This is a genomic window from Advenella kashmirensis W13003, assembly GCF_000506985.1.
GTDB lineage: Bacteria > Pseudomonadota > Gammaproteobacteria > Burkholderiales > Burkholderiaceae_B > Advenella > Advenella kashmirensis_A.
Map to the genome: position 1 here is coordinate 47,122 of NZ_KI650981.1, position 57,671 is coordinate 104,792.

The window sequence follows — 57,671 nt, forward strand, 5'->3', positions numbered from 1 at the left end:
GCACGATATCGTGCCTGGCCCGGGCCGTTAAACAAAGTGTGAATCCTTCGCCGTGAACAAAAATCGTTGTCAATCATCCAGCACTCCAATGTCCGCACAGACTGTACCTTTCTCCTTTCGAACCCTGCGCCTGGCCGCAGCCGCAGCCTCTTTACTGCTACTGGCGGCCTGCGCTGTCGGGCCGGATTATGTCGTACCGCCACAGGACACCGGTGTCGCGTTCAAGTCGGCCCAGGGCTGGGTGCAGGCCCGGCCCGGTGCGCCGCTGGCCAGCGACAGCTGGTGGCAGCGCTATCAGGATCCTTTGCTAAATAGTCTGGTCGATCGCCTGAACGAGTCCAATCAGACGCTGGCGCAGTCGATTGCGCGTTACGACCAGGCGGTGGCCACCAGCGCCCAGTCGCGTTCGGGGTTCTTTCCCACTGCCGGGCTGAGCCTGTCGGGTGACCGCAATAAAACCGCCAGCGGTATTGCCAATAGCGTAAACGGGTCGGTGTCGCTGCAGTGGGAAGCCGACTTGTGGGGCAAGTTGCGGCGCCAGTATGAAAGCAGCAAGAGCGATGAGCAGGCCAGCCGGGCCGATGTCGCTGCTGCGAGACTGAGCATGCAATCGACCCTGGCCCAGAACTATTTTGCCCTGCGCATGCTGGATGAACGCAAGCGCCTGCTGCAGGCCAATGTGCGGGCATATGAACGCTCGGTGCAGGTCAACCAGAATCGTTACGAGCAGGGTGTTGCCGCGCGCGCCGATGTGGTCAGTGCGCAGGCGCAGCTTGAAAGCGCCCGTGCCTCGGCCATTGCCATCGAGGCCGATCGCAGTCTGCTGGAGCACGCCATTGCCGTGCTGATCGGCCAGCCGCCGTCGGCCTTTGCCATTGAGCCCAAGGCCTATGAAGTCCAGGTGCCTGCCATTCCTGTCGATGTGCCTTCCACACTGTTGATGCAGCGTCCGGACATCGTGGCGGCAGAACGGCGCGTGGCCGCTGCCAATGCCCAGATCGGCGTGGCCCAGGCGGCCTGGTTTCCCGACCTGACCCTGGGCGGTTCAATCGGCAATACCACATCGACGCTGGCGCAATGGCTGGCCTCGCCGTTGCAGTTCTGGTCGCTCGGGCCGTCGCTGGCCATGACCTTGCTCGATGGCGGCGCGCGTGCCGGCGCGGTGGACTTTTCAAAAGCCTCCTATCGTGCTGAAGTGGCGACCTATCGGCAGACCGTACTGACCAGCCTGCAGGAAGTGGAAGACGCGATCAGTACCCTGCGGGTGCTGGAGCGGCAGCAGGCGGCGCAAATGCGTGCGCTGACTGCAGCACGGCAATCGCTGGCGATCACGCAGAACCAATATCTGGCCGGGCTGGTGGATTACCTGAGCGTAGTGCAGGTGCAGTCAAACGCTTATTCGGCAGAACAGACTGCCCTGCAACTGGAAAGCCAGCGTCTTCAGGCCAGCGTCCAATTGATTGCCGCGCTGGGCGGCGGATGGGACCGGGCGCAATTGGCAAGCAAGAGTGCACCGTGAACGGCTTCTGCGCATGGCGGTCAGTAAGTGCAGAATACTAACAGGCGATGGCATCAGATCCTGACTTGCACATGATCGGGGCGGGGGCAGAGCAGGAGTCGCTGCCGGCGGCGTGACGCCTTAGCCCTGCTGGCATCAGGGTTCCTGCGGCGCCTGAGCGATAATATGGTAAAAATCGTTATATCCATATTGCCATCAACGCTGATTTTTACACAGGTTTTACTGCTATGCCAATTTACAAATGCGAGACTTCCGCAATCAACCCCCAGACGTTCCCGCTGGATGAAATCGTGATGGGCCTGCGTGATGCACGCATCAAGTGGCGCACCGACCAGAAGCGCCTGGACGAGAAGGGCGGCCGCCATCTGCCGTCGCCGCATATCATCAATGAGGCGCTGGAGCTGTTGATCGGCGCGCTGTTTCCCATGCGCCTGGGTCCCAACGACCTGCTTCAGGAGAACGAAGATTTTTACGTCGGCCATACCGTCGGCGTTGCGCTGAACACCTTGCTGACCCAGGTGAAACTGGAGGTGCGGCACCAACACCGTCATGATGCCTGTGAACCGGCAGACCTCGAACAGCGGGCCGTGACCATTGTCCGCGAATTTGCCCGCAAATTGCCTAACGTGCGGGCGCTTCTGGATACCGACGTCTATGCCGCCTATTCAGGCGACCCGGCAGCCAAGAGCGTGGATGAAGTCCTGCTGTGCTACCCGGGTGTCCTGGCGATGGTGTATCACCGACTGGCTCACTGCCTGTATTCGCTTGGCGTGCCGCTGGTGGCGCGCATCGCGGCCGAACTGGCGCACGGCCAGACAGGGATCGATATTCATCCCGGGGCGCAGATCGGCGCCGGTTTCTTCATTGACCATGGCACTGGCGTGGTCATCGGTGAAACGGCCATTATCGGCGAACGGGTGCGTCTGTACCAGAACGTGACGCTGGGCGCCAAGAGTTTTCCGACAGACAGCAACGGCGATATCAGCAAGGGTATTGCACGTCACCCCATCGTGGAAGACGATGTGGTGATCTATGCCGGTGCAACGGTACTTGGACGGGTCACGATCGGCAAGGGTGCCGTGGTCGGCGGCAACGTATGGCTTACGCACGATGTTGAGCCCGGCTGTTTCGTGCGCCAGGCGTCTTCCAGCAACAAGGAAGCGCTGTTTAATGGCAATTGTGATTAAGTCTGCGGGCGCGGTCGTTGTGCGAGTCGGCAGATCCGGGTAGAACCCGGTTCTGACCGGCTACACTTTGCTGCCTGGCTGTACACGGGTTGTGGTGCGTCGGTTCCGGCTTGCCCTGGTCAAGCCAGGCCGCGGATCGCCGCAATCCCGTGGGCCCCGTGTTCCTGCGCTGTCGCCAGCGTCGCCGCCGATTGCCCGCCGATGGCATAAACAGGCAAACCCGCTTCATGCGCAATGGCAGCAAACGCTTCCCAGCCTAGCGCAGCCTGATCGGGGTGCGATGGCGTGTCCAGCACATGGCCCAGTACCACGAAATCAGCCCCCAAGACCTGCGCGTACAGCACGTCCGCCGTGTTGTGGGCTGATACCGCCACCAGATAATTGTCTTGCGGCAAGGGGCGTGCTTCGGCCAGCAGCGCGTCCTGCGCCCGCAATTGCACGCCATCGGCCTGTTTCCACCAGGCTTTGGGATGCACGCTGTTGATCAGCACACGTGCGCCGGCGGCATGGCAGATCTCAATGGCCTGCCCGAAGACGGCTTTCAGGCTTGCGGCAGCGGTGCCATCGGGCCAGGCCGGTTCACGCAGCTGTACGAGCCGGATGCCGTTGTCCAGTTGCTGCTGCAGGGTTGCCAGCCAGGATTCGATGTTTTCCGGGCTGCCGATTGCCGAGAGCGCATAGTGTTCCGGCAGGGTCAGCCAGCGTAGCGGCGGCAGCGAGGCCGGCAGCAGTTCGCCCAGTTCCGCTGCCCCGGCGGGCGTGGTCCAGGCCAGCCTTTGTTCTTCCAGCGATGTGGGCGTGCCGGTCCAGCCGGTCACGCGCCAGAAAGCCAGGTTGACAACGGTTTTCGGATATTCATAGGTGAAGGTGACCCAGGGCGTGCAGGTATGCACATCAATTCCCAATTCTTCCTTCAGCTCGCGCACCAGGGCCTGCTTCTCGGTTTCGCCCGACTCGATCTTGCCGCCGGGGAACTCCCACCAGTCTTCCCAGGGCTTGCCCTTGGGGCGCTGCCCCAGCAGCACTTCACCGGTTTGCTGGTTGAGGATGGCGCCGACCACGACTTTGATATACGGTTTGGCTTCGCTCATTTGTCTGCTCCGTGTTCAGTTTGTGCCGCCGCTGCTGCTGGCATATGGCGGGCGGCCCAGTCCCGGGCAAAATGGCGCGCCACGCGGCCCGACCGGGAGCCGCGCTCCAGTGTCCATTGCAGCGCCTCGGTACGGCTCGGTTCGATAAATTCCGGCGGGCATCCCAGTTCGCGCAACCAGTGGGCCACGATGTCCAGGTAATCGTCCTGGCGGAAAGGGTAGAACGATAGCCAGATCCCAAAGCGTTCGGACAGCGAGATCTTTTCTTCGACGGTCTCGCCCGGGTGAATTTCTCCGTCCGACTGGTGCTTGGTGGACAGGTTTTCGTTCATGTATTCGGGCATCAGATGCCGGCGGTTGGAGGTCGCGTAGATCAGCACATTATCGCCCGCCGAGGCAATGGAGCCGTCCAGAACCGATTTGAGCGCCTTATAGCCCGCTTCGCCTTCTTCGAACGACAGGTCATCGCAGAAAATAATAAACCGTTCCGGCCGGCCGGCGACGATATCGACCAGATCGGTCAGATCGGCCAGGTCGGATTTGTCCATTTCGACCAGGCGCAGCCCCCGTGGCGCATACTCGGCCAGCATCGCCTTGACCAGCGAGCTTTTACCGGTACCGCGGGCGCCGGTCATGAGCACGTTATTGGCCGGTTTGCCTTCCAGAAAATGAAGTGTGTTGCGATCGATCGCGTCCCGCTGGCGCTCAATGTGCAACAGGTCGTCCTTGTGGATTGTAGAGATATGCCTGACCGCCTCCAACCACCCCGTAGAGCCCTTGCGACGCCAGCGGAACGCGTGGGCCTCCCAATCGATGGGCGGGGGCGCCGGCGGCAGCCAGGCTGCAAGCTGGCGCAGAACCAGGTCGGCGCGTTCAATCAGGGAGGTCAGGTCGGGGGTCGGGTCGGAGCGGCTCACTTGCAAGTCCTATGTCGTCAATGGCAGTCAAAACGCATACATTATCATCAAAAAAAGGCCTTTGTCTGTTTCTTGCGGCGGGCTGGAATATAATCGGGAACTGCCCTGCGTTAACTTTCTTTTATGCTTCAGGATCTGCCTTGAACCTCCCAGAGATTATCCGTCCCATCAACGAAGATATGCGCGCCGTGGATGGCGTAATCCGCAAGAAACTCGACTCTGACGTGGTTCTCATCCGCACGATCGGGGAATATATCATCGGCGCGGGCGGCAAACGCATGCGCCCCGCGCTGGTGCTTATGGCTGCACGCGCCTTTGGTTATCAGGGCGAGGCCCATCACACCCTGGCTGCAGTCGTCGAGTTCATTCACACCTCAACCCTGCTGCACGACGATGTTGTCGATGAATCCGACATGCGACGCGGGCGCGATACGGCCAACGCGGTTTTTGGCAACGCGGCCAGCGTACTGGTAGGCGACTATCTTTACTCGCGTTCCTTCGAAATGATGGTCGAGCTCGATTCCATGCGCATTATGCAGGTGCTCTCGGCCGCGACCACCGTCATCGCCGAGGGCGAGGTGCTGCAACTGCTCAATGTCCATGATCCTGATGTGTCTGTCGAGCGCTATCTGCAGGTCATCCGCTATAAAACCGCCAAGCTGTTCGAGGCTGCCATGCAAACCGGGGCATTGCTGGCCGGTGTGACGGCGGAACAGGAAAATGCAGCAGCCGATTACGGGCGCTATGTCGGCACCGCGTTTCAGTTGATTGATGATGTGCTGGACTACACCGGCGATGTTGACTCCCTGGGTAAAAATGTGGGCGACGATCTGCGCGAGGGCAAGCCGACCCTGCCGCTGATTCGCGTCATGCAGGTGGGTACACCCGAGCAGCGTACCCTGATTCATAAGGCAATCGAAACCGGCGAAGCCGATTTTGCGCAAGTGGCTCGTGCCATTAATGATACCGATGCTCTGGAGTACACCCGCAATGTGGCGCGCGAAGAAGCGGAACGCGCCCGGCGTGCACTGGACGTCTTCCCCGATTCCGATTTCAAACAGTCGCTGCTGGCATTCTGCACGTTTGCAACGGAACGCGACCGCTGATTCGCCGGCGATGCCCGCCGGCATCGCGTCATTTGCCATTTTTCAGACACGATTTGTTGCGATCAGGGTTTACCTGAATCGCAAATCTGCCTGTGTGCGCCTCTTCATTTTTGGGTTATAGTTGCTCGGTAAACCTGTATTCATGGTCTGCCGAGTGGCGGCCGGCCGGAATTTCAAAAAAATTTTCAAGAGGTTAAGATGATCAAGAGCAAACTGAAAGCAGCCTTACTGGGATTTGCCGTCACGTTGGCCGTGCCGGCAGCCACCGTTGCCCACGCACAGGACAAAGAGCTTGTGGTTGCCACCGACACCGCATTTGTGCCCTTCGAATTCAAGCAGGACGGCAAATATGTCGGTTTTGACGTTGAATTGTGGGATGCGCTGGCCAAGGACATGGGCGTCAAATACCGTCTGCAACCCATGGACTTCAACGGCATTATTCCCGGCCTGCAAACCAAGAACATCGACGTAGCGCTGGCAGGCATCACCATCAAGGACGAGCGCAAAAAGGTCATCGATTTCTCTGATCCGTACTATGAAAGCGGGATTGCCATTCTGACTTCTGTCAAAAACAAGGACAGCATCAAAACCGCCAAAGACCTGGCCGGCAAAGATGTCGCTGCCAAGACAGGCACCGCCACAGTGGATTTCCTGAAAAAGGAAGTGCCTGACGCCAAAGTCAAACTCTTCCCCAATATCGACAACGCGTTTCTTGACCTGGCCACCGGCCGTGTCGATGCCGTGGTTCATGATACGCCCAACGTACAGTATTACGCCAATACCGGCGGGAAGGGTAAAGTGGTCGTGACAGGATCCGTGCAGAGTGGAGATTTCTACGGTATTGCTTTCCCCAAAGGCAGTGATCTGATCGAAAAAGTCAACGCGTCTCTCAAGAAGCTCAAAGAGAACGGCGAATACGACAAACTCTACACCAAATGGTTTGGTCAGGCTGTCAAGTAAAAGCCGGCGCTCCCGATGTATGACAATACATTGCGGAACGTGACATCGCCGTCTATTGCAATCCGGTGATTGTTTCCATGCGGACACAGTCACCGGATTTTGTTTTTAGCGGTCACCTTTCTCGAACAGGGTTTATGTATGGATTTTGACTTTTCCGTTATTCAAGACGCCTTGCCCAGCCTGATGGCCGGAACCTGGGTCACCATCAAGATCACCTTCTGGGGATTGCTCGGTGGTGTGCTCCTGGGGGCGCTCACCGGCGTGATTCGCGCCTATATTCCGTCGCTGTTTTCAGGCGAAGCGATCCGCCGCAATCCCGTGGCCGGCATTCTGGGGCCGCTGCTCAGCCTCATCGCCCAGATCTACGTGCTGGTCGTGCGCGGCACGCCGATCGTGGTGCAGGTCATGTTTATTTATTTCGCCTTGCCGCTGCTGATTGATGTGCGCGTGGACGGCATGTCGGCCGCCATTGCCACGCTGATCATCAACTCCGGCGCCTATATTGCCGAAATCGTCCGCGGCGCACTGCAATCGGTGCCGCGAGGGTTGTTCGAGGCGGGGCAGTCCATGGGGCTGTCCTTTCACCGGATCCTGCTCAAGATCATCTGGCCCGTGGCGTTTCGCCGCATGATCCCGGCATTGGGCAACCAGTGCATTATCAGCCTGAAGGATTCGTCGCTGTTCATCGTGATCGGTGTGGCCGAACTGACGCGTCAGGGCCAGGAAATCATGGCTGCCAATTTCCGCGCGGTGGAAATCTGGGGCGCGGTCGCCGTCATTTACCTGATCCTTAACGGGCTGATTGCCCTGACCCTGAAAATCATGGAACACAGGATGCGTAACGTATGAGTATGGTCACATTTCAAAACGTCGTAAAAAAATTCGGCGACAACACAATTCTGAACGATATCAGCCTGTCCATTGACAAGGGCGAGGTCGTGGTGGTCGTGGGTCCGTCGGGCTCGGGCAAATCCACGTTTCTGCGCTGCATCAATGCGCTGGAAACCATTCAGGAAGGCGATATCCGGGTGGGCGAACTCAGCGTGCGCGGCACGCCTGCCGAAGTGCGGGAACTACGCCGGGAAGCCGGTATGGTGTTCCAGCAGTTCAATCTGTTTCCGCAACTGACTGCTCTTGAAAATGTCATGTTCGGTCCGCTGGAGTCGCGCGGGGTGTCCAAACAGCAGGCCCGTACCGAAGCCATTGCACTGCTGGACAAGGTGGGCCTGGCCGAGCGCATGAATCACTATCCCAGTGAATTGTCGGGCGGGCAGCAGCAGCGCGTGGCCATTGCCCGGTCCCTGGCGGTCAAGCCCTTGCTGATGTTGTTTGATGAGCCGACGTCGGCACTGGACCCGGAACTGCGCCACGAAGTGCTCAAGGTGATGAAGGACCTGGCCGAAGAGGGCATGACCATGGTGGTTGTTACGCACGAGATGGATTTTGCCAGCAAAGTGGGCAGCCGTCTGCTGTTCATCGATAACGGCAAAATCGCGCACGACGGTAAGCCGACGGAACTGCTAACTTCACCCCCAAGCCAGCGTTTGAAAGATTTTCTGCAACATGTGGTGTAAATTAACGGGTTCCCTCGTTCTTTTCCAGGAAGCAGTCAGAAATGCCCCAATATCGTTCCAAAACTTCGACCCACGGTCGTAATATGGCTGGTGCGCGTGCCTTGTGGCGCGCCACTGGTATGAAAGACGGCGACTTCGGCAAGCCGATCATCGCGGTGGTTAACTCCTTTACCCAGTTTGTACCGGGGCATGTCCACCTCAAGGATATGGGGCAACTGGTAGCCCGGCAGATCGAAGCGGCCGGTGGTGTGGCCAAGGAGTTCAACACGATTGCGGTGGACGATGGCATTGCCATGGGGCACGGCGGCATGCTGTACTCGCTGCCTTCACGTGAACTGATTGCGGATTCGGTCGAATACATGGTCAACGCGCATTGCGCCGACGCCATGGTCTGTATTTCCAATTGCGACAAAATTACCCCGGGCATGCTGATGGCCGCCATGCGCCTGAACATCCCCGTTGTTTTTGTCTCGGGCGGACCGATGGAAGCCGGCAAGGTACAGGCGCCGGAAACCGGCAAGGTCATCAAACTGGATCTGGTGGACGCCATGATCAAGGCGGGCGATCCGACTGTTTCAGATGCGGAAACCGAAGAAATCGAGCGCAGCGCCTGTCCGACTTGCGGATCCTGTTCCGGCATGTTTACGGCCAATTCCATGAACTGCCTGACTGAAGTGCTGGGGCTGTCCCTGCCCGGCAACGGTACGATTGTGGCCACACATGCACGTCGCCGTTCACTGTTCGAGCGCGCCGGCCATCTGGTCGTGGAACTGTGCAAGCGCTATTACGAGCAGGATGATGCCTCTGTTCTGCCGCGTTCCATTGCCACCAAGAAAGCCTTTGAAAACGCCATGACGCTGGACGTCGCCATGGGCGGGTCCACCAATACCGTGCTGCACCTGCTGGCAGCCGCCCAGGAAGCCGGTGTGGATTTCACCATGGCTGATATCGACCGGATTTCCCGTCATGTACCCTGCGTCTGTAAAGTGGCGCCGGCGACAAATAAATTCCATATCGAAGACGTGCACCGCGCCGGCGGCGTGATCGCCATTCTGGGCGAGCTGGGTCGCGCGGGTCTGCTGGATCTGGATGTGGGCAACGTACACAGCGGTACACTGGGTAAAGCCATCGATGACTGGGATGTCAACAGCGGTCACGCAACCGAGGAAGTCAATACCTTCTACAAGGCATCGCCTGGCGGTATCCCCACCCAGGTCGCCTTCAGCCAGGATCGCCAGTTTGCCGACCTGGATCTGGACCGCAGCGAAGGGTGTATCCGCGACAAGGCACATGCCTATTCGCAGGATGGCGGTCTGGCCGTGTTGTACGGCAATCTGGCTGAAAACGGCTGTATCGTCAAAACAGCCGGTGTGGATGAAAGCATTCTGAAGTTCACCGGTCGCGCCATTGTGTTCGAAAGCCAGGAAGATGCAACCGACGGCATCCTGGGTGGCAAAGTCCAGGAAGGTCATGTTGTCATCATCCGCTACGAAGGCCCCAAGGGTGGTCCGGGCATGCAGGAAATGCTGTACCCCACGTCTTATCTGAAATCCAAGGGACTGGGTGCCAAGGCAGCCTTGCTGACCGATGGTCGATTCTCGGGCGGCTCGTCGGGCCTGGTGATCGGACATGCGTCTCCCGAAGCCGCCGAAGGTGGCACGATCGGTCTGGTGCATGATGATGATGTGATTGAAATTGATATTCCGAATCGCACCATCAATCTGGTTGTGGATGAAACGGAACTCACGCGTCGTCGTGCCGAAATGGAAAATCGCGGACAAAGCGCCTGGCATCCGGCGCATCGTGAGCGCCTTGTGTCTCAGGCGCTCAAGGCATATGCTGCGATGGCCACATCGGCTGATCGCGGGGCCGTGCGCGATATCAGTCAACTGATCAAATAAAGCGAAGCATGCCAGCGGCCGGTTGATCCGGCCGTTTTTTTGCCGGCGCAGTTCATGTCTGCGCTGTTGTTATAGAGCACTCGGTGAAGTGCGTATGCAGTCGATGCAGGTTGCAGGTTATCTGTGGGTAATTGACAGGTAATTTGTCGATAGCGTGTAGGTAGTCTGTAGGTAGTCGTAAGCATCATCCGACTGGTTTTCTACGAGGAGCATGATATATGACAACTGAACGTAAAGTTGCAGCCTCGCCCCGCGTGGGCTCCCGCGATCTTCCCAAAGTAAGGAAACGCGATTTCCCTGTAAGCGATGCCCGGCGCTATCTGGAGCCGGGGCCGATTGTCCTGGTGTCGTCACACTGGCAGGGCCGCGACAATATCATGACCATGGGCTGGCACTGCATTCTGGAGTTTTCGCCGTCGCTGTTCGGTTGCCTGATTTCCTCTGGTAATCACAGTTTCGATATGATCCGTCACAGTGGAGAGTGTGTCATCAACCTGCCCACGACGAAGCTGACAGACATCGTTGCCCGCATCGGCAATTGCTCCGGCAGCGAGGTTGACAAATTTGCCGAATTTGGGCTTACCGCAAGTCCCGCAGAGCGGGTGAGTGCGCCGCTAATCGACCAGTGCCATGCGGCATTTGAATGCAGGTTATATGACGATGTACTGGTCGACAAATACAATTATTTTATTTTTGAAATCGTCAAGGCGCATGTCGCGCCCCGGCCGGCACATCCGGAAACGTTGCACTATACGGGTGATGGTGTGTTCATGGTCGCCGGCAAAATCATCAGCCGCCGCAAGCTGTTTACCAAAGTACTGTAGCGGTCGTTCAATGCCGGGATCCCTGGCAGTGGTGCGCGCTGCCGGCGTTGCGCACCACTGCAAGAGCATATAGCGATGAGGATATCGCGGTGAGGATATCGCGGTGAGGGCAGCCCGATCTGCGCCAGAGCTTACCCCGAATTGCGCAGGCCCGTGGCGATACCGTTAATGGTCAGGTGAATCGTGCGCTGGCTGCGCATTTGCTCCAGTTTCGATGGTTCGGCCCCTGCATCTTCCAGCGCGCGCTGGCGCCGGATAACTTCGACCTGAAGATAATTGAGCGGATCGGTGTAAGCAAAGCGTTCCTGCAGGGCTTCTTTCAGGGTCGGGTTGTCTGCAAGAAGCGCCTGTTGCTTGATGGCGTACATGGCGTCGCGCGTCAGTTTGAATTCCTCTTCGATCATGCCGAAAACAGTATGACGAATGTGTTCGTCTGCCACCAGCTCACTGTATTGGCGTCCGATATCCATATCGGTTTTGGCCAGCACCATTTCCATATTGGACAATACGCTCTGGAAAAAAGGCCAGTGTTCGGCCATGTCCCGTAATAATTGCGTACGTGATTCCTGGGTGCTGCCGTCGTCCCTGCCCGTACCCAGGCGGATGAATGAATCAATCGCGGTGCCCACGCCATACCAGCTGGTAATCATCAGCCGGCATTGCGCCCAGGAAAACCCCCAGGGAATGGCCCGCAAGTCCTCGATTCGCTGACCCTTTTTACGAGACGCGGGGCGCGAGCCGATATTTAAGCCTGCGATTTCATTAATCGGTGTCGCGGCAAAAAAGTAATCGACAAATCCCGGCGTATCGTACACCAGCTTGCGATACGCGTGCTGGGCGGCATCGGACAGCCACGCCATGGCGCTGGTATAGCGCTGCAGTGTTTCGCTGTCCTTGCGGGTTTCTTCATGCGGCGCGAGACTGCCCAGCAGGGTGGCCGAGACCAGCAGCTCAAGATTGATCAGGCCACTGTCGGCGTTTTTGTATTTGCTCTGGATGACTTCGCCCTGTTCAGTCAGTCGGATCTGGCCGTCCACGGTGCCGGGAGGCTGCGCCAGAATGGCGTCGAAGCTGGAGCCGCCGCCGCGGCCCACGGAGCCGCCCCGTCCATGAAAGAGACGCAGGCGCACGTCATGCCGGCGGAATACCTCAAGCAGCTTCAGTTCAGCGTTGTACAGGGACCAGTTGGAGGTCAGATAGCCACCATCCTTGTTGCTGTCGGAATAACCCAGCATGACTTCCTGGACGCCCTGCTGGGCGTGGAGAATGCGTTCGCGTACCCGTGCCAGCGACAGCCAGCGATCCATAATCGCGGGGCCTGCTTCCAGATCGGGAATTGTTTCAAAGAGGGGCACGACAATCAGGCCATCGCCGGTCGTCACCGCCAGGCGCTGGCCTGTTTCATCACGCTGTTGCGAGATCAGGCCGGTTTCCTGTTGCAGCACCAATACTTCCAGCAGATCGCTCAGCGTTTCGGTATGGGACACAATATATTGCGTAATGGCGTCTTTGCCATAATGATGGCGTACCGAGGCGGCCGCATGCAAAATGGCCAGCTCCTTGCGCGTTTCTTCGCTGTACTGCTGCCAGGATGACACCAGCGGCCGGCTGTCTTCAAGCTCAGCCAGTAGCAGCGTGATTTTTTTCTCTTCCGACAATTGATCGTACTGAACAGGCTGACCTTCATATTTGATGGCGGCTCGCTGATAGAGTTCAGTCAGCACGCGTTCATGCACATCGGAACTTTGCCGCAGATCCAGCGTGGCCAAATGAAAGCCGAACACGGCCACCGCCTGCTGCAGTTCCTGCAGGCGCAAGGGTACCACGGCAGCGGCCTGATTCTCGCAGAGCGAACGGGCAATGACATCCAGGTCTGCCGCGAAATCGGCCGGCGCATTGTAGGGATCGGCGCTGGCCGTATTGCGCAAGGCCAGATCGTGATGAGTGAGGTGCCGGGCGGTCGCGGCCAGCCGGGCATAGACGCCGATCAGGGCGCGGCGGTAGGGCTCGTCCAGGCGGTGGCGCGATTGATCGGGGCTGAGGTCGGACAGTTGGGCCAGATCGGTTGACACATGGGTGAGCGAGGTGCTCAGGGACAGTTCCGAGCCCAGCAGATGCACCTGGGCCAGATAATAGTCGAACAGCGTTGTGGCGTGACGGTTGATGGCGTGGGTCAGCGTTTCGGCATTGACATTGGGGTTGCCGTCCCGGTCGCCACCGATCCAGGAACCCATTTTCAGAAAAGGCGGCAGAATGGCGGCGCCATCGCCCGGCTCTCCCAGGCTGCGATTGAGGCGGTTGTATAGCGTCGGAATGGCTTTGAGAAACGTGGTATTGAAGTAGGCCAGGGCGTTTTCGATTTCATCATTGACGGTCAGCTTGTTGAAGCGCAACATGCGCGTCAGCCAGAGCGTCTTGATATGTCCCGTCAGTTCCAGGGCCAGTTGATGGCTTTCGTCTTCGGTCAAGCGACTGTCGATGGCAACCAGGCACTGGCTGATATGCCGGTGCAGGTCCAGCGTGCTTTTGCGCTGCACTTCTGTCGGGTGGGCCGTCAGCACCGGGACGATCGTGGCACCGGACAGAAAATCCCGGATCGCACTGTGACCGACGCCATGCTGCTCCAGTTTGGCCAGCGTATGTCCGAGCGTTCCCGTCTGCGCTTCATTGCTGCTGAGCAGGCGGCGACGTTGTCGCTTTTGCTGGTCGCGGTCTTCGGCCAGATTGGCCAGATGCAGAAAATAACTGAACGCGCGCGACAGGGTATTGGCCTCGTCGTCGGACAGGGCCGTAAGCCTATTGAGCATGGTATCGCGTTCCTGCGCCAGGCCTTCCCGCTTGAAGCGCACGGCGGCGCGACGAACCGTTTCAATGACATCAAAAATCGGCTGGCCGTCTGATTCACGGATGGCGGCGCCAAGGATCCTGCCCAGCAGTCGAATGTCCTGCTGCATTTCATTTCTGTCTGTGCTTGCGTTTTCCACGTTGTCTCTTACTCCGGTTGGTTGCGGGGTTCCATTCATTGTAGGGCCTTCTGGCATGTTGCGCATTTCGCTTATCGGAACGCTGTCTTTTGTATTTGCCGCAAATGGGTGGGTTCGATAATACTGCTGCCGGTAAAGGGGCGATCATTGACCAGAATCAGGAATGAAATACTGGCAAAACTCAGGGAAATCAGCACCACGGCCTTGCGCAGTTCCGGACGGGTGTGATAATGAATATCATAAATGACATACATACAGACACTCAGAAGAATCAGCAGCACCAGCCATTTCTGCGGATTGATGTGATACGTGGCCACATTCAATCGTTCATCGCGCGACTTGCGCACCTGGATCAGATAGTCGTTCAGTAGCTTCATCTGGGAGCTGACATAGGCATCTGTCTGCACTTCGCTGGTGATTCTGGCTGTGTGGATAGTCAGCACATCCAGAGCTGCCTCGGTGCGTTCGCTGACCTGATCGCGGTTCATGCTGGGCCATTCGTCGTCGACAGCAGCGTTAACATAGGCCTGCAGACGGGCTCGCAGATCGGCATTGATTTCGGGCGGCAGAAATTTCAGCACCCGCAGTGCATCGCTGACCGCGCCCGCTTCGGCTTCCGTGGCAGCCTGTCCCTTCTCGTTTTCCTTCCAGACGTCGCTGGCCATGAACGCCATGTTCAGGCCAATGGGAACCAGCAGACCTGAAATGAGCGTATGGCTCAGGGCGCTGCTGCGTGGCGAGGTGCTGTTGCGGCGTTGCAGCCGAATAATCACTACGATGATGCCGGACATGCACAGGAAAAAAACCGTACACAAAATCCAGGATGCAATAATCGGAACTTCGAACAGCAAATTGTAAAGGTGCATGACATCCTCACGGGAGACAAAGCTGAAATAATGCTGACCATCATGTTTAGCCTCATAACCCGGCGTCAGTCTGATGTTATGGACGTTTCGTATTCTACCTTCTGTCCGGTCGGCCCATCGGGGTCGGTAACGTCCCGGACAAAAAAGGGGGGCGGGGCCAGGTTATCTCCTTCGGCCAGGCAGAATGAAAACCGGTGGCGATATTCCGGATGGAGACAAAGGGTGCCTGCGATGGGTGATAATAGAATATTGATCCTTTTATGCATCCGTCAGGACCAGCCGTAATGAACCACTCGACGACGCCGCGCTTTATATTTGACCGGTTTCTGTATTTGACGACCGATCCGCATGAGATCGAAGTTTGCCTGCAGCCAGGCGCATCCACCGCGCCAGCGCCCGGTGCCGAACTGGCGCTGCGGGATGATATTTCCACCGACGAAATCACGCCGGTCGCCATCATGTCTCATTACGACGACAAGCTCGGCGGATTCGCCTATACCGGTGTGCAGGCTGCCGGTATCACGCCCATTGCGCGCGATGCCGTCAGGCTGGCAGGTATCCAGGTGGTCGTGGCGGGCAGCCGCTACGGCAAGGGGTCTTCCCGGGAACACAGCCCGGCCGCCGAAAAGCATGCCGGGATCAAGCTGGTATTTGCCCGCAGCTTTGAACGGATATACCGTCAGAACGCCGACAACATCGGTCTGCTGACATCGACCAACTTTGCGCTGCTGGCGCGATTGCAGGCCGGTCAGTCCATCACGCTTGACGAGATTCTGGCCGAGCGCGACGAGCTGACACAAGCCATTTTGCGCAGTGGCGGCCTGCTCGCGTACGGTAAATCCTATCTGGGCAGAAGCCGCCCTGAGGCGCCCCAGGCGAGTGACCAGCCGCAAACGCTTTTTGAGAAAATCATGGCCCGGCACGTGCTGCGTACGGATCAGACCACGACGGACCTGACGCCGGGCGCCGGTATTTTTCTGCGTGCCGACTGGCGTTTCATTCACGAGTATTACACCGGTATGGCCGCGCATATGCTGCACCAAAGCTATGGCGCGCCATTGCAGTTGTTCGATGCGGAAAAAATCATCGCTTTCGAGGATCACACTTCCTATCTTCAGGAAAGCCCGGCTCATTTGCGCCAGGGGCTGGTGCCGAACATGCTGCGGATGTGCCAGGCGCACCGCGATTTTGTGCAGGAAACCGGTCTGCGTTCGCACCGAACCCTGACCGAAGCGCAAGCGAGCGCCGATGATGGCAGCAACGTAGCCGGTATTTCACATGCCATGATGGCGGAACACTATGCCTTGCCCGGTCAGGTAGTGGTGGGCACCGATTCGCACACCCCGCACAGCGGCGCACTCGGTTGCGTGGCGTTTGGCGTGGGCACCACCGACATGGCCAATGCTTTCATGACCGGCGCCGTACGGATCATCATGCCCGCCGGCATTCTGGTCAAGCTGAATGGCTCGTTGCCTGCCGGGGTAAGCGCCAAAGATATTGTTCTGCATCTGCTGGCCTTGCCGCAAATTCGGGAGGGCAGAGGCGTAGGACGGGTGTTTGAATTCACCGGTACGGTCATTCATGCGTTGTCAGTGGATGAACGGGCTACCCTGACCAATATGTGTGCCGAGTTAGGCGGTTTTACCGGTATCGTCGCACCTGATGCGAAGACGGTACAGTTTCTGAGTGAACGTCGCGGCGTGGATTTTGAGCTGGAAGACTGGATGCAGAGTGATCCGGGTGCTCGCTATGAGCAGTGCATTGAGGTGGACTGTTCCGGACTGGATGTGCTGGTTGCCGCGCCTGGCGATCCAGGCAACGGCCGGCCGGTAGGTACCCTGCATGATCCCGTATCGATCGATATTGCCTACGGCGGCTCCTGTACTGCGGGCAAGCGTGAGGATTTTGATCAATATTACGCGGTGCTGGCCTGGGGATTGCAACAGGGCCTGCAGTTGCCGTCACATGTAACGCTTTATCTGCAGTATGGCACGACGGCGGTTCGCGACTATTGCGTGCACAAGGGGTATGATCTGGTGTTCGAACGCATGGGGGCGCATATATTGCAACCGTCATGTGGCGCTTGTGCCAATTGCGGACCGGGCTCGTCGGTTGATGCGGGCCAGGTGACGATCAGCGCGATCAATCGCAATTTTCCGGGACGGTCGGGCCCGGGGCAAGTGTGGCTTGGCAGTCCTGCGACCGTGATGGCCAGTGCGCTGGCCGGTCGTATCTGTTCGTTTGCGCAATTGCAACAAGGCCTGCACTAGGCCTGGCGACGCAGGCCTCGACATTCGAGATACGAATGGTGGTCTACGATTGTTCTCGTCGACTGTCCCCCTGAACAGGCACGGACGGTCATCAGACCGGAAACGTATGGGCCTGTACCAGTGCTTCCGCGATCTGTCCCATTCGGCGTTGCGTCTGCATGGCTTTTTTGCGCAGCATCCGATAGGCTTCGTCTTCACCGATGCCATGCTGCTTCATGAGGATCCCCTTTGCTTTTTCAATGATCTGTCTTTGGGCCAGGCGTTGTTTTGCGTCGACCAGTTCGCGGCGGCGCGAATGGTCCAGGGCAAAGCGCTCGATGGCAACGTTCAACAGGGACAGCATGCGCGACGACGGCACCTCGCCGACCACATAAGCGGCCACACCGGCCCGGATGGACGCCTGCATGAAGGCGCGGTCATTATCATTGGTGAACATGACCACGGGCAGGGCGCTGTTGTGCGATGTCATGCACAGGCCTTCCAGCGTGTCGCGGCACGATGCATCTGCACTGACCAGTACCACATCCGGCCTGATGCCCGCCAGGGCCGCAGCAAAGTCGGCCAACGGCGAAATCTCGGCAATCACGTGGATACCGGCAGCGCGCAGGGTGTTGCGCAGCGTGTCATCCTGCTCGTCACGAATCAACATTACGTTCAGCATATTTTCTGTCCTCTTGCGTAGACCTAAGCAAAAGGCATGCCGGATTCGCTCACCCTGGCGTCGGCGCAACATGCCCATTTTGAGTGCGCGCACGCCTTGCCGGATGAGCACATGCGCTGCGGCACGAATGTGTGCACTGTTCTAGTGCGCTCACATGGGATTCATCTCTTCCTGGTCATCTGTGGCAAGGCCCGCGTATGGCGCTGCGTCCTTTGAATACGCGGCATTGCGAAATGTATTCTGGTAGTTGGCATGTATATTGCTTTAGTCTTCGTGAAGGCCAATGGCGGTCGTCATCCATGACAGCATTCAGGACAACGGCGTCCTGCAGATACGCGTAACAGCGTGTCCGCAGGACGCCTTTTATTTTGGGGTAATGATGAACAGTCGGAAAAAGACGGATGTGACGGGAAACGTGGTGGGTACGCCCGCTTCAGCTGATACGGCGCAAGACGCCATTGCGTTGGGCAGTGTGCATCGGCGGCAATGGATGCTGTCGATGGCGCGGACAGCAGCGGGCATCGGAGCGCTGGGGATAGCTGACCCGTTCCTGCGGGGTGGGGCCTGGGCCGCAGGCTCGGATGCGCCGGAAAAAACCGAAGTGAAGATCGGCTTCATCCCGCTGACCGATTGCGCTTCGGTAATCATGGCCGCAGAACTGGGTATAGACAAAAAATACGGCGTCAAAATCATCCCCAGTAAGGAAGCCTCATGGGCGGGCGTGCGCGACAAGCTGATCAGCGGCAACCTGGATTGTGCCCATGCCCTGTACGGGATGATTTATGGTCTCCAGGTCGGCATAGGCGGCCCGAAGACCGACATGGCCGTGCTGATGGGATTGAATCAGAACGGGCAGGGCATTACTCTATCGCGGCAACTGAATGAACAAGGTGTGACCGATGGCGCATCGCTCAGGAAAGTCATGGCCACGCTGGATCGGCAACTGACATTTGCCCAGACCTTTCCCACCAGCACCCATGCCATGTGGCTTTATTACTGGCTGGCTGCGAACGGCATTCATCCCTTGCGCGATGCCCGGGTCATTACGGTTCCGCCCCCGCAGATGGTCGCCAATATGATGATCGGCAATATGGACGGCTATTGTGTCGGCGAGCCATGGAACGCCCGCGCAGTCATCGACAAAATTGGCTTTACCGCCGTAACGACGCAGGAGATCTGGCAGGATCATCCCGAGAAAGTGCTGGGTACTACGGCAAGATTTGCCGATCAGTATCCCAATACCGCCAGGGCGGTGACTGCAGCCATTCTGGAGGCGGGCAAGTGGATAGACAGCTCGCCGGCCAATATCGAGAAGACGGCGCGGGTGATTGCCGCCAAATCCTATGTCAATACGCAGGTCGATGTGATCCTCGACCGCATGCTGGGTAAATATGACAACGGAATCGGCAAGACAGGCGACAGCGCACATCCCATGCGTTTCTTTGGTGACGGCGCTGCAACTTTTCCTTATCTGAGTGACGGGACGTGGTTTCTGACGCAACAGAAACGGTGGGGATTGCTCGAATCCCATCCGGACTACGCAGCAGTGGCGCGTGCAGTCAACCGTATCGATATATACAAAGCGGCCGCTCAGGCCAGTGGCACACCTGTGCCCGCGAACGAGACCCGCTCGTCCACATTGATAGACGGCATTGTGTGGGACGGCAGCAATCCTGCAGCATACGCGGACGCGTTTGCAATTCACGCCTGAATCGGGAGAGAAGGATGAACACAGCAACCAGAACCGCCACGATCAATCCAATGACCGCAGGTACGCTGGCCGCGCAGCTGGGGCGCTTGGGATACCCATTGATCGGGCTTATTTCAGTTGTCATTATCTGGGAGGCAATTGCAGGAAAAATTCCCGGCATTCCTACCCCCTATGACACGTTGCTCGCGGCAATTGTGTTGTTTGAAGACCCGTTTTATCGCAATGGTCCGAATGATGTGGGAATCGGGTGGAACGTGCTCGCCTCACTGTGGCGCGTGGGAGTCGGCTTCGGGCTGGCCGCACTGGTCGGCATTCCGGCAGGATTCGTTATCGGTCGCTATGCACCGGTACGTAAAATGGCGGCGCCGGTGATCAGCCTGCTACGCCCGGTGTCGCCGTTGGCATGGCTGCCATTGGGCCTGCTGTTGTTCAAGGCAGCAGAGCCCGCGGCCATCTGGGCTATCTTCATCTGTTCCATCTGGCCGATGATCATCAATACGGCGGACGGGGTCGCACGCGTGCCTTCAGACTATTTGAACATCGCTCGTGTGCTGAATTTATCCGAACGCAAGGTATTAACCAGCATTCTTGTGCCGTCAGTCCTGCCTTATGTTCTGACCGGGGTACGCCTGTCCATCGGGACTGCCTGGCTGGTCATCGTGGCAGCGGAAATGCTGACCGGCGGTACCGGGATCGGTTTCTGGCTTTGGGATGAATGGAACAACCTGAATGTGCAGCACATCATTATCGCGATTGTCATTATCGGCCTGGTGGGCATGTTGCTGGATGCGGCCTTGCTTGCGCTGGCCAGACGTTTTGCATTTGCCGAGGAGTAATTCATGGAAAAGTATGTTGCCGTCGAATCAGTCAGCCAGGTATTCAATACTGCCAGGGGACCGTTTACGGCGCTGGACAATATCAATCTTGCCATCCGCAAGGGCGAATTCGTATCGCTGATCGGTCACTCAGGTTGCGGTAAATCCACGTTATTGAACCTGATCGCTGGCCTGGCCAGCCCGAGCGCAGGCGTGCTCATTTGTGATCAGCGTGAAATCGCCGGGCCGGGACCGGATCGCGCCATGGTCTTTCAGAATCACTCGCTGCTGCCGTGGTTTACCTGCTTTCAGAATGTATATCTGGCAGTCGAGCGTGTTTATGGCGCGAACGAAAGCCGCGCGCAACTGCGCGAACGGACTGCTGCTGCGCTGGAACTGGTAGACCTGGCCCATGCCAGCGGCAAATACCCTCGCGAAATTTCAGGTGGCATGAAGCAGCGCGTGGGCATTGCCCGTGCCCTGGCCATCGAACCGAAAGTGTTGTTAATGGACGAGCCCTTTGGCGCGCTTGATGCGCTGACCCGCGCGCACTTGCAGGATGCCCTGTTGCGGATTGTCAAACGTACGCAAAGCACGGTTGTGATGGTGACCCATGATGTGGATGAAGCCGTGTTGCTGTCCGACAGGATTGTCATGCTGACCAACGGACCGGCGGCCACCATCGGCGATATTCTCCGCATCAGTCTGCCGGCGCGGCGCGATCGTGTTGCGTTGGCTGCCGATCCGCGCTATCTGCAATACCGGGCTGCGGTGATGGCATTTTTGCATCAGCGGTATTCAAATCCCGAACAGGGAGGGCGTCTTGCGCTGGTCGGGGCAGAACAGGCAAAGTCTGAACAGGATTGCGCGAACGTAGCGTAGTCCGACTCGCGTCAATCACAAACGAAAACAGGCAATATCATGAAAAAACGCAAATTGGTTCTGATCGGCAACGGAATGGCAGGGGTTCGCACCATCGAAGAGTTGCTTAAACTCGATGATCAGCTTTACGACATTACCATCATCGGCAGCGAGGCCTATCCCAATTACAACCGCATTCTGCTGTCGCCCGTCCTGACCGGTGAACAGACGATCCAGGACATTATCCTGAACGATCTATCCTGGTACGAAAGCAACGGAATCAACCTGTTGATGAACCAGTCGGTGGTCAACATTGATCGTGTGCGTCGGCAAGTACATACGCATGACGGAACGAAGGTCCCTTACGATCGCCTGCTGCTGGCGACCGGGTCCAATCCTTTTGTGCTGCCCGTGGACGGCCATGCGCTGGAAGGGGTGGTCACATTTCGCGATATCCATGATGTGAATGTGATGATCGAAGCGGCCGGTGTGCGCCGTCGCGCGGTGGTGATCGGGGGTGGACTGCTGGGGCTGGAGGCCGCCAATGGGCTGGCCGTTCGCGGAATGGAGGTAACGGTGGTGCACCTGGGTAACGCACTGCTGGATCGCCAATTGGATGGGCCGGCAGCAGCCATGTTGCGCAAAAGCCTGGAGGGCCGGGGCTTGCGGTTTTTGATGGCGCATCAGACAAGTGTCATCGTCGATGATGGGCACGGTCGCGTCGGCGCGATCCGTTTCTCCAATGGACATGAACTGCAGACTGACCTGGTCGTCATGGCGGTCGGCATACGACCCAATTTTGCGCTCGCGCAAAAGGCGGGCCTGCATGTGGACCGCGGGATCGTAGTCAGCGATACCATGCAAACCTACGACCCCAGTATTTATGCAGTGGGTGAATGTGTCAGCCACCGTGGAACGGCTTATGGTCTGGTTGCTCCGCTGTTTGAACAGGCCAAGGTCGCGGCCAATCACCTGGCTATGCACGGTATTGCACGCTACGAAGGCAGTGTGACTTCGACCAAACTGAAGGTCACCGGTATCGATGTGTTTTCTGCCGGCGATTTTATCGGCAATGCAAATACGGAATGTATTACGCTTGCGGATCCCGAGGGTGGCGTATACAAAAAACTGGTCGTGCAGGACGACAAACTGGTCGGCGCCTGCCTTTACGGAGACACGGCAGACGGCGCATGGTATTTCAGGCTGATCCGGGAAAGCAAGTCCATACACGAAATTCGGGATCAATTGATGTTCGGCGAAGGTGCTGTCGGCGATGCCGGGCACGCAGGTGAAAATACCGTCGCGGGCATGGCGGACAGCGTGGAGGTCTGCGGCTGCAATGGCGTATGCAAGGGAACCATCGTCAAGGCAATACGGGAGCAGGGTCTGTTTACCGTCGACGATGTCAGAAAGCACACCAAGGCATCCAGTTCCTGCGGCTCCTGCACGGGTCTGGTGGAACAGATCCTGATCAACTGCGTCGGGGGCGCAGCCGATGTCAAGCCCAAATCGGCCAAACCCATTTGCGGTTGCACCGATGTGACACATGGGCAGGCCCGCAAGGTCATCCGCGAACAGCATTTGACGACGATTGCAGATGCCATGCATTTTATGGAGTGGCGTACCACGGACGGCTGCGCAACCTGCCGGCCGGCGCTCAATTATTATCTGCTGTCGACCTGGCCGGGAGAAGCGCGGGATGATGGCGCATCCCGCCTCGTCAACGAACGCATGCATGCCAATATCCAGAAGGACGGCACGTATTCTGTCGTTCCTCGTATCTGGGGCGGTGTGACCAATTCGGCGGAGTTAAGGCGTATTGCAGATGTGGCTGACAAGTATGCGATTCCCATGGTCAAGGTGACCGGCGGTCAGCGCATCGACTTGCTGGGCGTACGCAAGGAAGATCTGACCGGTGTCTGGAAAGATTTGGATATGCCCTCGGGGCATGCTTATGGCAAGAGTCTGCGTACGGTGAAAACCTGCGTGGGCAGCGAGTTCTGTCGCTTTGGTACGCAGGACTCAACGGGCATGGGCATCGCCCTTGAAAAAGACCTGGTCGGCATGTGGAGCCCGCATAAGGTCAAGCTGGCGGTCTCTGGTTGCCCGCGCAACTGCTCCGAATCCGGGATCAAGGATGTGGGCATTATTGCAGTCGATTCCGGCTGGGAAATCTATGTTGGCGGCAATGGCGGCATTAAAACGGAAGTCGCACAGTTCTTTGTCAAGGTGCCCACGCACGACGAGGTGCTGGAGTATTGCGGTGCCTTTCTTCAGCTCTATCGGGAAGAGGCCTTTTATCTGGAACGCACGGTGCATTATCTGGCGCGCGTCGGTCTGGATCATGCAAAAGAACAGGTCATCGCCAATGCCGATAATCGGCGTGCCCTTTACGCTCGCCTGCGCTTTGCCTTGTCTTTTGAACAGGACCCGTGGCAGGACCGTGTGGAAAAGCGTATATCCGCTCCCGAATTTGAAACCCTGAATGTCTGAGGTCACGATGAAAGTCTGCGAAAAATGGACGCCTGTGTGCGCCGTCAATGATATCCCTGCACGCGGGGCCCGGGTTGTACGCCGTCAGGGGCACGACGATATTGCTGTTTTCAGAAGCGGGGAAGGTCGCGTGTATGCGATCGCCGATCGCTGCCCGCACAAGGGTGGCCCCTTGTCTGCCGGCCTGGTGCATGGCGCGGCGGTGACGTGCCCGTTACACAGCATGGTGATTGATCTGGCGACGGGGCAGGTGCAGGCGCCCGATGAGGGATGCGTCAACACGATTGCGGTGAAAATTGAGCATGACCAGGTGTGCCTGGATCTGGAAGCGAGGTAGGGATCATGGATGCCCCGTCGCCGCTTCAGTTCATTCGTGATATGCCGGATGAAATACGGGTTACGCGCTCGATTTGCTGCTATTGCGGCACCGGCTGCGGGGTGCGTGTGCGCAGCAAGGGTGAGCAGGTGATCTCTGTTGAAGGCGATCCCGATCATCCGTCCAATATGGGGCGGTTGTGCAGCAAGGGATCTGCGCTGGCAGAAACAGTCCGACGTGACACGAGTCGGGTGTTGCGTGCCCGCGTGCGCGACAGAGTAACAGGCGCATACCGGGAGCTCGCATTGTCCGACGCGTTTGACCTGGCAGCGGAAACGATAGTCGATACTGTGCGTGAGCACGGGCCGGATGCCATGGGTTTCTATCTGTCGGGCCAGCTCCTGACCGAAGACTATGCCATTTTCAATAAAATGGCGCGCGCTTTGATCGGAACCAATAACATTGACACCAATTCCCGCCTGTGCATGTCCAGTGCCGTGGCGGGCTACAAAATGACGCTGGGCGCCGATGCGCCGCCCGCCAGCTACGAGGACATCGAGCTGGCCGATACCGTGCTGATTGCCGGCTCCAATATGGCCTATGCTCATCCTGTCCTGTTCCAGCGGCTGATGCGGGCCCGGCAGGCACGACCGCATATGAAAATCATTGTGATCGACCCGCGCAATACCGATACTGCACAGGCTGCCGATCTGCATCTGGCCGTGACGCCCGGGGGCGATGTGGCATTGTTTCACGCAATGCTCAACGTGATGGTCTGGGAGGGCCTGCTGGACCAGGACTACATTGCACAGTCTACGGACGGGTTCGCTGCGCTGAAAGAGCGAATTCGCGAATTTACGCCGGCCGCAGCCCAGGATGTATGTGGTATTGCCGCAGACGATATTGTGACGGCGGCGCGATGGTTTGCGCAAAGCCCTGCTACCCTGTCGCTGTATACCATGGGATTGAACCAATCCAGCAGTGGAACCGCCAAGAATATGGCGCTCATTCATCTGCATCTGGCGACGGGGCAATTGGGGCGGCCCGGCTCCGGCCCGTTTTCTCTGACAGGACAGCCCAATGCCATGGGCGGACGGGAGGCGGGCGCCATGGCGACACTGCTGCCGGGCCACCGGGATCCGGCCAGTGCCGTTCACCGCAATGAGGTGGCCGCCCTGTGGGGCGTCGATTGCCTGCCCGACGCGCCCGGCGTGCCCGCGATTGCCATGTTCGATGCGCTGCTGGACAAGCGCATCCGGGTGTTATGGATCGCGGCAACCAACCCCGCCCAGTCGCTGCCCGATCAGAACCGCGTTCGCAAAGCGCTGCAGCAGGCGGACTTTGTCATCGTGCAGGAGGCCTTTGCCGATGCGGAAACACTGGCGTTCGCCGACCTGATCCTGCCGGCAGCGACATGGCCGGAAAAAAGCGGCACGATGACCAATTCGGAGCGGCGCATCAGCCGTGTACGGGCGGCCGTGCCAGCACCGGGCGAGGCGCTCTCAGACTGGAAAATCGTGCAACAGGTGGCGCGCCGGGTCGCGCAAAAATGGGCGCCACACAAGGCGGCGCTTTTCGAGTATCAGGCTGAAGCCGATATTTTTGCCGAGCATGCCCGTCTGACCGCTGGTCGGGACCTGGATTACAGCACGCTTGATTACCCGCTGCTGGAGAAAACGGGTCCGGTACAGTGGCCCTACCGAAACGAGGGTACGGTGCGCCTTTACAGCGAGGGCCGGTTCCCCACCGGCAACGGGCGCGCACACTTCATTGACGTGGGCTTTAATGCGCCGGCCGAAACGATCTCGGCACATTTTCCGCTACGCCTGACGACCGGCCGCCTGCGCGATCACTGGCATACGATGACACGCACCGGCTTGTCAGCAACACTGATCCGTCATGTGGAGGAACCCGCTATTTACCTGCATCCGTCGGACATGGCGCGCTACCGTCTGGCAGATCAGGCCCTGACCCGGGTCAAGTCCCGTCGCGGGCAAATAGTATTGCCGGTGCAGGCAGATGATTCACTTACCCCAGGCTGCGCCTTCCTGCCCATGCATTGGGGAAGCCGTGCGATGGGCGGCGGCGGAATCAATGTACTCACACATGGCGCGACCGATCCATATTCCTTCCAGCCGGAACTGAAGCATTGCGTGATTGCAGTGAACGCTTTTCGGCCGCAATGGGAGGCGGTGGCGTGGATTCGGGGCGACGCCGCCGCACTGCAGCGCACCCTGTCTGGCTGGCTGGACGAATTTGACTACGCCGTTGCCGTACCAGTGGCAACGGGCGGCGGTGGGCTTCGCCTGCGGTTCGCCGCCAGCACAACGCCCGCGTCTGCGCAACTTGAACGTCTGCTGATTCAACTGGGCATTGCCGATACGGATGTGAGTTTCGACGATCCGGCACGCGGCATTTATCGGCGCGTTCGCTGCCAGGATGCCGGCGTGACCGTTTATTTACTGGCGGGCGCCGGCCTGGGCGCCGAAGCGGCGCTCAATCACTGGGCCGACACCGGTGTGCGGCCTGAACCGCTGCTGGCTGTGCTGATGGGCAAGTCAACGCTCACCCCGCGTACGCGGACGGTGTGTGCCTGCAACAACGTGACCGATCAGGCCATCATCGATGGCATCCGCCGCGGCCTGGATCTGCCCGCCCTGAAACAGACGCTCAATTGCGGCACCGGTTGCGGGTCCTGTGTCGTGCAAATCAACCGCATGATCAGCCAGTACGCTGGCACGGAGGCATGATGACGATTTCTTCCAGTCAAACGAATAATACGGTGGCCGCAGGCAAAGTGTGGCTGGTCGGCGCCGGCCCCGGCGACGCGGAACTGCTGACGCTCAAAGCCTATCGCACCTTGCAGAGTGTGGATGTCTGGCTGGTCGATGATCTGGTCAGCGACGACATTCTGGCACTGGCGCCCACACATGTCCGCATCGTGCCGGTAGGCAAGCGTGGTGGCTGCGTGTCTACGGCACAAGGGTTTATTCTGCGTCTGATGGCGCGCTATGCCCAATCAGGTTTGCAGGTTGCCAGGGTCAAGGGAGGAGACCCTTTTATTTTCGGCCGTGGCGGAGAAGAGCTGGCGTGGCTGCGGGATCGAGGCATCGCAGTTGAGGCGGTGGGCGGAATGACGGCAGGACTGGCGGCGGCCAGCGCCTTGGGCCTGCCTCTGACGCATCGCGAAGTGGCGCGTGGCGTGGCTTTTGTGACGGTGCATACTGCCGATGGCACCACCCATGACTGGCAGACCCTGGCGCGCAGCGGGCTGACGCTGGTGTGCTATATGGGCATGGCCAGAAAGGAACAATTGCAATGGGAGATGCTGCAAGGCGGTTTTGCCGCCGACCTGCCGGTCGCTGTTGTTGAGCGCGTGACCTGCCGGAATGAACGCAGTCTGGTGACAACCGTGGGTGCCATGGCGGCAGATATCAGCGCGGCGGGACTGGGCAGTCCGGCGCTGTTGATTATTGGCAAGGCGGTGGCGCATCGGGTGTCGATGCAACGGGGATCGGCGCAACCAGGATGTACGGTGTCAGGCGTGGCCGAAGCGGTTGAGATACTTGCGGTATAACACCCAATCCGGTCCCGCCGTGTTGATAAATCGTCAGAAGTGCATAACGGAATAAACAAGAATTGGCATATTCAGATCCATCCAAATGCCTGCCCGATCCGCAGTGATATTGAGGCCAGAACGATACCGATGACTGTACGAATGATCCAAATGACAATCAGGCGAATTAGATTCAGAGGAATCCGTGTCGCCAGCATGCAAGGAATGCTTCCGGAGAAAAATATAATACTGCTTACGGATACCACAGCTGCGATATATCGAATGCTCAGATCGGTATTCTTCAATAAAATGGCCGGTAGAAACATTTCTGCCAGGCCAGAGGCCAGCGCGTCGCTGTATTGCGTCATATGTTCAAAGCCGGTCAACCATAAGGCGGGCTTTAAAACAATCCCTATGACATCAAAGACGAAGGTATATTTGGCGAGGATAAGACCAATAAAGCCAATCGCCAAAATAGACGGAGCCACAATTGCAGCCATGTTCACGCCATCTTTAAAATCGGATAGAAACAGCTTATGCCAGGGTGGGAGTTGATCGTAATGGCGTTGTGTTGCCTCAATAGCTTCGACGAGCCGATTTTCCGGTTTGGGTTGATCAACACGGTTCTTCGCATCATTGCTCAGCCCTCTTATGGGAGGCAAATGTGCACAAATCGCCGTGATGGCAAAGGTGACGATCAGTGTCGACCAAAAGTAAAAATTCCAATGATCGATCAGGCCCAGTGTTTTTGCCACGACCAGCATGAACGTTGCCGATACGGTAGAAAAGCCGGTTGCGATAATGGTGGCTTCTCGCAGCGAATATTTTCCGGACCAATATACTCTGTCTGTGATTAACAATCCGATCGAATAGCTCCCGACAAATGACGCAACCGCATCAATGGCAGAGGTGCCGGGGGTTTTGAATACCGGGCGCATGAAGGGTTCCAGGAATACGCCAATAAATTCCATCAATCCGAAACCAACCAAAAATGTCAGCGCCAATGCGCCGATTGGAATCAGGATGCCTACCGATAAGGACAGCTTTTCAAATAAAAAGGGGAGCATATCGGCTTGCATGGCCCATTCTGGCGCTATCCCGAACAAGTAGGCTACACCGAGCAACAAACCAAATCCTTTAAACAATGTAAATATCTTCTCGCTGGTGGATGCTTTGAATCTGCCGTTCAGGAACGGACCCAGCACGCCGTAGACCATAAGCAGCATCAATAACACCAGAGCTATCGGTCTCAAGTTTTTAATTAAATAGCCGCTGGCATGGTCGACCAGGATGGTGGATTTGCCCGCCAGGGTAATGGGCACAAAAAACAAAAAAATGCCTATTGCGCTTAGAATAAAAATTTTTGTAATGGTTGAATAATTGGTTCCTGAAGTCTGTTCCGTCATAAAGCACCCTTGCTAAAAAACCGGACCCCTTCTGATTCACTCATAGAAGGGGTCTGCATTTTTGCCCGTTATTTGATCATTGGCAGGTTTAACCCCTGTTCTGTAGCACAACGAATGGCCAGGTCATAGCCGGCATCGGCGTGACGCATGACTCCCGTAGCGGGATCGTTATGCAATACCCGACCGATACGTGCAGCTGCCTCCGTTGTCCCGTCACATACGATGACGACGCCCGCATGTTGAGAAAAGCCCATGCCCACACCGCCTCCATGGTGCAGGCTCACCCAGGTCGCACCGCTCGCGGTATTGAGTAAGGCATTCAGCAGCGGCCAGTCCGATACGGCATCGGATCCATCGCGCATGCTCTCGGTCTCACGGTTAGGGCTCGCGACGGAACCGGAGTCCAGGTGATCCCGGCCAATGACAATCGGGGCTTTCAATTCGCCGTTTTTTACCATCTCGTTAAATGCAAGTCCCAGGCGTGCCCGGTCCTTAAGGCCTACCCAGCAAATACGTGCAGGCAGTCCCTGGAAGGCAATCCGCTCTTTAGCCATATCCAGCCAGTGGTGAAGATGGGCATCATGGGGGATGAGCTCTTTCACTTTCTGATCTGTTTTGTAAATGTCATCGGGATCACCTGATAGCGCGACCCAGCGGAATGGACCAATTCCCTGGCAAAACAGTGGGCGAATATAGGCGGGTACAAAGCCAGGGAAGTCAAAGGCATTTTCGACTCCCATTTCTTCGGCCATTTGGCGAATATTGTTTCCATAGTCGAATGTAGCAGCGCCGCATTTCTGAAATTGCAGCATCGCACTCACTTGTTTTGCCATACTCTGTTTGGCTGGCAGCGTAATGCTATCCGGTGCGTGTTGCTGGGCACTTTTCCACTGCTCCAGCGTCCAGCCTGAAGGCAGATAACCATGAACAGGATCGTGTGCGCTCGTTTGGTCAGTGACCACGTCAGGTGTGATATTGCGTGCGACTAGTTCAGCATAAATATCCGCCGCATTGCCTAAAAGACCGACAGATACGGGCCGGCCTGTGCGACGGGCCTCGTCTACCATGGCCAGTGCTTCATCCAGACGGGTTGCTTTTTTGTCGCAATACCGTGTCTGAATACGAAAATCAATACGCGACGAATCGCACTCCACAGCAATCATACTGAACCCGGCCATGGTGGCAGCCAGGGGCTGTGCGCCGCCCATACCACCCAACCCACCTGTCAATACCCAGCGACCTTTTGCGTCGCCATCAAAATGCTGTTTGGCGACCGCGACAAAAGTTTCGTATGTTCCTTGTACGATTCCCTGGGAAGCGATATAAATCCATGAACCAGCGGTCATTTGACCGTACATCATCAACCCTTTTTTATCCAGCTCATTGAAGTGGTCCCAGTTCGCCCAATGCGGGACAAGGTTGGAGTTGGCGATGAGTACGCGTGGCGCGTCGTTGTGTGTCTGAAATACTCCGACCGGCTTGCCTGATTGCACCAGCAATGTCTGGTCTGCATCCAGGTTTTTAAGTACATCGAGAATTCTGTCGTAACATTCCCAATCGCGGGCCGCCCGGCCAATGCCTCCGTATACAACGAGTCTGTCCGGATGCTCGGCGACATCCGGGTCCAGATTGTTCTGGATCATGCGCCAGGCTGCTTCGGTTTGCCAGTTCTTGCAATTTAACGTGGCCCCGCGAGGCGCTTTGATTTTTCTTGAGTGATCAACACGAGTGGTCATTTTTTCTCCTATACAACATTGAAGTAAAAGCCGTTACGTGAGTTAAGCCAGGGTTGATTTCCCTTTGAAGTAACGCTGTTTCAAAAAATTCTGTCCTTGTTCGTAAACAATGTCGGCAGGGTCCTGCGTCTGCCAGACCAGTAAATCTGCCTGATATCCCGGGGCGATACGCCCGATTCGGTCTGCCCGGTTCAGGGCAAGGGCAGCATGGTATGTCACACCAGCCCAGACTTCCTCGACAGTCAGTCCAAATTGAACGCAGGCCATATTCATTGCCCAGCGCAGACTGGCGAAGGGAGCCGTGCCGGGGTTAAAGTCGGTCGCTACGGCAATTGGGACGTGATGTTCGCGGAGTAAGTCAACCGGAGGTTTTTGTGTTTCGCCAAGAAAATAAAAGGCAAAAGGAAGCAGGACTGCAACAGTACCTGCCCGTTGCAATGCGTTAACGCCCTCAGAATCCAGGTATTCAAGATGATCTGCAGACAGGCCATGGAAGGCCGTGACCAATTGGGTGCCCCCCGAATTGCTAAGTTGCTCGGTATGGCCTTTCACGGGAAAGCCCAGGGCGCGTGCCGTTACAAAAACGCGACGTGTTTGCTCCAGATTAAATCCGACCGTTTCGCAAAAAACGTCGACACTCTCAAAGGCCTTTTCCCGCGCCAGAGTGGGGATGATTTCAGTGCATATCAGGTTGATAAAGTCGTCAGGCCGGTTTTTATATTCAGGGGGCAAGGTATGAGCACATAGTAGTGTTTTGACGATTTCGACAGGAAATTTTGTCTGGAGCAGATCCATCACCTGCAGTTGCTTGCGCTCATGTTCCAAAGACAGTCCGTATCCTGTTTTGGATTCCAGAGTCGTCACGCCTTCACTCATTAAGTTGCGCAGGCGAGGGACCGCGGCGCGCAGGAGTTCGTCTTCAGTTGCCTGGCGTGTTGCGCGCACGGTGCTGTTAATTCCACCCCCCTGTTCGGCAATGTCCTGATAAGAAACACCACGTTGTCGTTGACTCCACTCCGCAGCACGATTGCCTCCGAATACAAGGTGTGTGTGGCAATCAATCAGTCCGGGTGTGACAAGTTGTCCTTGTACGTCAATACGGGCAACGTCATCAGGATGAGATGGTCCGGTCGCAGAGGGGAGCACCGAGCGGATCAAGCCGTTTTCGATATGAACATCGTGTAAATCCCTTACGGAAAACCGCCCCTCCTGCCATGTTGCAATTTTTGCTCGTTCCAGTACAAAAGAATTATGAGTAGACAAATGCATTGCAAATTAATTTAAATGTGTATACATTTGGTATTTTATGTTTTATCGGCAAAGGATCAATTAGTGACTTCCCTGATTTAGACTGTAAACGAAACTTGAGCCACCAAGGGGGTGGCTCATTCATGTTCTGGCTCTCAGGCTGCAGACAATTTTATTTTGCAGAAGCAAGATATCGTGAATGCATTTTATAGCGTCCGCCTACTGCAAATAAATTCGCGTGGCTGATGAGCTGGTCTTTTGACCAAGTCCGGCGGGAGATACGCAGGCAGGCCTGGGATGGATTGATTTGCAATAGTTGTGCGATCGATTCATCGACATTTACGGCTTCTATACTTTGCTCAATTTCGCTTAAGGGATAATGGTCCAAAAGGTATGCTGTCGCTGTTTTTTTTGTAAAGTCCTGCCGGAGAAACTGTTTGGCATAGTCCGCCTTGACATAGCGCTGCTCCAGTAGGGTGGGCACATCATTGTCAAAGTGAAGGACTTCCAGATAGGCTACAGAATGCCCTGCGGGAATGCCCAACCACCATGCCGCGTCCCCATAAATGGTTCGGTATTCCTGATGAATAATTTCGGCGTGGTAGTGTCCACCGTTATTCTTTATTTCTTCATGCAGGTCGACAATATCCATAATGGGAACTTCAGTTTGCCGGGGTGTGACAAATGTTCCCAGCCCGGCGGTTCTGGTCAATATCCCCTGTTCTCGCAAGAGGGTAATGGCTTTGTTGGCAGTCATCCGGCTGACATTGAACTGATGCGCGAGTTCAACTTCGGTTGGGACTTGATCGCCCGCACCCAGCACGCCCTGATCGATCAGGCCGCGGATATATGTTTCCATTTGACGGTAAACAGGTTGGTGTTTTTTCGGCGCGCTTCTGGACATTGGAATTGTCTTTACATTCAAACGAGTGTTGACATTATAAATGAGTGAGCTAAATAAAAGCGCGGGTGCGTGTGCTTGAGGTACGCCTGCTTGATTAAGGGCAGTGATTGCAGACTTGCGAAAAAGACGGAGTGACATATTGGATCAAACCGCATTCACTGACATCGGGTAAAACTGCAGAATATCTGCGCTGTGCTGATGGGCAGTGCAGACGGTAAAAGGGCCCGACCGAAGCCGGGCCCTGCCTGATAAGGAGGATACGATGAAGAAGATCGTATTACAACTTATCCTGGTCAGCATAGTGCTGGTGATGCTTTTGTATAGCACGCCAGCTTACTGATCAGGGACCGGTGGGTCTCCCCCCCACCGATTTCGGGTTTCAATTTACTTAATCGTGATGGTTATGTCAATACCGTATTTTCCGGGTCATCAAGTCAGAAGAAATGAATGATTCTCAGAGTATCTTCATGCGAAGAATCTGTACGAATTGATCCATTCAATCAACTCATGCATCTACTTTTCAGAATCAAGGCGTCACACCGGGCGGCTGGTCTGATCGCGTCGAACACGCGATCGGTATACGGTTATTACGAGGGGATCAAATGGATCACAGGCTATCCTCAGACCCTGAACGGAAAGGCAGAATATTTGTACTGTGCTGATGGGCAGTACAGACGGTAAAAGGGCCCGACCGAAGCCGGGCCCTGCCTGATAAGGAGATTGCGATGAACAAGATCGCTTTACAACTTATCCTGACCGGTATAGTGCTGGTGGCGCTTTTGTATAGCACGCCAGCTTACTGATCAGGGACCGGTGGGTACGGCCCCACCGGTTTCAGGTTTCAATTTACTTAATCGTGACCGTTATGTCAACATCGTATTTTCCGAAGTTGACCGATCGCGCTCGCCTTGGCTACCTGAGCAAGGGTTCCCTGAACCCTCGCTTTCTTACAGAAAAAATGCCTCAGGTTTTGTGATAAAGTTCGGCGCCTTTTTTCATGAACTCAATGGATTTCTCCTGCATGCCCTGATGCAAGGCCTTGTCTGTCGACAGTCCCTGTTGCTGCGCATATTCCCGTACGTCCTGCGTAATTTTCATACTGCAGAAATGCGGTCCGCACATGGAACAGAAATGCGCCACTTTCATGGAATCCTTGGGCAGGGTTTCGTCGTGAAACTCCTTGGCCGTATCGGGGTCCAGACCCAAATTGAATTGATCATCCCAGCGGAACTCGAAACGGGCCTTGGACAGTGCATTGTCGCGTATTGCCGCCCCAGGATGGCCCTTGGCCAGATCGGCGGCGTGCGCGGCGATCTTGTACGTAATAATCCCGTCCTTGACGTCTTTTTTGTTTGGTAATCCCAAATGCTCCTTGGGCGTGACATAGCACAACATGGCGGTACCGTACCAGCCGATCAGCGCAGCGCCGATGCCGGACGTAATATGGTCATAGCCGGGTGCGATGTCGGTCGTGAGCGGGCCGAGCGTATAGAAGGGCGCCTCGTCGCAGTGCTCCAGCTGCAGGTCCATGTTCTCCTTGATCATTTGCATGGGTACGTGACCCGGACCTTCGATCATGACCTGTACGTCGTGTTTCCACGCGACTTTGGTCAGTTCGCCCAGTGTTTTGAGTTCAGCAAACTGGGCCTCGTCGTTGGCGTCGTAACCGGAACCGGGACGCAGGCCGTCGCCCAGCGAAAAGCTGACATCATAGGCTTTCATGATGTCGCAGATGTCTTCGAAATGCGTATAAAGGAAACTCTCTTCGTGATGGGCCAGACACCATTTGGCCATGATGGAACCGCCCCGTGACACAATGCCGGTCATGCGGTCTGCTGTCATGGGGATGAAGGGCAGTCGAACGCCGGCATGGATGGTGAAGTAGTCCACCCCCTGTTCGGCCTGTTCGATTAGGGTGTCGCGGAAAATCTCCCAGGTCAGTTCCTCGGCCTTGCCATCGACTTTCTCCAGTGCCTGATAAATCGGTACAGTGCCGATAGGCACGGGCGAGTTACGGATGATCCACTCGCGTGTTTCGTGAATATGTTTGCCGGTGGACAGGTCCATGACGGTGTCGCCACCCCAGCGGATGGCCCAGGTCATTTTCTCGACTTCTTCATTGATGCTGGAACCCAGCGCCGAGTTGCCGATATTGGCGTTGATCTTGACCAGAAAATTGCGGCCGATGGCCATTGGTTCGATTTCCGGATGGTTGATATTGGCCGGAATAATGGCGCGTCCGCGTGCGATTTCGTCGCGCACGAATTCGGGGGTGATCTTCTTCGGAATGGCGGCGCCAAAGGATTGGCCGGGGTGCTGGCGCAGGATGCGTGTTGCCAGTTTTTCTCCACCGGGTCCGCTTTGGCGAACGCTTTCAATATATTGCTCGATGCGCATGTTTTCGCGGATGGCCACGTATTCCATTTCAGGCGTGATAATGCCTTTGCGCGCGTAATGCATTTGCGTGACATTGCGTCCTGCCAGTGCTCTGCGTGGTGGGCGTTGCAGTTCAAACCGCATGGCCGTCAATTTCGGATCGGCCAGACGCTCCTGGCCATAGACACTGCTGGGGCCCGCCAATACCTCGGTGTCCTGGCGCTCGTCGATCCATGCGCGCCGCACTTCCGGCAGACCCTTGCGAATATCGATGGACACCTCGGGATCGGAATAGGGACCGCTGGTATCGTACACCGTCAGAGGTGGATTGGTTTCTCCGCCGAACAGCGTGGGCGTATCGTCCTGGCTGATTTCGCGAAAAGGCACGCGAATGTCGGGACGGGAGCCCTGTTCATAGATTTTGCGTGATTGGGGAAGGGCCTGGATGGCGGCCGAATCAACCTGTGCCGTGGCGGCCAGGAATTTTGGGTTTGCACTCATGTTTGCTCCAAAACAATTGAAATTGGAGCCGAATACGGGACAGCCTTCGTGTAGACGAATGATCTCCCAGCATCGGCATTATCCGTACTGGTACAAAGGGACTCTCTCAACCACGCCGACGGCGCAGTACCCCTGCTTGAACCCCGAAGTATAGGAGCTTATACGGATCCAGACAAGTCAATCCGGTGGATCCAGAGATGATGTAGCTGTTTTTGGACTGTTATCTGCGAGCCATTGGTCGAGTGATTGGGCTGCGGGAATTTATGTTGTAATGCAGCAATATCAGGCGGCGTGAGGCAGTTTTGCTGTCGCTTCATTGATGAGATTGGTGTAGCCGATAACGCCGGTTTCGTGCTGTTGCGCAGCAACTTCGCCAATGATGAACAGCGCGGGTGCGGCCGCCTGCGAAGCCAGCACATCCAGATCGGTGAGTGAACCGGTGTAGACTTTTTGCGACGTACGCGTAGCATGACTGATAACGGCGACCGGCGTTTCAGGCGAGCGACCGCGTTGCGTCAGTTCGCGGGTGATCTTCGCTGCGTTTACCGTGCCCATATAAACAACCACCGTCTGGCGCGGGCGGGCCAGGGTCTCCCAGTCTATGGCGTTCTCGTCACGACAGGTATGGCCGGTAACAAACAGGACCGATTGGGCATGATCGCGATGGGTCAGGGGAATGCCGGCACTGGCTGATGCGCCCAGTGCAGCAGTAATGCCGGGTACAACCCGACAGGGGATACCCTGGCTGGCGACGGCCTGCATTTCTTCGCCGCCGCGACCGAAAATAAACGGATCCCCACCTTTGAGACGTACCACCCGCAGTCCCTTTTTGGCGTGTTCAATGAGCAGGTTGTTGATATCCTGCTGTGGAACCGAGTGATGGCCGCCACGTTTGCCTACCGGCACACGCTCGGCATCGCGGCGAATCAGCGACATAATTTCATCTGAAATAAGCGCATCATGAAAGACAATGTCGGCCTGCTGGATGGCCTGCAGGGCGTTGAGCGTAAGCAGGCCCGGGTCACCAGGTCCCGCGCCGACCAGGGTCACTTCACCATGTTGGGGAACGCCCTGCGCCAGTTGTTCGCGCAGCAGCGCTTCGGCGCCCGAAATGTCGCCTGCCAGCGCTGCACCGGCGAAACGGCTGCCAAACAGAGTCTCCCAAAAACGTCGCCGCTCCGAAATTGAACCCAGCTGTTTTTTGACGGCACTGCGCCAGCGGCCGGCGATGTCGGCCATATTGCCAAATTGCTGGGGAATGAGTGTTTCGAGTTGCTGCCGCAATTGCCGGATCAGGACGGGAGCCGTGCCATTGCTGCTAATGGCGATTTGCACCGGTGAGCGATCGATTACCGATGGAACGATATAAGAGCAAAGCTGTGGGTTATCCACGACGTTGACCAGCTTTTTGCGCGCTTCGGCTGCGTCCGATACTGTCTGGTTGACGCTGGCGTCATCCGTGGCTGCGACGGCGAGAAAAACATCATCGAGCCAGGCGGCCTCAAATGCGCTTCCCCGCAGCAGCATCTTGCCTTCTTCCACCCATGATTGCAGTTGTGGTGTAAGCGCAGGGGCACCCAGGTGGACACAGGCGCCGGCGTTCAGCAGCGCATGTGTTTTGCGCTCAGCGACTGTGCCGCCGCCAATCACCAGGACGGCACGCCCTGCCAGATTGGCAAATAAGGGAAAGGTCTGCATAAAATTCAAATGAAATAGGAAAGGTCGGTTATATCGTTATTACAAGTGTAATCGTAGCGTTTTTACAAATAATGAAAAAATATATATCTGCTTATAGCTTACTACTTTGAGTTATAAATCCCATTTTATCGTCTCTGCGCGCCTTATATAGATAGCGGTAATGTGGACATGACATATCTGTTGTTCGTGCAGTGCGCAATCATTGCTAGGATGAAGTCCGTATAAATACGTATAAATAGTAAACCAATGAGTGGCAAGCCGCGCAGGATGCGGATCTGATGATCCCAATGCTGTTGTGAGTATTGTCCGTGCGCAGGGAAATTAGACATATGAGTTATCCACCACTATCGGGATTACCGATAAATTCGGATACGCTTTCCGAATTACAGAAAAACCTCTCGGGGTTGAACCCGCTACAGACAGCCTGGTTGTCCGGCTATTTGTGGGCGCGCAGCCAGCAAATGGAGTTGCTGCCGGCGGCTGCCGGCACAGCAGCATCGGCACCTGCCGCGGCAGAGGCGCTGGCTCCCGTTTTGATTCTGTCCGCCTCTCAGACAGGCAACGCCCGTCGTGTTGCGCAGACATTACTGGAGAAGCTGACGGCAGCAGGGGTTGCGGCGGTTCTGAAAAACGCGGGGGACTACAAGAGTCGCCAGCTTGCTTCCGAGCGCCTGGTGCTGATCGTGGCCTCGACGCAGGGAGATGGCGAGCCGCCCGAAGAGGCACTGACCTTGCACAAGGCACTGTTCGGCAAGAAGCCGCCCGAGGTCAAGTCATTGCAGTTTGCCGTGCTGTCGCTGGGCGACAGCTCGTACCCTGACTTTTGCCAGGCAGGCAAGGATTTCGATTCCCAGCTGGCGCAACTGGGCGCGCAGCGCCTGTTCGATCGAGTTGATTGCGATCTGGATTTTCAGGCATCTGCGGATGAGTGGGTGGAAAAAGCAGTCGCGTGGCTGGTGGAGCACGAAAGCCGCAATGCGCCTGCCGCTGATGCGGCAACCTCTGTTCAGGCGCTGATCAGCGAGCCTCAGGTCCACGAGCAGATCTACACGCGCGAGAAACCTTTTACTGCGACGATTCTGACCAATCAGAAAATCACCAGCCGGCAATCGCAGAAAGATGTACGCCATCTGGAGTTTGATCTGGGTGACTCCGGCATTCGCTATCAACCCGGAGATGCACTGGGCGTCTGGTTTAAAAATGATCCTGCTTTGGTCGACTCGATCCTCTCTTGCGTCAGTCTGGAGGGCAGTGAAATGGTGACGCTGGCCGATGGTACCGCACTGGAGATTCGTGATGCGCTGAGCAGCCATCTGGAAATTACCCAGAATACGCCAGCGTTCGTCAAGGGCTATGCCCAGATCGCGCAGGATCAGGATCTGCTTGATCTGGTTGCCGACAGTAAATTGCTCCAGGACTATATCGCAAATACGCCGATTGACGTCGTGCTCAGGCGGGCGCCGACAGCCTTGACGGCCGATCAGTTGCACGGGCTTTTGCGTCCGCTTACGCCACGCCTGTATTCGATCGCGTCCGCACAGGAGGAGGTGGGTGAGGAAGTGCACATTACCGTCGGGCTGGTCGAGTACGAACAGGATGCGAAACAGTATCTCGGTGGCGCGTCCGGTTACCTTAATCGACGGCTTGAGTCAGGCGATGAAGTAGACATTTTTATCGAACCGTCGGCGCATTTTCGCATGCCGCAGGATCCTGCAACGCCGATCGTGATGATCGGCGCCGGTACCGGTATTGCACCGTTTCGCGCATTCATGCAGAAACGCGACGCCAATGACGAGGCCGGAGAGAGCTGGCTGATTTTTGGCAATCAGTCATTCAAAGATGATTTTTTATATCAGCTCGAATGGCAGCAACTGGCCAAATCCAACCGACTGTCGCGCTACAGCTTTGCCTGGTCGCGCGACCAGAATGAAAAAATATACGTACAACACAAGCTGCTGAAGGAAGGTGCGCAACTGTGGCAATGGCTGCAGAACGGGGCTCATCTGTATGTGTGTGGTGATGCCAGCCGCATGGCCAGGGATGTCGAGGCGGCCCTGCTGGAGGTCGTTGCAAGGGAAGGCGGCCTGAGCGCCGATGATGCCGATGCCTATCTGGACGAATTGCGCGAATCGCACCGCTACCAGCGCGACGTGTATTGAGGATTAATGATGAGTGAAATCAAAGCACCGGCGGGCAAACTGTCGGATAACGAGCGCCTCAAAGGCAACAGCAACTATTTGCGCGGCACGATTGCCGAAGATCTGCAGGATCCGCTGACCGGCGGTTTCAGGGGGGATAATTTTAATATTATCCGTTTTCACGGAATGTACGAGCAGGACGACCGTGATATTCGTGCAGAGCGTATTGAGCAGAAACTGGAGCCATTGAAAAATGTCATGTTACGCTGTCGCATGCCGGGTGGGGTGATTACACCCGCGCAATGGCTGGGGATTGACGAGTTCGCCTCCAGCCACACCATGTATGGCAGTATTCGCATCACCAACCGCCAGACGTTCCAGTATCACGGCGTGCTCAAACATAATATCAAGCCTGTGCATCAATGGCTGCATCAGCTTGGCCTGGACTCGATCGCCACGGCCGGCGACGTCAATCGCAATGTGCTCTGTACATCGAATCCGGTCGAGTCGCAATTGCATAGGCAGGCCTGGGAATGGGCGAAAAAAATATCCGAACATTTGCTGCCAAAAACCCAGGCGTATGCGGAGATCTGGCTCGACGGCGAGAAAGTGCAAAGTACCGATACCGATACGCTGGAGCCGATTCTGGGCAAAAGCTATTTACCGCGCAAATTCAAAACCACGGTTGTTATTCCCCCGCAAAATGATGTGGATCTGCATGCCAATGATTTGAATTTCATTGCCATTCAGGAGGATGGAGAACTGATCGGATTCAACGTGTTGATTGGCGGTGGTTTGTCCATGGAGCACGGCAATACGGCGACCTTTCCCACCACGGCCTACGAGTTTGGTTTTGTGCCGCTTGAGAAAACCCTGGATACGGCTGCAGCCGTGGTCACGGCGCAGCGCGATCTGGGCAACCGCAGCGATCGCAAGGCCGCCAAGACACGCTATACCATTTTGCGGGTGGGTCTGGAGGCGTTCAAGTCGGAAGTGGAAAAGCGCATGGGGTTCTCCTTTGAGCCAATTCGTCCCTATGAGTTTACCGACAGGGGAGATCGCATCGGCTGGGTTCATGGCATCGATAAAAACTGGCACCTGACCTTGTTCATTGAGAACGGGCGCGTGCTCGACTATCCGGATAAAGCGCTGAAGACCGGCTTGCGCGAGATTGCACGCATTCACAAAGGTGATTTTCGTCTGACTGCCAATCAGAATCTGATCGTGGCGAATGTGGCGCAGCGCGACAAGGCAAAAATTGAGAAGCTGGCGCGCGATCATGGCCTGATCAGCGACAGTGTTACTTTACAGCGACAAAATTCCATGGCCTGCGTGGCATTGCCAACCTGTCCGCTGGCCATGGCTGAAGCCGAACGCTTTTTGCCCGCTTTTATCGATCATATTGATGCGATTATGGCGCGTCATGGGCTGACAGATGATTTTATTATCACGCGTGTGACGGGCTGCCCGAATGGCTGTGGACGAGCCATGCTTGCCGAGGTGGGGCTGGTCGGAAAAGCGGTCGGCCGATATAACCTGCACCTGGGTGGCAACCGGATCGGCACACGGATTCCTCGTTTGTATAAGGAAAATATTACCGAAGAGCAGATTCTTGAGATTCTGGATGAGCAGATCGGTCAATGGGCGCAGGCGCGTCATACAGACGAAGGGTTCGGTGATTTTCTGATTCGGACCGGTGTGGTCAAGCCGGTGATCAATCCGTCGGTGGATTTTCATGACGCCAGCAAAGTGCCGGATGAAACCGTAGAGGCGTAAGAAGGGCTGGCTGGTTGATATCCGGGATAGTTGACGGTCCTGGGGCGGCAGAATGCTGACCAGGGCAGGGTACGCGCTGACGTATCCGTTTCCTAATGCCCTGCCAGATACAGGAATGGCCACGCGCGGCAAACGCCGCTCGTGGCCATTTCTCATATTGAACGCTATCGGCTCAGTCGTGAATCAGATGTCCTTGAGATACGCCTTGATCTGCGCGCTGAGTTCCTTGCGCTGACGGCCGTTGAGGGCGATCAGGGCATTGTTCTCTTTTTTGGTCAGAGATTTGAACAGAGCGTCACGCACAGCGATTTCCGGAGAAACATAGTTTTTTTCCGGAAGGATGGGCAATGTGCCGTTGATCAGCCAATCAGAATTGACGCCGAAAAATACAGCCAGTCGGCTGACAATTTGCGCTGATGGACTGATTCTGCGATTACCCATTTCATAATTGGCGATTGTGCTTTGCGATACACCGAGTTCAAGGGCCAGTTCGTTTTGATTCATGCCATGATGAATCTTGCGAAGATAGTGAAGTCGTTCCGCAAAGGTACGAAGTTTTGCGGCGGCACGCAGGTCTGGCGTGGGGTCGATATTTTTGCGAGTAGCCATATGTGATAAAACCATAAAAATGTTACATTCGGTAAACTGCAGCACTAAATGATAGCCGGATTTCTAATAATTGCATTAACAATTGTCATGTTTTTACGTTTTTTGAAAAAAATTTTCAGTTGTTAACGCAAGGCGTTTGTCATAGACCTGACAAACAGGGGCTATATTCGGCATACAGGCTTATTTGTGATGCGTCTGTTTATTGGATATTGAATATGCCGCTATCAATACCAACATCCGGATATTGTTTTCGTAATATTCACTTTTGAAATCAGCCCGGTGTAGCCCGGAAATTGATCGAGACTCTGATAATGTCTGATTTCCTGATCAAGCGGCCGTCAGCCAGGAAAGTGCGCTGCGGACGCTTGTGTTCTAAACAGCTGTGAGCTCTTACAATCGGTTGTGAACCACCATATTATTGCGATGAATCAGTTCTTCGTCGCGGCAGTTACCCAGGATGCTTTCAATTTCCCGGGTAGGGTGCCGCATGATCCGGCGTGTGTCGGCTGAAGAGTAATTGACCAGCCCTCTGGCCACTTCCCGATGCTGGCTGTCGGTGCAGGCAACCACATCGCCGCGTTCGAATTCACCGATGACATCGGCCACGCCGACCGCCAGCAAGCTCTTGCCCTGTTCCGTCAGCGCTTTGAGTGCGCCGTCGTCGAGCACCAGTTTGCCTGGCAGGCGCAAATGGTCGGCCATCCACTGCTTGCGGGCTGAACGCAGGGTCGCAGAAGCGCGCAGCTCGGTGCCGATGGCCTCACCGCGGCCCAGCCGCTCAAGCACCCGTTCTTCACGGCCTGAGGCAATGACGGTGGAGGCGCCGCTGCTGGCAGCCCGCTGCGCGGCCAGCACTTTGGTCAGCATGCCGCCCGTACCCACGTGGCTGCCGGCGCCGCCGGCCATTTTCTGCAATTGGGGATCACCGGCCGTGGCCAGATGAATAAAGCGTGCATCCGGATTGTGACGGGGGTCACTGTCATAGAGTCCGCGCTGGTCTGTGAGAATTACCAGGGCATCGGCTTCGATCAGATTGCTGACGACAGCGCCCAGCGTGTCGTTATCGCCTAATCGAATTTCATCGGTCACCACGGTATCGTTTTCATTGACGATCGGAATAACGCCCAGTTCCAGCAGCTTGAAAAGGGCGGAGCGGGCGTTCAGATAGCGCAGCCGATCAGTCAGGTCTTCGTGGGTCAGCAGGATTTGCGCCGCGCGTATATTGTGTGCGGCAAAAGCCGATTCATACGCCTGGACCAGCCCCATTTGACCGACGGCTGCTGCCGCCTGCAGTTCGCTCATGACTTTGGGGCGGGTCTTCCATTTGAGCCGTGCCATGCCTTCGGCAATGGCGCCGCTGGAGACCAGAATAACCTGCTTGTTCTGGCGGCATAATGCAGCAATTTGCGATGACCATTCTCCAATGGCCTTCGGGTCCAGACCCTGGCCGTTATTGGTCACCAGGGAGGAGCCCACTTTGACCACGATGCGTCTTGCGGTGGCCACTGAAGAAACGAAATCGCTCATTATTGCAAAAATCCAGTTCAAGAAAAAGGGTAGGAAAGTCAGCCGGTTATTGCCCGGCGTCCGTTAGATCACCGCGCGATTCGTCAAAGCGCGGGTCTTCGGGCATATAGATGCCTTCCTTTTTGTCCTGTTCGACCATCTCACGGCCTTTTTCTTCATCCAGATAATCCTGCAGCGCCCAGATCAGCGCCTGGGTGCCTTCGCCAGAGAGCGCAGAAATAGCAAATACGGGGCCCTGCCAGTCAAGCTCGCGGCACAGTTGCGCCTGGACGTCTTGCGGGTCGCTGACCACATCCAGTTTGTTGAGGACCAGCCAGCGCGGTTTGGCATACAGGTCAGCGTCATACTTGCGCAGCTCTTCGGCAATCGCCCGTACATTATTGGCTGCTTCCTGTACCGGGTCCTGGTCTGGGTCGACACTGGATACATCGACCAGATGCAGCAGAACCCGCGTGCGGGACAAGTGTCGCAGGAAAAGATGGCCCAGACCGGCGCCTTCAGAGGCGCCTTCTATCAGGCCGGGAATATCGGCCACGACAAAACTGCGCGATGGAGACGTCCGGACCACGCCCAGATTCGGGTGCAGCGTGGTAAACGGATAGTCTGCAATTTTGGGCTTGGCGTTGGAAATGCGGGTGATCAGTGTGGACTTGCCGGCGTTGGGCATGCCCAGCAGGCCTACATCGGCCAGCACTTTGAGTTCCAGCCGCAGCTTGCGCTGCTCGCCTTCTTTACCGTAGGTGAACTGGCGGGGCGCACGATTGACGCTGGACTTGAAGTGCAGGTTGCCCATGCCGCCCTGGCCGCCAGCCGCCAGCGTGACTTGCATGCCGTGGTGGGCCAGGTCGAACAGTTGCTCGTTGGTGTCGGCATCATGAATGACCGTGCCGACTGGCACACGCAGTGTGATGTCTGGCGCAGCAGCGCCGTACTGATCGGAGCCGCGTCCGTTCTCGCCGTTCTTGCCACGGTGCAGGCGGGCGTAGCGAAAGTCGATCAGCGTGTTGATATTTCTGTCGGCCACGGCATAAATGCTTCCGCCCCGGCCGCCATCGCCACCATCAGGACCGCCTTTGGGAATAAATTTTTCGCGACGAAAACTCGCCGCCCCGTTGCCGCCTTTGCCGGCGATGACTTCGATCGTCGCTTCGTCAACGAATTTCATGATGGGTCCTGTGGTCTTTAAGTGAATAACGTCGCCGCATAATAATTATTATTATCCATGCGTACAGCCCTGAATGTATCAGAGTTTGCTGCAGAATAAAAAATGCCGTTCACCTGGCGACAAGTGAACGGCACTGCATGTGGTGTCCGGGAAAGGTTTATTCAGCCTTTGTGATGGAAACGGTATGCTTGTTGAGTGCGCCTTTGTGTGCAAAGGAAACACTGCCGTCTACCAGTGCGTACAGGGTGTGATCTTTACCCATACCGACATTGGTACCCGGGTGAAAACGTGTGCCACGCTGACGAACAATGATTGAACCGGCTGGAATAACCTGACCGCCGAAGGCTTTTACGCCCAGTCGTTTGGATTCCGAGTCGCGGCCGTTGCGGGTTGAGCCGCCGCCCTTTTTCTGTGCCATGATTAAGCTCCTGTTATGCTGTTAACGAACGGATCAAGCAGTAATTGCTTCGATGACGATCTGGGTGTAATTCTGGCGATGGCCCTGGTGACGCTGATAATGCTTGCGACGGCGCATTTTGAAAATTTTCACCTTGTCATGACGTCCATGTGCAAGAACTTTGGCTTTAACCACAGCGCCAGCAACCAAGGGAGCACCCACTTTGAGTGTTTCGCCTTCGCCCACTGACAGAACCTGGTCTAGCGAGATTTCTTGCCCGATGTCTGCCGGTATCTGTTCTACCTTGAGTTTTTGACCTTCGGCAACACGATACTGCTTGCCTCCGGTTTTTATGACCGCGTACATTTGGGTTAACCTCTAAAATAAATTCGAAAAATTAGCAAATTTCAACGCTAAGCCCGCTATTCTACTCCGAAACGAATTAAAAAGTCAAAAAAATCAATCGCTTGTTTGTAAAAACAGGACAATGACCGTTCCCGAAAGCCTCACTGTGGTATTTCTGCCGTCAATTTTCCGGGTCGGGCGCCTTCATGCTACCTTCAGGCCAATCGTCGGCTACGACGAAGCCACGGTGAATCTCGTTGTAGATCGGTTCCGCGCCAGATGTAAGGGGCCCCCATTGATCTGCCACAGCGCTCGAATTTCCTCTGCGCTCATGGTGCCGGGCTTCTGTGTCCGATGGTGCCATGGCTGCAATCAACAGCCCGGGGCGCGGATCAGTCTGTGCGGCGCGCGCAGTGCGCCAGGCAAGCAATAGCGCCAGTAGCGCCGAATTGTCCAGTGTATCGGCTGCAATGGCCTGCTGAGGCGCAAGCCATTGCAGGCGGGGGACGACTCGCCAGCGCCATGCAGCGGCTCCATGACGGGGCTGGCTTTGGTTCAGGCGTTCTCTGAATGCCGTCTCGGTCAGCCACCACCCCTTGAGATGCTGGGGATTGAGCATGCGGCGTGTCGCGCAATCAGGCAACGCGTAATCATCCCAGTATGGTCCTGACAGGGGGTAAAACAGCCAGCCCTTGAGATAGGCTGCTGCCTCATTGACAGGCGCCCCCAGCATTGCTGATACCGTTGGCAGCGAGCTCAATACAAGCTGGTGATCACGCAGCCTGGTCGTTTTGCGAGCCAGAGTGTCGCGTCGTTGCAGCCCTGCAAATTGGTCGAGCCCGCCGCTGAACGTGACTGTCGCGGGTAAATAAAGATAGAGCTTAACCGCCAGTTCCCAGTGCCAGATCCGTTGGCTCAGTTCGTCGCGCCAGACATAATCGAGTTCCCCCACGGTCTGGCGCGCGCTTTGTGATCCTTTGTGTGGGTTGACCAGATGAACCGCGGCGTGTTGGGCCAGCAGCTGCACAGGGGCGTGTTTGAGCGCTTCACCAAGCAAAGCCTCTGCATACAGGCCGAGCCGGCGATAGGGGGACGAAAAAGCGTGATCGATCACACAAGGCGCATCGCGTTCCTGGATCAGCCATTGCTCGATCGCCTTCAATACGGCATCAGGCCATTTTGCAAGCGGCACGCCGGCATCCGCAGAAAGCAGATCAGGCGAATGAATCAACCATTCAAGATCACGCCAGACCTGATGGATGCTCACGTGTGCCGCTTTTTATCAGGAACGGTAGTCCGCGTTGATACTAACGTATTCGTGGGAAAAATCGCAGGTATAGACGGTTTCGGACGTCTTGCCGCGTCCCAGGGCAACCCGCACGACGATTTCAGGCTGCTGCATGATGCGCTGGCCGTCTTCTTCACGGTAATCCGGATTGCGGCCGCCCTCAGAGGCAACCAGCACGTCATCAAGCCACAGGCGCAGGGCGCCGACATTCAGATCATCGACCCCGGCATAGCCAATGGCGGCCAGGATCCGGCCCAGATTCGGATCAGAGGCGTAAAACGCAGTTTTGACCAGGGGAGAGTGGGCGATGGCGTAGGCGATTTTCAGCGCTGTCTGGCTGCTTTCTGCCTCGTCGACCTGAATGGTAATGAATTTGGTGGCACCCTCGGCATCGCGGACGATTTTTTGCGCCAGCTCCAGGGCTACAGCGGTCAGCTCTTCGCGGATGGCCTCGTAGTGAGGACTTTGCGCGTCCTGGACCTGCACGCCGCTTTGGCCGGTGGCAATAACAATGAACGAGTCGTTTGTAGACGTGTCGCCGTCGACCGTGATGCGGTTAAAGGAGCGGTTGGCGATGTCCTTGACCAGTTCCTTGAGCAGGGCGGGGGCGATTTCTGCATCGGTGGCCACAAAGCCGAGCATGGTGGCCATATTCGGTCGGATCATGCCGGCGCCCTTGCTGACACCTGTGATGGTGACCTTGCGTCCGTCCAGCGTCAGCTGTCTGGAGCAGATTTTGGGCAGCGTATCGGTGGTCATGATGCTGTGGGCCGCCTGGAACCAGGCGTTTTTGTCCAGAGCACGAATGCATTGGGGCACGGCAGCGGTGATCTTTTCAACCGGCAGCGGTTCCAGAATCACGCCGGTTGAAAAAGGAAGGATCTCTTCTTCAAGCAGACCCAGTTCCTTGGACAGCGTACGGCATGTCTCGAATGCACGTTCCAGGCCATCGGCACCGGTGCCGGCGTTGGCATTGCCGGTATTGATAATTAATGCACGAATAGCGTTGCTTGCCGCCAGGCGGGACTCGCAAATTTGCACAGGCGCAGCACGAAACCGGTTACGCGTGAACACCCCGGCCACAGAGGTCCCCGGCGTGAATTTGAATAATGTGAGGTCGTCGCGACCGGGCTTTTTTATCCCGGCCTGGGCAATGCCGATTTCAACTCCGGCTACCGGATAGATAGCGGATTCGTCAGGTATATTTAAGTTTACAGCCATACAGCTTCAACACCTTTAACATATTATGGATAACCCTGAGTGTAGCTTTTTTTTTATTTCACAATGAGAAAACGGGTTTATCCGGAAAAAATTTCCCCTGCCGGGCGGTCTGTTCGACTGATGCCCGGTTTTTCATTGCAAGGCCGTGCCTGGCTGCACGGCCACTGCCTGATTACAGAAGCGCAAAGGCCCGGCCAGCGGCATCAAGGGTTTTCTCAATGATCTCGTCGCTATGGGCGGCAGAGACGAAACCGGCTTCGTATGATGACGGCGCCAAGTGTACACCATTGTCCAGCATGCCGTGGAAGAAGGTTTTGAAGGCCTCGTGATTGACCTCGGACGCCTGCGCGAACGAGGTTGGCACCGTATCGCGGAAATACAGGCCGAACATGCCCCCGACCGAGTCGGCGCAGAAAGGCACGCCAGCCGCTTTGGCTTTGTCCTGCAGGCCGGCGACCAGTTTGGCCGACTGGGTTTGCAGATGTTCATAAAAGCCAGGGCGCGACAGAATCTCCAGCGTGGTCAGCCCGGCAGCCACCGATACCGGGTTGCCCGACAGCGTGCCTGCCTGATAAACCGGCCCCAGTGGCGCGATCTGGTCCATGATGTCGGCCCGGCCGCCAAACGCGCCCACGGGCATGCCGCCGCCGATGACTTTGGCCAGGGTGGTCAGATCAGGCGTGACGCCCGACAGGCCCTGTACGCCTTGTGGACCTACGCGAAAACCGGTCATGACTTCGTCGAAAATCAGCAGGGCGCCGTGTTCACTGCACAGGCTGCGCAGGCCCGCCAGAAACCCTTCCGCGGGCTTGATCAGATTCATATTGCCGGCGATGGGTTCGACAATAATGCAGGCGATCTCCTGCCCGTATTCAGCGAATGCAGCTTTGACCGCGTCCAGGTCGTTGTAGTCCAGCACAATCGTATGGGCCACGAATTCGGCGGGAACGCCGGAAGAGGTCGGGTTGCCGAAGGTCAGCAGTCCTGAGCCTGCCTTGACCAGCAGACTGTCTGCGTGACCGTGGTAGCAGCCTTCGAACTTGATGATTTTGTTGCGGCCGGTGGCGCCACGGGCCAGGCGGATGGCGCTCATTGTGGCTTCGGTGCCGGAGCTGACCAGTCGTACTTTTTCAATGGACGGGATGCGCGCGATAATGGCTTCGGCCAGCTGGGATTCGGCTTCGGTCGGTGCGCCGAACGACAGGCCGGATTCGGCGGCGCGCTGCACGGCCGCGACGACCTCGGGGTGGGCGTGGCCGACAATGGCCGGGCCCCAGGAACCCAGATAGTCAATGTATTGCGTGCCGTCGGCATCCCACAGATAGGCGTCTTTGGCACGCTTGATGAAGCGCGGCGTGCCACCGACCGAGCGAAATGCCCGCACCGGCGAGTTGACGCCTCCTGGGATGGATTGAAGGGCGCGTTTAAAAAGTATTTCGTTCTGGGACATAATCAAATCTTCTTCGGGAAAAATGAAAGGAGTAATTGGCGGGTGACCGGCACCTCGCTATATATGACTGCAATCGGCTGAGACACGTTGCCGGGTCGTCTGTCGCGGTAAAAAGCGGAGCGTGCCGGCGGGTAAAAGCCGTGAGGGCGATCACGATGGCGCTGCGTGTTCATTGAACAGAGCCGAATACCATTGCGCAGCGCCGAGAATATCGGACTCTTCAAAAAGACCCGTGATGACGGCGATACTGTCGGCGCCCGCCTCTACGGCCAGGCGGGCATTCTGGCGGTTGATACCGCCGATGCCTACGAGAGAGGGCATATAACCGGGCTTGCGAAGTGTTTTCGCGTCCTGGAATAAAGACAGGGGGGCGCGCACCGCGTCGGGTTTGACCATGGATGGAAAAAGGGCGCCAAAGGCGATGTAATCCGGTTCGTCCTGCATGGCGGTGGCGGCCATGTCCAGACTGTCATAACACGACACGCCTACCAGCAGCGGCGGGTGATTCTGCTGTTGCACGTGGGCGCGCACGGTGGCAACGGCGGCATCGTGCCTGCCCAGATGCACACCGTCGGCGCCCAGCTCAAGGGCCAGCTTCCAGTCGTCGTTGACAATAAACAAGACGCCGGCCGCGCCGCAAATGTCGCGCAGCGATGCAGCGATGGGGCGAACCTGGTCTGCAGGCATGGTTTTTTGCCGCCACTGCAGCACCCGCATGCCGCCCTTGCAGGCCTGGCTGACCGCCCGCCGCAGACGGTCGCCGTCATGCCATTCGGGGGTTATACCGTATAGACCGAAAGGGAAGGAGTGTGCTGTCATAAACCTGATGTGCCCGATGAAGGGCTGTAAAGAGTGTGTGGTGAGAGCTGCGCAGTTGTAGTGAGTATAGCGAGAAAGCGCGGGCAGGTGCCAGCCAGTGGAGTTTAGCCGGCACGATCAGGGTTTTTGCAGTCGTTGTGCGACCAGCTTGCTCATGCCCAGTTTACGCCCGTCGGCTAGCGCCTTATGCGCATAGGTGATGGCTGTTTCGCAGGCGGTGGTCAGCGCCTTGCCCCGGGTCAGTTCGCATGCCAGCGCAGCACTGATCATATCGCCGGACTCGGGTTGTCCGGCCAGCGGAAAAAAGCCGAAGGCCATGCGACGGCTCTCGCCCTCGAGCAGGATATGCTGATGGGCTTCGTCTGGTGAAGGATAAAACAGGGCGAGACAAGATTTGGCGCCGGCAGCCAGAATGGCTTGCAGGATAACGGGGATCGAACTGTCCGTATCATGTTCGTCTTCGGGGGCCCACAGGTTCAGATAACTGCAATCGACCACCACGCAGGCGGCCTGGGGGATCAATGTTTCCCAGGTCGCCAGCAACAGAGCCTCGATGTCGTCATCGGTACTGTCTTCGATGACGGACGCGTATTGTGGCCCCAGATAGAGCACCAGCGGTACGTTGTCGTAATCGGCGGCGATTTGTGCAATGACACTGGCGTGGTCTGCGCTATACAGGCCGCCCGCCCGGATAGCGTGAACGGGAATGTCCTCGAGCAGGCAGCGTGCCTGGTTGTCGAGCGTTTCGTCGTTTACCGGATGGATCTCTTCAATGACCCCGGTGTCCTGAACAGTGTTGGCGGTCAGCACGGTCACCGCCTGGCAGCCGAATTGAGTGGCAGTCAGGATATCCCCGCCCAGGCCGGAGCGCCCGGTGGGGTCCAGATGATTGAAGAACAGAACGGCAGGAGCAATGGTAGGAGACACGGGCAGTACAAAATGCAGGAAACAGAACGGTGAAAACAGTAGGCGCAAAAAGGCGCTGCGCAGTTTTCTTGGGAAACCGGGTCAAAGCCACTATTTTAAATTAAAATGGTGACCAAAGCGTGCATAGGCATGTTTCCGGAACATGCCGCAGCGCAGGTCCGGTCAATTCGTGAAGTTACATTTGAATGTTAGGAAATAACCGTATTATGCGTACCTGGATGTGTTTAATTTGTGGTTGGGTTTATGATGAGGAAACCGGCGTTCCCGAAGAAGGGATTGCGCCCGGCACCAAATGGGAAGATGTTCCCCCCAACTGGGTCTGTCCGGAATGTGGTGCGCGCAAGGAAGACTTTGAAATGATGGAAATCTGACAGGCATCAACTAAAGGAAGGACCATGACTGAACACGACGACAAAAATGAATCTGCCTTTGTCAGTATGGCGAACCAGTTCCTCATGGCCATGCCTTCGCAGACATCCGATATTTTCGAAGGTGGCGTGGTATATGTTTGCGAGCACTCGCAAGAGGGTGCACTCGGTCTGTTGCTGAACCGCCCGACAGACTTGTCGGTCGAGCAATTGCTCGAACGCCTGGAGCTGGAAGTCAATACAGATCTGGCTGCGCAAACCGTTTTTTACGGCGGACCTGTTCAAACCGACAGGGGCTTTGTCCTGCATCATCCCGCCGGTCACTATCGTTCCAGTGTTGTCCTGGGCGATATGGCGCTGACGACCTCGCGTGACGTCCTTGAAGACCTGGCACGCGGCGATGGTCCGCAGCAAATTTTCATCACACTAGGCTATGCGGGCTGGTCTGCCGGTCAGCTTGAAGAGGAAATTGCGGCCAATGCCTGGCTGAACGTCGGGGCAGATCGCAATATCATTTTCAACAAGCGCCCGGCCGATCGCTATACGGCGGCGCTGGCGCTGCTTGGCATTGAGCCCTCTGCGCTGTCCGGTGACGCGGGCCATGCCTGACGAGACCCTGCTGGCGTTTGATGCCGGCATGAAGAAAACCGGCGTGGCACTGGGCAATACCCTCACGCGACAGGCGCGTCCGCTTTGCATTATTCGCGAGGCCACGCGGGATGCCCGTTTTGCCCGCATCGCCGCGCTGGTGCAGGAATGGCAACCGGAACGCGTTGTGGTGGGGCTGCCGCTCACACTGTCCGGCGACGAGCAGCCTGCGTCAAAATTTGCCCGGCGTTTTGCCAATCAGTTGCATGGCCGCTTCGGCCTGGTGGTGGAATTGGTCGACGAGCGCGGATCCAGTCTGGAAGCACAGGCGCTTTTGGGAAATAACCAGGAAGATGATGCCGTGGCAGCCGCAGTTATTCTTCAACGCTATCTGGATCGCTTAAAATAACGGCACCTTTGCTAACAGGATAGGATAAACATGACAGGCAGCCTGCCCAGCGCCGAAGAACTCTACGCGCATCTGAAGCACGCCCTGAGCGAAAAGCTCAGGGACACCGACCCGGCCAGCACATACCTTGTCGGTATCTATTCGGGAGGCGCCTGGCTGGCGCGCCGGCTATGTACCGATCTGAATCTGCCGTATCAGCCCGGCACCCTCAATACCAGCCTGCATCGCGATGATTTCAGCCGGATCGGCCTGCATTCGCAGGTGCTGCCAAGCCAGGTGCCGTTCGAGATCGAAGGCAGCCATATTTTTCTGATTGACGATATTCTGTTTACCGGCCGCACCATTCGGGCCGCCCTGAACGAACTGTATGACTACGGCCGGCCAGCGTCGGTGCGTCTTGGCGTGCTGATTGATCGCGGCGGACGTGAGTTGCCGATTGCGCCCGATGTATGCGGAGGTGTGCTGCCTCTGCCGCGCGGTCGCAATTACGTGCTGGCCACCGACGACGCATTGCGTTTTACCCTGACCATGGAAGAGGAAGTTCGCCATGTTTAACCCGCAACTGAACCGTCACGGCGAGCTGACACACCTGTTGTCCACTGAAGGCCTGCCACGCGACATTCTGACCCATATCCTGGATACCGCCCAAACCTTTGTACCCATGGCCGAGCGCGACATCAAGAAAGTACCGCTGCTGCGTGGAAAAAGCGTATTCAACCTGTTTTTTGAAAACTCCACGCGTACCCGTACCACATTTGAAATTGCCGCCAAACGCCTTTCGGCTGACGTCTACAATCTGAATATCAATGTGTCCTCTACCGCCAAAGGGGAATCGCTGCTCGATACCATCAGTAATTTAACGGCCATGCAGGCCGATATTTTTGTGGTGCGCCATGAAGCCAGCGGTGCCCCGTATCTGATTGCCCGCAACGTCGAACCGCATATACATGTGGTCAACGCCGGCGACGGACGCCATGCGCACCCGACCCAGGGCCTGCTGGATATGTATACCATCCGGCATTTCAAAAAAGATTTTTCGGGCCTGACGGTTGCGATTGTGGGCGATATTCTTCACTCGCGCGTGGCGCGCTCCGATATCCATGCCCTGACCACGCTGGGGGCCGCCGAGGTGCGCGCCATCGGCCCGCTGACCCTGTTGCCAGGTGGTCTTGAACAAATGGGCGTGAAGGTCTTTACCGATATGCGTGAAGGCCTGCGTGATGTCGATGTTGTCATGGTGCTGCGTTTGCAGAATGAACGGATGAAAGGGGCCCTGCTGCCGTCTTCGCAGGAATATTTCAAGCATTACGGTCTGACGCGCGAAAAACTGGCTTACGCCAAGCCGGATGCCATCGTGATGCACCCCGGTCCCATGAACCGTGGCGTCGAAATTGATTCGGCCGTGGCCGACGGACCACAGGCGGTCATTCTCAATCAGGTCACATTCGGGATTGCCGTCAGAATGGCAGTCATGAGCATCGTTGCTGGAGCATCGCAGTGAAAATAGTCATCAAAGGGGGTCGGTTGCTCGACCCGGTATCCGGTACCGACCAGATCGGTAATCTTTACATTGCAGCCGGACGCATCGTCGGCCTGGGACAGGAACCCGACGGATTTGAATCGGCGCGACAGATCGAAGCGAGCGGCAAGTGGGTGCTCCCCGGATTGGTGGACCTGTCCGTGCGCTTGCGTGAGCCCGGCTTCGAACATCGGGCCACGCTGGAGTCGGAAATGCAGGCGGCACTCGCCGGCGGTGTGACCAGTCTGGTCCTGCCGCCTGATACCGATCCTGCTCTGGATGAGCCAGGCCTGGTGGAAATGCTCAAGCATCGCGCCCGCCAGCTGCATCAGGCCAATCTGTATCCGCTGGGCGCCATGACCAACCAGCTTGAAGGCAAAATCATTACCGAGATGGCCGAGTTGACCGAAGCAGGATGCATCGCCTTTTCCCAGGCCTCTCTGCCACTGATGGATACCGGCGTTCTGCACCGCGCCATGCAGTATGCCAAAACCTACGGCTATACCTTGTGGCTGACACCGCTGGAAGCGGCGTTATCAAAAGGGGTGGCCGCCAGCGGACCGTTTGCCTCGCGGCTGGGCCTGACCGGCGTGCCCGAACAGGCAGAAACCATTGCCTTGCATACGCTGTTCGAATTGCAGAAAGTGACCGGAACGCGGCTGCATTTGTGCCGCCTGTCCAGCGCCGCCGGAATTGAACTGGTACGGCAGGCCAAGGCAAAAGGGTTGCCGGTCACCTGCGATGTATCGCTCAACCATTTGCATCTGACGGATTTGGATATCGGATTTTTTGATAGCAATTTCCGGCTTGATCCGCCATTGCGCGGCCAACGCGATCGCGATGCCATTCGTGCCGGCCTGCTGGACGGCACCATTGATGCGGTGTGCTCCGATCATACGCCGGTTGACGACGATGGCAAGCTGCTGCCGTTTTCAGAAGCGGAGCCTGGCGCTACCGGGGTCGAGCTGCTGTTTTCGCTGATTGTCAAATGGGCGCAGGAAGAAAAAATACCGGTTGTACAGGCGTTGGGACGGATCACGGCGGCGCCGGCCGCCATCCTGAAGGCGGGCGCGCCATCATTGCCGGGCTGCGGGGCGCTGTCTGTGGGGGCACCGGCCGATATTGCCATCGCGGATCCGGAGGCAAGCTGGACTGTCGGGCCGGACTCGCTGCAGAGTCAGAGCGCGCATACGCCTTTTTCGGGGTATGAGTTGCCGGGCAGAGTGGTCATGACTCTGGTGGGTGGACGCAGCGTCTGGGAGTGCGTGTGATCAGGTCTTTGCGGTTTGTTGTCAGGGCGTTTTTTCTGATTCTGCTGTTGCTTTCGGGCCTGATGACGGCCGCGATTGCATTGCCGTTCATGAATCGTCGGGTGCAGGATGCCGTGACCAAAGCCTGGTCATGTTGTCTGATGCTGGTATGTGGTGTCAAAGTGGTGCGGCACGGCACGCCCGTGATGGATGGCCCGGTATTGTGGGTCGCCAATCACGTTTCCTGGATTGATATTTTCATCCTGAACAGCTGGCGGGCGACGTCATTTATCGCCAAACAGGAAATCCGCAAGTGGCCCGTGATCGGGTGGCTGGTTGCCCGGGTCGGGACGGTGTTCATTGATCGCGGCCAGCGGCAAGCCATTGGCCGTGTCAGCGAAAGTATGAAGTCGCTGTTCGAACGCAATATTTGCGTCGGGCTCTTTCCCGAAGGCACCACATCGGACGGGCTGGACGTTAAGGCGTTCAGCACCAGCCTGTTTGAACCGGCGATGCGTGCGCAAGTCACCATTCAACCGGTGGCGCTGGTGTTCTGGTATGAAGGACAGCGTAGCGGCAAAGTCGCATTTATCGGTGATCAGACCCTGGTGGGCAATATTGGCGTCCTGCTGAGTGCGCGTCAGGTATGTGTTGAGGTCTTTTGTCTGCCACCGGTCACGCAGACTGGTCAGGAGCCGCCATTGAGCAGGGCGGAGCTGGCCGCTCGGGTGCGTGACGCCATCCGCAGCAAAGTCGTTGTGCAATAACGGTCATACACGCCATTGCGGCCGGCAATGGTTAATGCCGGCCGTGTCGCTTGCAGTCAATCTGGATGAGTTTGCGGTCGCTCAGGCGCAAGGCGGTGAGTTTGCCGCCCCATACGCAACCGGTATCCAGTGCCAGCAGGTTCTTGCGTATCAGTAGTCCCAGCGTTGACCAGTGCCCGAAAATAATCGGGATATCGCTGGTTTTGCGGTCCGGCACGTCGAACCAGGGCACCAGGCCCGGCTGGTTGCCCGGCGAATCTTTGGCGACGAAATCCATTTCCCCGCTCGGGGTACACAAGCGCATGCGGGTAAAAGCATTGATAATCACGCGCAGCCTTTTTGACCCGCTCAGTTTATCCTTCCATTGAACGGGCTCGTTGCCATACATTTTCTGCAGATTTTTTTGCCATTTATCGCTGATAAGCGCCTGATGTGCTTCTTCGGCCAGAGCCAGGGTTTTGTCCAGATCCCATTTGGCCATGACACCGGCATGCACCATCAGGTGCCCGGCGTCGTAATGGGCCAGCGGACGGTGCCGCAGCCAGTCGATCAGCTCGTCGACATGTTTATCCTTAAGGATGGCGTCAAACGTGTCCGACTTGTTCTGGTTGCGAATCCCGGCATACACGGCCAGCATATGCAGATCATGATTGCCCAGAATACTGACGGCACGATCGCCAAGCCGAATGACCTGTTTGAGTGTCCGCAGCGATTGCGGCCCCCGGTTGATCAGATCACCGGCAAACCAGAACCGGCAGTCGGGGTCTTTCTGAATGAGCGGATGAGCAAGCAGTTCATCCAGCGCCCCACAACATCCCTGCAAATCTCCTACAGCCCAAATATTCATGACGCAGCAGCCTCTCCCGAAAGTGACGAACGCCGCCCGCGCGGTGTACGTCTGGCTTCCATCAGATAGAGTGCAAGCATCGCAATCAGCATTGCAATCGTATTGGGCATCAGTGCAGTAAACCACGGTGGCAGATTTTTTAACATGCCCACATTCAGGGCCAGTTGATTGATCATGTAGAACGCGACGCCAAGCAAAATGCCCAGGAAGACTTTGCCGCCCACGCCGCCCTTGCGGGTCTGCATGAAACCGATAGGCGCAGCAATCGTAATCATGACAAGCAGGGTGAAGGGGTAGCTCAGCTTGCGCCACAACGCGACCACCTGGCGGTTGGTCTGCAGGTCGTTTTCCTGCAGATAGGAAATATAGTCGAGCAGGGAGGTCGTTGACATGCGATCCGGTTGCATCTGGCCGGCAAGCAGGCGGCTGGGCGTCAATGTTGTTTTCAGTTCAAGCGTGGGCAGGATGGTGCGCCTGGCGACATCGGATACCGGTTTGCCAGGGTCTTCAAGCGCGGCCTTGGCATCAGTCAGGCTCGTGATATGCACGACATCGTTTAGCGTGATATTTTTCTGGCCGAAATGTCCGGTCTTGGCATGATCCAGAGAGATAAAACGGCCATTTTGCGCGTTATACGTGATGATGCGGATGTCTTCGACGCTTCCCTTGTCAAGCAGCCGGGCGATATTGATTGTACGGATATTGCCGTCAACATCGGGTTCGCGAAACCAGTGGCCTGAATTCATTTGCCCGCCACTGGCCTTGCCCAGAAATTTCAGG

General features: G+C 56.7%; 48 protein-coding genes (1 of these 48 running past the window's edge). 25 read left to right on the plus strand and 23 right to left on the minus strand.

What is annotated here, in order from left to right:
- The first annotated feature begins 88 nt into the window (after positions 1 to 88).
- Positions 89 to 1,519, plus strand: coding sequence for an efflux transporter outer membrane subunit (locus tag W822_RS39830; RefSeq protein ID WP_024006326.1), 1,431 nt, complete (start codon positions 89 to 91; stop codon positions 1,517 to 1,519).
- 227 nt (positions 1,520 to 1,746) lie between these two features.
- Entirely contained in the window at positions 1,747 to 2,706 is a 960-nt protein-coding gene (epsC, locus tag W822_RS39835) for a serine O-acetyltransferase EpsC (RefSeq protein WP_024006327.1), read from the plus strand.
- A 119-nt stretch (positions 2,707 to 2,825) separates the two neighbouring features.
- Here epsC and W822_RS39840 read toward each other — a convergent pair whose 3' ends face one another.
- Positions 2,826 to 3,797, minus strand: a complete 972-nt coding sequence (locus tag W822_RS39840) for a Nudix family hydrolase (protein ID WP_024006328.1) — start codon at positions 3,795 to 3,797, stop codon at positions 2,826 to 2,828.
- Positions 3,794 to 4,714, minus strand: coding sequence for an ATP-binding protein (locus W822_RS39845; protein ID WP_031243191.1), 921 nt, complete (start codon positions 4,712 to 4,714; stop codon positions 3,794 to 3,796). Before W822_RS39845 ends, W822_RS39840 begins: the two co-directional genes overlap by 4 nt.
- Before the next feature lie 140 nt (positions 4,715 to 4,854).
- On the opposite strand from W822_RS39845, the gene ispB reads away from it, so the two are divergent.
- The 6 genes from ispB (at position 4,855) to W822_RS39875 (ending at position 11,079) form a co-directional block, all read left to right on the plus strand.
- Complete coding sequence (gene ispB / locus W822_RS39850) at positions 4,855 to 5,820, plus strand: octaprenyl diphosphate synthase (RefSeq protein WP_024006330.1); 966 nt, start codon at positions 4,855 to 4,857, stop codon at positions 5,818 to 5,820.
- Positions 5,821 to 6,018: 198 nt separating this feature from the next.
- Complete coding sequence (gene glnH, locus W822_RS39855) at positions 6,019 to 6,780, plus strand: glutamine ABC transporter substrate-binding protein GlnH (RefSeq protein WP_024006332.1); 762 nt, start codon at positions 6,019 to 6,021, stop codon at positions 6,778 to 6,780.
- A 138-nt stretch (positions 6,781 to 6,918) separates the two neighbouring features.
- Positions 6,919 to 7,629, plus strand: a complete 711-nt coding sequence (gene glnP / locus W822_RS39860; protein WP_024006333.1) for a glutamine ABC transporter permease GlnP — start codon at positions 6,919 to 6,921, stop codon at positions 7,627 to 7,629.
- On the plus strand, positions 7,626 to 8,354 hold the full coding sequence (gene glnQ, locus W822_RS39865) for a glutamine ABC transporter ATP-binding protein GlnQ (RefSeq protein WP_024006334.1): 729 nt from the start codon (positions 7,626 to 7,628) through the stop codon (positions 8,352 to 8,354). The genes glnP and glnQ overlap by 4 nt, the downstream gene beginning before the upstream one ends.
- A 41-nt stretch (positions 8,355 to 8,395) precedes the next feature.
- Positions 8,396 to 10,255, plus strand: a complete 1,860-nt coding sequence (ilvD, locus tag W822_RS39870; protein ID WP_024006335.1) for a dihydroxy-acid dehydratase — start codon at positions 8,396 to 8,398, stop codon at positions 10,253 to 10,255.
- A 218-nt stretch (positions 10,256 to 10,473) separates the two neighbouring features.
- Positions 10,474 to 11,079: a flavin reductase family protein gene (locus tag W822_RS39875; protein ID WP_024006336.1), complete on the plus strand. Its 606-nt coding sequence runs from the start codon at positions 10,474 to 10,476 to the stop codon at positions 11,077 to 11,079.
- A 131-nt stretch (positions 11,080 to 11,210) separates the two neighbouring features.
- Here the strand turns inward: W822_RS39875 and ppc are convergent, their stop codons facing one another.
- Both ppc and W822_RS39885 read right to left on the minus strand, forming a co-directional pair.
- Entirely contained in the window at positions 11,211 to 14,033 is a 2,823-nt protein-coding gene (ppc, locus tag W822_RS39880; RefSeq protein ID WP_024006337.1) for a phosphoenolpyruvate carboxylase, read from the minus strand.
- Between the two features lie 101 nt (positions 14,034 to 14,134).
- On the minus strand, positions 14,135 to 14,929 hold the full coding sequence (locus tag W822_RS39885; protein WP_024006338.1) for a bestrophin-like domain: 795 nt from the start codon (positions 14,927 to 14,929) through the stop codon (positions 14,135 to 14,137).
- A 284-nt stretch (positions 14,930 to 15,213) separates the two neighbouring features.
- On the opposite strand from W822_RS39885, the gene W822_RS39890 reads away from it, so the two are divergent.
- Complete coding sequence (locus W822_RS39890) at positions 15,214 to 17,199, plus strand: aconitase family protein (RefSeq protein ID WP_024006339.1); 1,986 nt, start codon at positions 15,214 to 15,216, stop codon at positions 17,197 to 17,199.
- A gap of 91 nt (positions 17,200 to 17,290) precedes the next feature.
- Here the strand turns inward: W822_RS39890 and W822_RS39895 are convergent, their stop codons facing one another.
- A complete protein-coding gene (locus W822_RS39895) occupies positions 17,291 to 17,860 on the minus strand; it encodes an ANTAR domain-containing response regulator (RefSeq protein WP_024006340.1) in 570 nt (189 codons plus the stop codon).
- Between the two features lie 490 nt (positions 17,861 to 18,350).
- Between W822_RS39895 and W822_RS39900 the strand changes: the two genes are divergently transcribed.
- From W822_RS39900 to cobA, 7 genes are read left to right on the plus strand one after another with little or no spacing between them, the layout of a single operon-like run.
- On the plus strand, positions 18,351 to 19,571 hold the full coding sequence (locus tag W822_RS39900) for a CmpA/NrtA family ABC transporter substrate-binding protein (RefSeq protein ID WP_051401824.1): 1,221 nt from the start codon (positions 18,351 to 18,353) through the stop codon (positions 19,569 to 19,571).
- A 50-nt stretch (positions 19,572 to 19,621) separates the two neighbouring features.
- Positions 19,622 to 20,407, plus strand: a complete 786-nt coding sequence (ntrB, locus tag W822_RS39905) for a nitrate ABC transporter permease (RefSeq protein WP_034280799.1) — start codon at positions 19,622 to 19,624, stop codon at positions 20,405 to 20,407.
- A 3-nt stretch (positions 20,408 to 20,410) separates the two neighbouring features.
- Complete coding sequence (locus W822_RS39910; protein WP_024006343.1) at positions 20,411 to 21,268, plus strand: ABC transporter ATP-binding protein; 858 nt, start codon at positions 20,411 to 20,413, stop codon at positions 21,266 to 21,268.
- Between the two features lie 39 nt (positions 21,269 to 21,307).
- Complete coding sequence (nirB, locus tag W822_RS39915; RefSeq protein WP_024006344.1) at positions 21,308 to 23,740, plus strand: nitrite reductase large subunit NirB; 2,433 nt, start codon at positions 21,308 to 21,310, stop codon at positions 23,738 to 23,740.
- Positions 23,733 to 24,077, plus strand: coding sequence for a nitrite reductase small subunit NirD (gene nirD, locus W822_RS39920; protein ID WP_024006345.1), 345 nt, complete (start codon positions 23,733 to 23,735; stop codon positions 24,075 to 24,077). Before nirB ends, nirD begins: the two co-directional genes overlap by 8 nt.
- 5 nt (positions 24,078 to 24,082) lie before the next feature.
- On the plus strand, positions 24,083 to 26,806 hold the full coding sequence (locus tag W822_RS39925) for a nitrate reductase (RefSeq protein ID WP_031243204.1): 2,724 nt from the start codon (positions 24,083 to 24,085) through the stop codon (positions 26,804 to 26,806).
- Positions 26,803 to 27,633, plus strand: a complete 831-nt coding sequence (gene cobA, locus W822_RS39930; protein ID WP_216593319.1) for a uroporphyrinogen-III C-methyltransferase — start codon at positions 26,803 to 26,805, stop codon at positions 27,631 to 27,633. The genes W822_RS39925 and cobA overlap by 4 nt, the downstream gene beginning before the upstream one ends.
- A gap of 71 nt (positions 27,634 to 27,704) precedes the next feature.
- On the opposite strand, the gene W822_RS39935 is transcribed toward cobA, so the two are convergent.
- The 6 genes from W822_RS39935 to cysG form a co-directional block, all read right to left on the minus strand.
- The gene (locus tag W822_RS39935) at positions 27,705 to 29,018 is read right to left on the minus strand and encodes a YjiH family protein (protein ID WP_024006348.1); all 1,314 of its coding nucleotides are present in this window, start codon (positions 29,016 to 29,018) and stop codon (positions 27,705 to 27,707) included.
- 68 nt (positions 29,019 to 29,086) lie between these two features.
- Positions 29,087 to 30,754, minus strand: coding sequence for a urocanate hydratase (gene hutU, locus W822_RS39940; protein ID WP_024006349.1), 1,668 nt, complete (start codon positions 30,752 to 30,754; stop codon positions 29,087 to 29,089).
- Between the two features lie 42 nt (positions 30,755 to 30,796).
- Positions 30,797 to 32,017: an imidazolonepropionase gene (gene hutI / locus W822_RS39945; protein ID WP_216593320.1), complete on the minus strand. Its 1,221-nt coding sequence runs from the start codon at positions 32,015 to 32,017 to the stop codon at positions 30,797 to 30,799.
- 157 nt (positions 32,018 to 32,174) lie between these two features.
- Entirely contained in the window at positions 32,175 to 33,044 is an 870-nt protein-coding gene (locus tag W822_RS39950; protein ID WP_081724428.1) for a UTRA domain-containing protein, read from the minus strand.
- An 825-nt stretch (positions 33,045 to 33,869) separates the two neighbouring features.
- On the minus strand, positions 33,870 to 35,783 hold the full coding sequence (gene thiC / locus W822_RS39955) for a phosphomethylpyrimidine synthase ThiC (RefSeq protein ID WP_024006352.1): 1,914 nt from the start codon (positions 35,781 to 35,783) through the stop codon (positions 33,870 to 33,872).
- Between the two features lie 282 nt (positions 35,784 to 36,065).
- Entirely contained in the window at positions 36,066 to 37,481 is a 1,416-nt protein-coding gene (gene cysG / locus W822_RS39960; protein ID WP_024006353.1) for a siroheme synthase CysG, read from the minus strand.
- Positions 37,482 to 37,810: 329 nt separating this feature from the next.
- Here cysG and W822_RS39965 point away from each other — a divergent pair, with 329 nt between their 5' ends.
- On the plus strand, positions 37,811 to 39,640 hold the full coding sequence (locus W822_RS39965; RefSeq protein ID WP_024006354.1) for an assimilatory sulfite reductase (NADPH) flavoprotein subunit: 1,830 nt from the start codon (positions 37,811 to 37,813) through the stop codon (positions 39,638 to 39,640).
- A gap of 9 nt (positions 39,641 to 39,649) precedes the next feature.
- Positions 39,650 to 41,395: an assimilatory sulfite reductase (NADPH) hemoprotein subunit gene (cysI, locus tag W822_RS39970; RefSeq protein WP_024006355.1), complete on the plus strand. Its 1,746-nt coding sequence runs from the start codon at positions 39,650 to 39,652 to the stop codon at positions 41,393 to 41,395.
- A gap of 183 nt (positions 41,396 to 41,578) precedes the next feature.
- Here cysI and W822_RS45950 read toward each other — a convergent pair whose 3' ends face one another.
- From W822_RS45950 to thiD, 10 genes are all read right to left on the minus strand, one after another.
- The gene (locus tag W822_RS45950) at positions 41,579 to 42,004 is read right to left on the minus strand and encodes a helix-turn-helix domain-containing protein (RefSeq protein WP_172642812.1); all 426 of its coding nucleotides are present in this window, start codon (positions 42,002 to 42,004) and stop codon (positions 41,579 to 41,581) included.
- A 390-nt stretch (positions 42,005 to 42,394) separates the two neighbouring features.
- Positions 42,395 to 43,531, minus strand: a complete 1,137-nt coding sequence (gene proB, locus W822_RS39975) for a glutamate 5-kinase (protein WP_031243217.1) — start codon at positions 43,529 to 43,531, stop codon at positions 42,395 to 42,397.
- 46 nt (positions 43,532 to 43,577) lie between these two features.
- Positions 43,578 to 44,696 carry a GTPase ObgE gene (obgE, locus tag W822_RS39980; protein WP_024006358.1) on the minus strand — a complete coding sequence of 373 codons (1,119 nt, stop codon included), beginning with the start codon at positions 44,694 to 44,696 and terminating at the stop codon, positions 43,578 to 43,580.
- Between the two features lie 157 nt (positions 44,697 to 44,853).
- Positions 44,854 to 45,114 carry a 50S ribosomal protein L27 gene (rpmA, locus tag W822_RS39985; RefSeq protein WP_024006359.1) on the minus strand — a complete coding sequence of 87 codons (261 nt, stop codon included), beginning with the start codon at positions 45,112 to 45,114 and terminating at the stop codon, positions 44,854 to 44,856.
- A 33-nt stretch (positions 45,115 to 45,147) separates the two neighbouring features.
- Positions 45,148 to 45,459 carry a 50S ribosomal protein L21 gene (gene rplU / locus W822_RS39990; protein ID WP_024006360.1) on the minus strand — a complete coding sequence of 104 codons (312 nt, stop codon included), beginning with the start codon at positions 45,457 to 45,459 and terminating at the stop codon, positions 45,148 to 45,150.
- Positions 45,460 to 45,619: 160 nt separating this feature from the next.
- Positions 45,620 to 46,705 carry a DUF1853 family protein gene (locus W822_RS39995; RefSeq protein WP_024006361.1) on the minus strand — a complete coding sequence of 362 codons (1,086 nt, stop codon included), beginning with the start codon at positions 46,703 to 46,705 and terminating at the stop codon, positions 45,620 to 45,622.
- A gap of 15 nt (positions 46,706 to 46,720) precedes the next feature.
- Complete coding sequence (gene argJ / locus W822_RS40000; RefSeq protein ID WP_024006362.1) at positions 46,721 to 47,947, minus strand: bifunctional glutamate N-acetyltransferase/amino-acid acetyltransferase ArgJ; 1,227 nt, start codon at positions 47,945 to 47,947, stop codon at positions 46,721 to 46,723.
- 172 nt (positions 47,948 to 48,119) lie between these two features.
- Complete coding sequence (hemL, locus tag W822_RS40005; RefSeq protein WP_024006363.1) at positions 48,120 to 49,397, minus strand: glutamate-1-semialdehyde 2,1-aminomutase; 1,278 nt, start codon at positions 49,395 to 49,397, stop codon at positions 48,120 to 48,122.
- Positions 49,398 to 49,547: 150 nt separating this feature from the next.
- On the minus strand, positions 49,548 to 50,216 hold the full coding sequence (thiE, locus tag W822_RS40010) for a thiamine phosphate synthase (protein ID WP_024006364.1): 669 nt from the start codon (positions 50,214 to 50,216) through the stop codon (positions 49,548 to 49,550).
- 117 nt (positions 50,217 to 50,333) lie between these two features.
- Entirely contained in the window at positions 50,334 to 51,143 is an 810-nt protein-coding gene (gene thiD, locus W822_RS40015; RefSeq protein ID WP_031243219.1) for a bifunctional hydroxymethylpyrimidine kinase/phosphomethylpyrimidine kinase, read from the minus strand.
- Positions 51,144 to 51,349: 206 nt separating this feature from the next.
- Between thiD and W822_RS40020 the strand changes: the two genes are divergently transcribed.
- The 7 genes from W822_RS40020 to W822_RS40050 are packed head-to-tail and all read left to right on the plus strand — an operon-like array spanning position 51,350 to position 56,044.
- Positions 51,350 to 51,514 carry a rubredoxin gene (locus W822_RS40020; protein WP_014749785.1) on the plus strand — a complete coding sequence of 55 codons (165 nt, stop codon included), beginning with the start codon at positions 51,350 to 51,352 and terminating at the stop codon, positions 51,512 to 51,514.
- 24 nt (positions 51,515 to 51,538) lie between these two features.
- Entirely contained in the window at positions 51,539 to 52,120 is a 582-nt protein-coding gene (locus tag W822_RS40025) for a YqgE/AlgH family protein (protein WP_024006366.1), read from the plus strand.
- Positions 52,113 to 52,508 (plus strand): Holliday junction resolvase RuvX, encoded by a 396-nt coding sequence (ruvX, locus tag W822_RS40030; protein WP_024006367.1) that lies wholly within the window; start codon positions 52,113 to 52,115, stop codon positions 52,506 to 52,508. Before W822_RS40025 ends, ruvX begins: the two co-directional genes overlap by 8 nt.
- Before the next feature lie 30 nt (positions 52,509 to 52,538).
- On the plus strand, positions 52,539 to 53,063 hold the full coding sequence (gene pyrR, locus W822_RS40035; RefSeq protein WP_024006368.1) for a bifunctional pyr operon transcriptional regulator/uracil phosphoribosyltransferase PyrR: 525 nt from the start codon (positions 52,539 to 52,541) through the stop codon (positions 53,061 to 53,063).
- Positions 53,056 to 54,009, plus strand: coding sequence for an aspartate carbamoyltransferase catalytic subunit (locus W822_RS40040; protein WP_024006369.1), 954 nt, complete (start codon positions 53,056 to 53,058; stop codon positions 54,007 to 54,009). The genes pyrR and W822_RS40040 overlap by 8 nt, the downstream gene beginning before the upstream one ends.
- A complete protein-coding gene (locus W822_RS40045; RefSeq protein WP_024006370.1) occupies positions 54,006 to 55,298 on the plus strand; it encodes a dihydroorotase in 1,293 nt (430 codons plus the stop codon). The genes W822_RS40040 and W822_RS40045 overlap by 4 nt, the downstream gene beginning before the upstream one ends.
- Positions 55,295 to 56,044 (plus strand): lysophospholipid acyltransferase family protein, encoded by a 750-nt coding sequence (locus W822_RS40050; RefSeq protein ID WP_051401806.1) that lies wholly within the window; start codon positions 55,295 to 55,297, stop codon positions 56,042 to 56,044. The genes W822_RS40045 and W822_RS40050 overlap by 4 nt, the downstream gene beginning before the upstream one ends.
- Positions 56,045 to 56,075: 31 nt before the next feature.
- On the opposite strand, the gene W822_RS40055 is transcribed toward W822_RS40050, so the two are convergent.
- Positions 56,076 to 56,891: a symmetrical bis(5'-nucleosyl)-tetraphosphatase gene (locus W822_RS40055; RefSeq protein ID WP_024006372.1), complete on the minus strand. Its 816-nt coding sequence runs from the start codon at positions 56,889 to 56,891 to the stop codon at positions 56,076 to 56,078.
- Positions 56,888 to 57,671, minus strand: partial view of an LPS export ABC transporter permease LptG gene (gene lptG / locus W822_RS40060; protein WP_024006373.1) — the 3' portion only. Its footprint extends 395 nt past the window's final position; only the last 784 of its 1,179 coding nucleotides appear in the window; the start codon falls outside the window, past its right edge; the stop codon is at positions 56,888 to 56,890. The genes W822_RS40055 and lptG overlap by 4 nt, the downstream gene beginning before the upstream one ends.

Bases quoted from the DNA above. Each gene is read 5' to 3' on its own strand.
- W822_RS39830 (WP_024006326.1), top strand. From the start codon at position 89: ATGTCCGCACAGACTGTACCTTTCTCCTTTCGAACCCTGCGCCTGGCC.
- epsC (WP_024006327.1), top strand. From the start codon at position 1,747: ATGCCAATTTACAAATGCGAGACTTCCGCAATCAACCCCCAGACGTTC.
- W822_RS39840 (WP_024006328.1), bottom strand. From the start codon at position 3,797: ATGAGCGAAGCCAAACCGTATATCAAAGTCGTGGTCGGCGCCATCCTC.
- glnH (WP_024006332.1), top strand. From the start codon at position 6,019: ATGATCAAGAGCAAACTGAAAGCAGCCTTACTGGGATTTGCCGTCACG.
- glnP (WP_024006333.1), top strand. From the start codon at position 6,919: ATGGATTTTGACTTTTCCGTTATTCAAGACGCCTTGCCCAGCCTGATG.
- glnQ (WP_024006334.1), top strand. From the start codon at position 7,626: ATGAGTATGGTCACATTTCAAAACGTCGTAAAAAAATTCGGCGACAAC.
- ilvD (WP_024006335.1), top strand. From the start codon at position 8,396: ATGCCCCAATATCGTTCCAAAACTTCGACCCACGGTCGTAATATGGCT.
- W822_RS39875 (WP_024006336.1), top strand. From the start codon at position 10,474: ATGACAACTGAACGTAAAGTTGCAGCCTCGCCCCGCGTGGGCTCCCGC.
- ppc (WP_024006337.1), bottom strand. From the start codon at position 14,033: ATGCAGCAGGACATTCGACTGCTGGGCAGGATCCTTGGCGCCGCCATC.
- W822_RS39885 (WP_024006338.1), bottom strand. From the start codon at position 14,929: ATGCACCTTTACAATTTGCTGTTCGAAGTTCCGATTATTGCATCCTGG.
- W822_RS39890 (WP_024006339.1), top strand. From the start codon at position 15,214: ATGAACCACTCGACGACGCCGCGCTTTATATTTGACCGGTTTCTGTAT.
- W822_RS39895 (WP_024006340.1), bottom strand. From the start codon at position 17,860: ATGCTGAACGTAATGTTGATTCGTGACGAGCAGGATGACACGCTGCGC.
- W822_RS39900 (WP_051401824.1), top strand. From the start codon at position 18,351: ATGCTGTCGATGGCGCGGACAGCAGCGGGCATCGGAGCGCTGGGGATA.
- ntrB (WP_034280799.1), top strand. From the start codon at position 19,622: ATGACCGCAGGTACGCTGGCCGCGCAGCTGGGGCGCTTGGGATACCCA.
- W822_RS39910 (WP_024006343.1), top strand. From the start codon at position 20,411: ATGGAAAAGTATGTTGCCGTCGAATCAGTCAGCCAGGTATTCAATACT.
- nirB (WP_024006344.1), top strand. From the start codon at position 21,308: ATGAAAAAACGCAAATTGGTTCTGATCGGCAACGGAATGGCAGGGGTT.
- nirD (WP_024006345.1), top strand. From the start codon at position 23,733: ATGTCTGAGGTCACGATGAAAGTCTGCGAAAAATGGACGCCTGTGTGC.
- W822_RS39925 (WP_031243204.1), top strand. From the start codon at position 24,083: ATGGATGCCCCGTCGCCGCTTCAGTTCATTCGTGATATGCCGGATGAA.
- cobA (WP_216593319.1), top strand. From the start codon at position 26,803: ATGATGACGATTTCTTCCAGTCAAACGAATAATACGGTGGCCGCAGGC.
- W822_RS39935 (WP_024006348.1), bottom strand. From the start codon at position 29,018: ATGACGGAACAGACTTCAGGAACCAATTATTCAACCATTACAAAAATT.
- hutU (WP_024006349.1), bottom strand. From the start codon at position 30,754: ATGACCACTCGTGTTGATCACTCAAGAAAAATCAAAGCGCCTCGCGGG.
- W822_RS39950 (WP_081724428.1), bottom strand. From the start codon at position 33,044: ATGTCACTCCGTCTTTTTCGCAAGTCTGCAATCACTGCCCTTAATCAA.
- thiC (WP_024006352.1), bottom strand. From the start codon at position 35,783: ATGAGTGCAAACCCAAAATTCCTGGCCGCCACGGCACAGGTTGATTCG.
- cysG (WP_024006353.1), bottom strand. From the start codon at position 37,481: ATGCAGACCTTTCCCTTATTTGCCAATCTGGCAGGGCGTGCCGTCCTG.
- W822_RS39965 (WP_024006354.1), top strand. From the start codon at position 37,811: ATGAGTTATCCACCACTATCGGGATTACCGATAAATTCGGATACGCTT.
- cysI (WP_024006355.1), top strand. From the start codon at position 39,650: ATGAGTGAAATCAAAGCACCGGCGGGCAAACTGTCGGATAACGAGCGC.
- W822_RS45950 (WP_172642812.1), bottom strand. From the start codon at position 42,004: ATGGCTACTCGCAAAAATATCGACCCCACGCCAGACCTGCGTGCCGCC.
- proB (WP_031243217.1), bottom strand. From the start codon at position 43,531: ATGAGCGATTTCGTTTCTTCAGTGGCCACCGCAAGACGCATCGTGGTC.
- obgE (WP_024006358.1), bottom strand. From the start codon at position 44,696: ATGAAATTCGTTGACGAAGCGACGATCGAAGTCATCGCCGGCAAAGGC.
- rpmA (WP_024006359.1), bottom strand. From the start codon at position 45,114: ATGGCACAGAAAAAGGGCGGCGGCTCAACCCGCAACGGCCGCGACTCG.
- rplU (WP_024006360.1), bottom strand. From the start codon at position 45,459: ATGTACGCGGTCATAAAAACCGGAGGCAAGCAGTATCGTGTTGCCGAA.
- argJ (WP_024006362.1), bottom strand. From the start codon at position 47,947: ATGGCTGTAAACTTAAATATACCTGACGAATCCGCTATCTATCCGGTA.
- hemL (WP_024006363.1), bottom strand. From the start codon at position 49,397: ATGTCCCAGAACGAAATACTTTTTAAACGCGCCCTTCAATCCATCCCA.
- thiE (WP_024006364.1), bottom strand. From the start codon at position 50,216: ATGACAGCACACTCCTTCCCTTTCGGTCTATACGGTATAACCCCCGAA.
- W822_RS40020 (WP_014749785.1), top strand. From the start codon at position 51,350: ATGCGTACCTGGATGTGTTTAATTTGTGGTTGGGTTTATGATGAGGAA.
- W822_RS40025 (WP_024006366.1), top strand. From the start codon at position 51,539: ATGACTGAACACGACGACAAAAATGAATCTGCCTTTGTCAGTATGGCG.
- ruvX (WP_024006367.1), top strand. From the start codon at position 52,113: ATGCCTGACGAGACCCTGCTGGCGTTTGATGCCGGCATGAAGAAAACC.
- pyrR (WP_024006368.1), top strand. From the start codon at position 52,539: ATGACAGGCAGCCTGCCCAGCGCCGAAGAACTCTACGCGCATCTGAAG.
- W822_RS40040 (WP_024006369.1), top strand. From the start codon at position 53,056: ATGTTTAACCCGCAACTGAACCGTCACGGCGAGCTGACACACCTGTTG.
- W822_RS40055 (WP_024006372.1), bottom strand. From the start codon at position 56,891: ATGAATATTTGGGCTGTAGGAGATTTGCAGGGATGTTGTGGGGCGCTG.